A 57671-nucleotide genomic window follows, 5' to 3' on the forward strand; every position below is an offset into this window, starting at 1 on the left:
GTAACTCCCGTTATTTGGATTTCTACAAGCGACAGGGCTATGAGGAAATCGGCGAAGTCGCCGTAGGGCCGGTGCGCGAGCATGTGTTTTTCCATCCCAATCCCCAGGCGTTACATCCTGCAACGGCTTGAGACAGAATTATTCAGAAGAATCCGGGTTCATAGTTCCTCTCTCGCTCGTGTAGCATCCGCGCCTATGAAGTTTCCAGGAAGATTTACCAGCGGCTTGATTCTGCTGTTCACGAGCTGCGGCGCATTGGCGCAAAGCGAACTGGACGTGCGGATCAAACCCTCGAACGACGCGCTGAAAGCCAACATCGAAGGCTACATCGGCGGTGTGGGCGATCGTGATGAAGAAGCCTTGCTGCGGTTCAGCCGTGGCGCCGAGGAGCAGGCGCGCAAAGCCGCGCAGGCCCTGGGCTACTATCAGCCGCAGATCAACAGCGATGTGAAGGGCGGCAAGAACCCGCGCCTGACCCTCACCATCGACCCCGGCGAACCGGTGCACTTGCGCGACGTCACCATAAGGGTCGACGGCCAGGCCGCGAGTCTCAAGACCTTTCGCGTGCCCGCCAGCGACGACCTCAAGCCCGGCGCCGTGCTCAATCACGGCCATTACGAAGACGCCAAGCGCCTGATCCAGAACCAGGCCTCGCGCTACGGGTTTTTCAGCGGGCGTTTCACCAGCCAGAAACTTGCCGTAGACCCTCAAGCGGGCGTGGCCGACATCGAACTCATTTACGACAGCGGCCCACGCTACAGCATGGGCAAGGTCAGCTTCACCGGCGACACGCCCTTTGATGAAGAGCTGTTGCAGCGCATGGTGCCGTTCAAGCCCGGCACACCCTATGACTCCGAACTGGTCGCCGAACTCAACCAGAACCTGCAAGCCAGTGGCTTCTTCGAAGGCGTGCGCGTCGACGCCAGCCCCACCGCCGCCACCGATGACGTGATCCCGGTGGCGGTGCAACTGGACACCCGCAAGCCGCGCACCATGGGCCTGGGCCTGGGGTATTCCACTGACGTCGGCCCACGGGGCAAAGCCAACTGGACGCGCCATTGGGTCAACCCACAGGGCCACAGTTATGGCTGGGAAGCTGAACTGTCGGCGCCACGGCAGAATGTCGGGTTGTGGTACGACATCCCGCTCGACCCGCCGCTCACTGACAAATTGCGCTTTGCTGGCGGCTACCAGAATGAAGAGATCGCTAACACTGACACCCTGAGCAAGCTGCTCACCATCGGCCCCGAATGGCACAGCAAGTTGCCCAGTGGCTGGACGCGGGTGATCTCCCTCAAGTACCAGCGCGAAGAATATCGCCTGGGCAATGACTCGGGCCTGAGTAACCTGCTGATGCCTGGCGTGAGTTATTCCTACTTGCGCAGTGACAACCGCATCGACCCGCACCATGGCTACCGTCTGATGTTCGACACCAAGGTCGCCAAAGAGGGCCTGGGGTCCGACACCAACCTGCTTTACGGCACAGCGACGGTCAAGGGCCTGACCACCTTGTGGGACAACCACCGCTTCCTCGGCCGTGCGCAATTTGGCGGCAGTGCCACCAATGGCTACAAATCCGTGCCTCCTTCCTTGCGCTTCTTCGCCGGTGGTGACCAGAGCGTGCGCGGCTACGAGTACCAGACGCTATCGCCCGAGAACGATCGCGGCGACCGCATCGGTGGCCGCTACATGGTGGCCTTGAGCGCTGAGTATCAATATTCCATCACCGATAAATGGCGTATCGCGACCTTTGTCGACCAGGGTAACTCGTTCAACAACCTGGACTTGCCCAGCCTGAAAACCGGCGTGGGCGTCGGCGTGCGCTGGGTGTCGCCGGTGGGGCCGATTCGCCTCGACCTGGCCCATGCCCTCGAAGATCCGGGCGGCATTCGCTTGCACTTTTCCATGGGGCCTGAGCTGTGATGCGTGGTTTGAAAATAGCGGGGCTGGCGTTGGTTGCCATCCTCGTCTTGCTGTTGTTGGCGCTGTGGTCAGTGCTTGGCACCCAGGCGGGCAGTCGTTGGGCCTTGGCCCAGGTGCCAGGTTTGAGCGTGGAAAATTTCCAGGGGCGCCTGGGCGGGCAGTGGAGTGCCGATCATTTGCTGTGGCAGCAGGATGGCAGCCGCGTCGAGCTGAATGCACCGACGTTTGACTGGACGCCCGGCTGCCTGCTGCGCATGACCCTGTGCATCAACCGACTGGATGTGGAACAGGTCAGCCTGGAATTCGCCCCCAGTGCCGAAGAGAGCGACAGCGGGCCGATTCAACTGCCCGACCTGAAGCTGCCGGTTTCGCTCCAGTTGGGCGATGTTCGCATTGGCAGCCTGCTGTTCAACGGCAATGAAGAACTCAAGGGCCTGCAACTGGTGGCGCACTGGACTACCGCCGGCCTGCAGATCGACTCGGTGCATCTGCAGCGCGACGATCTGGTACTGGACCTCGCCGGTCTGCTGCAACCCAGCGGCGATTGGCCGTTGAATGCCACCGGTAACCTGAGCTTGCCCTATGCGCCGGGCGGCGCGCCCTGGAGCGTTGCTCTCAAGCTCGACGGCGACTTGCTCAAGACCCTCAAGCTCGACGCCGACAGCAGCGGCTATCTGCCGGCCAAGCTCACTGGCGAGCTGCAACCCCTGGTGGAAAACCTGCCGGCGCAGGTGCACATCACCTCCGAGTCGTTCAAACCCAGCGCAGACCTGCCCGATACCCTGCAACTCAATCAACTGGACTTGAACGCTAAAGGCGACCTGAGCAATGGCTACCAGTTGCTGGGCAAGGCCGTGCTACCGGCCGAAAACGGCCCGGTGGATTTACTGCTCAAGGGCAAGGTTGACGCCAAGGGCGCACAGATTGCTGGCCTGGACCTGACGGCCGGCGACAAGCAAAGCCTCAAGCTCAGTGCCAACCTGGACTGGCAACAAGGCTTCAGCGCGGACGCCAAGATCGACTGGCTGGACTTCCCCTGGCATCGCCTCTATCCGGTCATTGACGAACCGCAAGTGGCCTTGCGCACCTTCAACGGTGAAATCTCCTATAAAGACGGCAACTACCTGGGCAATCTCAAGGCCGACCTCGACGGCCCGGCGGGCAAGTTCAATGTGGTCACCCCCTTCAGTGGCGACCTCAAGCAGGTCTTCCTGCCTGAGCTGAAACTGAGTGCCGGCCAGGGCAAGGCCGAAGGCCACCTGAACCTGCAATTTGCCGACGGCATTGCCTGGGACACTGCGCTGGATCTGTCGGCGCTGAACCCTGCCTACTGGGTCGCAGAGTTGCCCGGCACCCTGGCCGGGCCGCTGCGCAGCAAAGGTGAGTTCAAGAACGAACAACTCAAGTTCAACGCTGACCTCGACCTCAAGGGCCGCCTGCGCGGGCAAACCGCTGTGCTGGCGGCCAAGGCCGAAGGCGCCGGCGAACAATGGACCCTCGCCAACCTGGACATCCGCCTGGGCGACAACCGCATCAACGGCAGCGGCAGCCTGCAACAGCGTCTGGCCGGGCAGATCGACATCAAGCTGGCGCGCCTGGCCCAGCTCTGGCCGCAACTGCGTGGGCAAGTCAACGGGCGTGTCGAAGTGGCCGGCACCTTGAAAGCCCCGCAAGGCAAACTCGACCTCAAGGGGCAGCAACTGGCCTTTGCCGACAATCGTCTGCAAAGCCTCAACTTGGACGCCAACCTCGATAGTGCCCAGCGCGCCAAGCTGGACCTCAAGGCCAACGGCATTCAAAGCGGCGAGACGCAAGTCGGCAACCTCACCGCCAGCGCCCAGGGCGATATCAAGAACCAGAAAGTCCAGCTGGCGCTGACTGGCCCGCTGGTCAAACTGGCCCTGGCCCTGGACGGCAACCTCGACAAAGACAACTGGCGCGGGCGCCTGGCCAGTGGCGACGTGCAAGCCGGTGGCCAAGACTGGCGGCTGCAAGCCCCGGCGAAGATCGAACGCCTGGCCGATGGCAAGCTGACCTTCGGTGCGCACTGCTGGGTCTCCGGTGGCGCCAGCCTGTGTGGGGAAGACCAGCGCCTGATGCCCGAGCCGAAGTTGCGTTACCACCTCAAGCAATTCCCTCTCGACAGCCTCGCGGGGTTCTTGCCCAAAGACTTCGCCTGGCAGGGCAGGCTCAACGCCGATGTGCAACTCGACTTGCCCCAGAGCGGCCCAAAAGGTGTGGTCGCGGTGGACGCCAGTGGCGGCACCTTGCGCGTGCGCGACAAGGGCCAGTGGCTGGATTTCCCCTACGACACCCTGAAGCTGGAAACCACCCTCAATCCCAAGCGCATCGACACCCAGCTGAATTTCCGTGGCGGCAAGCTTGGCCAATTGTTGTTGCAGGCGCAGATCAATCCGCTGCCGAGCAACAAGCCGATCACCGGCAATTTCAGCCTTACGGGTCTGGACCTCGCCGTAGCGCGGCCCTTTGTACCCATGGTGGAAAAACTCAGCGGCAAACTCAACGGCAATGGCCGCATCTCCGGCGGTTTGCTCGCGCCCCTGGTCAACGGCAACCTGAACCTGGTGGACGGTGAAGTCTCCGGGCCGGAGTTGCCCATCAGCCTCGAAGGCCTGAACCTGCAGGCGCAGATCGCCGGTGAAAGCGTGCAGCTCAACGGCGGCTGGCGCAGCGGCAAGGCCGGCCAGGGTAGCCTTACGGGCCAGATCGACTGGGGCCGCGCCCTGGTGGTCGACCTCAGCCTCAAAGGCTCGCAACTGCCGGTCACCGTGGAGCCCTACGCCAAGCTGGAAGTGGCGCCCGACCTGAAGATCAGCCTCAAGGACGACAAACTGGCGATTGCCGGCAAAGTCCACATCCCCCGTGGCGATATCAGCGTGCGCGAACTGCCGCCTTCGACGGTCAAGGTGTCCGACGACACCGTGATCATCGGCAGCCAGACCGAAGAGGGTAAACCGCCGATGGCCATGGCCATGGATATCGACGTGGAGGTAGGCGAGGACCAGCTCAACTTCGCCGGCTTCGGCCTCACCGCCAAGGTCCAGGGCCACGTGCACATCGGCGACAACATGGACACCCGTGGTGAGCTGTGGCTCAACGACGGCCGCTACCGTGCCTACGGCCAGCGCCTCAATGTGCGCCGCGCACGCCTGTTGTTCGCGGGGCCCTTGGACCAGCCGTTCCTGGATATCGAAGCGGTGCGCATCGTTACCGAATCCAGCCGCACGGTCACCGCGGGTATCCGCCTGAGCGGCAGCGCCGAACAACCCACCACGCAGATCTTTTCCGAGCCGGCCATGGCCCAGGAAGATGCGTTGTCATACCTGGTGCTGGGCCGTTCGCGCACCAACACTGGCGAAGACAACAACATGCTCGCCGAAGCCGCCCTGGGCCTGGGCTTGATGGGCAGCGCTGGCGTGACTTCGGATATTGCCAATAAGCTGGGGATTCAGGATTTTGATCTGGACACCCAGGGTACGGGTAACAGCACCGCCGTGGTGGCCAGCGGCAAGATCAACGAGAAGCTCAGCTTGCGTTATGGGGTAGGGGTGTTCGAACCGGCTAACACCATTGCCTTGCGCTACCTGCTGAGCAAGAAGGTGTACTTGGAAGTGGCCACGGGCGTAGCGAGTTCCCTGGATATCTTCTACAAGCGCGATTTCTAAACCTTGCCCGATCAAAAAATGTAGGAGCGAGCTTGCTCGCGAAAAACGTCAACGATAACGCGTGCATCCTGAATGCACGCGGTGCCCGTGAGTTTTTTCGCGAGCAAGCTCGCTCCTACAAAAAGCCTTAACTGGACTCTCGCTGATTTGATTGCTGTCCAAGGCTCTAAGTTACTCAACTACCAAGCAACCTAATTATTCCATTTGACATTCGCTGCCTAAGCAGTAACATCTCGTCACACATTCACTGCCTAGGCAGTAATAAGGTGACTTTCGATGCCTCACTTCACCCCTGACAACTTCCACAACTGCCACCTCGGGCTGTTGCTGGGCCGCGCCGCGATCCTCAAGGACCGTATCATCGACACCCATATGGAACCCCACGGCATCACCGCCGCGCAGTTCAAGGTGTTGATCATCATGGCCCAGTTCGGCGTCGATACCCCGGCGGAACTGTGCCGCAACCTATCGCTGGATAGCGGTTCTATGACGCGCATGCTCGACCGTCTGGAGCAAAAAGACTTGCTCAGCCGCAAGCGCTCCGAGCTGGATCGCCGCCAGGTGCAGTTGGTGCTGACCGCCGAGGGCCAGCGCCTGGCGGACATGCTGCCGCACATTGGCGCCAAGGCCCTTAACCAGTTGGCCGGCGTGCTTGAGCCGGGCGAGCTGGAAACCCTGGAGCGGATCCTGAAGAAAATGCTGATCGCTGCGGGTGACCCCATCACGATCCAGCGGGTAGGTAGATCATGAACACACGCGCATTCAGCCTGGTGCTGGCGGCGATGACGTTGGCCGGTTGCGCCAATTACAGCGGCCTCGACACCCAGGGCCAGCGCCTCGACGCCAATACCTTGCACACCGGTAAATCCCTCAGCGGCGTGACGCTGTCGAGCGCCGCCTGGCCGGCCGCCGACTGGTGGAAAAGCCTGGGCGACCCACAGCTTGACGGCCTGATCCAGGAAGCCCTGCAGAACAGCCCCGACATGCAAGTCGCCGACGCCCGCGCCCACCAGGCCGAAGCGGCGGCCTATGCCGCCAACGCCGCCCGTATGCCGACCCTGGATGCCAGCGCCGGCGTGAGCCGTTCACGCCTGGCCAAGGACCAGGACCCACGCGGGCAGGGCGATGCCTATTCGACGGTGCGCAACATCGGCGCCAGCTTCAATTACAACTTCGACCTGTGGGGCGGCCAGCGCGCCGCCTGGGAAGCGGCGTTGGGCGAGGCCCGTGCTGCCGAAGTCGACCAGCAGGCCGCGCGCCTGACACTGGCCGCGAACGTGGCCAAGGCCTACAGCGACCTGGGCCAGGCCCATATCGTGCGTGACCTGGCCGTGGATGACCTCAAGCGTACCCGCCAGATGCTCGACCTGAGCAAGCGCCGCCTGAGTTCCGGTATCGACAGCGAGTACCAGTTCCAGCAGACCGAGAGCCTGGAAGCCAGTTCTCAGTCGCAACTGATTGACGCGGAAAAACAACTACAAAGCGCCAAGATCGCGTTGGCTGTGTTGCTCGGCAAAGGCCCGGAACGCGGTGACGAGTTGGCGCGCCCAGCGGTGCTCAAACCCAGCGCCGTGGCCGTGCCGGCGGTGTTGCCTGCCGAGTTGCTTGGCCGTCGCCCGGACCTGGTCGCCGCACGTTGGCGCGTAGAGGCCGCGAGCAAGAACATCGATGCCAGCAAGACCCGCTTCTACCCCAACCTCAACCTGAGCGCGAGCGCAGGTGCCGAGTCGTTGCTGGGCGATGCGATGTTCGGTTCGGCCAGCCGCTTCTTCAACATTGCGCCGACGATTTCGCTGCCGATCTTTGACGGCGGCCGTCTGCGTGCTGATCTCGATGCCCGCGACGCCGACTACGACCTGGCCGTGGCCCAGTACAACAAAACCCTGGTGCAAGCCTTGGGCGATATCGGCAACAGCCTGTCCCAACTGCGCGACACCGGGCGGCAGATCCAGGCCCAGCAACATGCCGCCGACATCGCGCAGCAGTCCTACGACACCGGGGTGCAACGCTACAGCTCAGGCATCGGTAACTACCTGGATGTGCTCAGCATCGAGCAGCAATTGCTGCAGGCCCAGCGTCAGCTGGCCACCCTGAATGCGGCGCAGATTGACCTGTCGATTCAATTGATGCAGGCCCTGGGTGGCGGGTACCACGCCAACAGCGTGGCCGCGACCACCCCAGCTACACGCACGGAATAATTTGAGGTATTTGTCATGGCCACTGCCGACAGCAACAACGCAACCGAACAACCCAAAGACACCAACCCCCGCAAACGCAAAGTGATGCTGATCGGCCTGGCGCTCATCGTCATCCTGAGTGTGGTGGGCGTGTGGGCCTGGTATGAGTTCTACGGGCGCTTCAATGAAAGCACCGACGACGCCTATGTGAACGGCAACGTGGTGGAAATCACCCCGCTGGTCACCGGCACCGTGGTCAGCATTGGCGCCGACGATGGCGACCTGGTCCATGAAGGCCAGGTGCTGATCAACTTCGACCCCAACGACGCCGCCGTCGGCCTGCAGAGTGCCCAGGCCAACCTGGCCCGCACCGTGCGCCAAGTACGCGGCCTGTACAGCAACGTCGATGGCATGAAAGCCCAGGTCAATGCGCAGAAAGCCGATGTGCAAACCGCCCAGGACAACTACAACCGCCGCAAGACCCTGGCCCAGGGCGGCGCGATTTCCCAGGAAGAACTGTCTCACGCTCGCGACAGCCTGACCGCCGCCAAGAACGCCTTGACCAACCTTGAGCAACAACTGAAAACCACCAATGCCCTGGTGGATGACACGGTGATTTCGTCCCACCCCGATGTGCAAGCGGCCGCCGCGCAACTGCGCCAGGCGTACCTGACCAATGCGCGCAGCACCTTGATCGCGCCGGTCACCGGCTATGTGGCCAAGCGCACCGTGCAACTGGGCCAGCGCGTCCAACCGGGCACCGCGCTGATGGCGGTGATCCCGCTGGACCAGCTGTGGATCGACGCCAACTTCAAGGAAACCCAACTGCGGGATATGCGCATCGGCCAGCCGGTGGATATCGAGTCGGACATCTACGGCAGCGACGTCAAGTACAGCGGCACCGTCGACAGCCTTGGCGCCGGCACGGGCAGCGCGTTCGCCTTGCTGCCCGCGCAGAACGCCACCGGCAACTGGATCAAGATCGTGCAGCGGGTACCGGTGCGCATCCATATCAACGCCGAAGAGCTGGCCAAACACCCGCTGCGAGTGGGCTTGAGCACCGTGGTCAACGTAGACCTGCACGACCAGAGCGGCCCGGTGCTGGCGCAACAGGCGCCGCAAAAAGCCTCGTTCACCACCAACGTGTATGACCGCCAATTGGCCGAGGCCGATGCCATGATCAACCAGTTGATCCATGACAACAGCGTCGCCGCTCCCAAGGCTGCGCAACGCTGATGAGCAATAACGCCTCGTTCACGCCACCCAGCCTGTTGATGGCCACTATTGGCCTGTCGCTGGCGACCTTTATGCAGGTGCTCGACACCACCATCGCCAACGTGGCGTTGCCGACTATCTCCGGCAACCTGGGGGTGAGTTCGGAGCAGGGCACCTGGGTGATCACTTCGTTTGCGGTGAGCAACGCCATCGCCTTGCCGCTCACCGGTTGGTTGAGCCGGCGCTTTGGCGAGGTGAAGCTGTTCTTGTGGGCGACCCTGCTGTTCGTGCTGGCGTCGTTCCTGTGCGGTATCTCTACCTCGATGCCTGAGCTGATCGGCTTTCGGGTGCTGCAAGGCTTGGTGGCAGGGCCGCTGTACCCGATGACCCAGACCTTGCTGATTGCGGTCTACCCACCGGCCAAGCGCGGCATGGCCCTGGCGTTATTGGCGATGGTCACGGTGGTCGCGCCGATTGCCGGGCCCATCCTCGGCGGCTGGATCACCGACAGCTACAGTTGGCCGTGGATCTTTTTCATCAACGTGCCCATCGGTATCTTTGCGGTGATGGTGGTGCGTTCGCAGTTGAAGAAGCGTCCGGTGGTCACCAGTTATCAGCCGATGGATTACGTTGGGCTGCTGAGCCTGATCGTCGGCGTGGGCGCCTTGCAGATCATCCTCGACAAGGGCAATGACCTGGACTGGTTCGAGTCCAACTTCATCATCATTGGTGCGGCCATTTCGGTGATTGCCCTGGCGGTGTTCGTGATCTGGGAGATGACCGACAAGCACCCGGTGGTCAACCTGCGGCTGTTCGCGCACCGTAACTTCCGGATCGGCACCATCGTGTTGATCCTGGGTTATGCGGGCTTTTTCGGCATCAACCTGATCCTGCCGCAGTGGCTGCAAACCCAGATGGGCTACACCGCCACCTGGGCCGGGCTGGCAGTGGCGCCCATCGGCATTTTGCCGGTGCTGATGTCGCCGTTCGTGGGCAAGTATGCGCACAAGTTCGACCTGCGCCTGCTGGCGGGCCTGGCGTTCCTGGCGATTGGCTTGAGCTGCTTCATGCGCGCCGGCTTCACCAACGAAGTGGACTTCACCCACATCGCCATGGTGCAGCTGTTCATGGGCATCGGCGTGGCGCTGTTCTTCATGCCGACCTTGAGCATCCTGATGTCCGACCTGCCGCCGCACCAGATTGCCGACGGCGCGGGGCTTGCGACCTTCCTGCGCACCTTGGGCGGCAGCTTCGCGGCCTCGCTGACAACCTGGATCTGGATTCGCCGGGCCGACCAGCACCATGCCTACATGAGCGAGAACATGACCGTCTACGACTCGACCACCCGCGATGCGTTGCAGGCGCTGGGCGGGGCAGGGCAGAAGGCCTATACCCAACTGGACCAGATTCTCACCAGCCAGGCGTACATGATGTCCACCGTGGATTACTTCACGTTGCTGGGGTGGATGTTCATGGGCTTGATGTTGCTGGTGTGGCTGGCCAAGCCACCGTTCACGGCGAAGGCCGGGCCTGCGGCTTCGGGGCACTGATTGTAAGGTCAGCGCGGTCCCTGTGGGAGCTGGCTTGCCTGCGATGCAGACACCTCGGTGTATCAGATGCACCGAGGTGATGCTATCGCAGCATAGGTATCTACATAACGCTGTAACGGTGGACGGTAACCACGTTGCGAAGCGAGTCGCTCTTGATCTTGATCTGCTTTTGATCTTGATCTCAGGCGCCCCGTTAAACCACGCTGGCCGAACGCAGGCTTGAATTCGTGGGTAACCCGGCAGGACGCCGGGTTAGCCGCCCCGCGCCATGGATGGCGCGTGGCGGCGGCCCACGGATTCAAGCCTGTGTTCGGGCACACCGAGCCTAAGCGAGGTGCCGAGTGGTGGGGCAAGAGCGCTTTGGTTACTTTCGCGCTTTTTCGAAAGTGACCCGCCGTCAGGGCGGAACCCTAAGTAGCCGTTACCGCAGGAATGGATATGTACACAATCCAGCTGTGTTGGCTGTCAGGCCGCTATCGCAGGCAAGCCAGCTCCCACATTTGGATCGCGTGCGTCAGCTAGATCAGCGTCGGTTGTCAGTCCGTCACGGGAGCAAGCTCCCTCGCCACAGGGTCAGCGCCGTACCGAAGTTGTGTAGACACCTATGGCTATCGCAGGCAAGCCAGCTCCCACAGGTTGAACGGTGTTGTGTCAGAGGTTCAGGCGCCAGGCAACGCCAACTGCGGGTTGACGAAGTCAAACGCCGCCAGCTGAAATCCTTGCTCATCCACCTGCAGCGCCCACCCTTGCTTGTCCCAGTCCCCCAGCACAATGCGCTTGGCCGCCTGGTCGCCGATCTGCAACTTATGGATGGCGGGGCGGTGGGTATGGCCGTGGACCAGGGTGCGCACGCCGAACTGCTGCATCACCCGTGGCACTTCTTCAGGGGTGACATCGACAATGTCGTTGGCCTTCATGCGCACTTGAGCGCTGCTCTCACTGCGCAACTTGCGCGCCAGTTTGTGGCGGGTGCCCAAGGGCAGGTGGCGCAGGATAAACAGTACAACCGGGTTACGCAGGATGCGCCGCAGCTTCATATAGCCGAGGTCGCGGGTGCAGAGGCTGTCGCCGTGCATCAACAGCACTGGCTCGCCATACAACTGCACGACCGTCGGGTCCTTGAGCAAGGTAGCGCCTGCCGCTTTGCAGAACGCCTTGCCGATCAGGAAGTCACGGTTGCCGTGCATGATGAAAATCGGGGTGCCGCTGTCGCTCAGCTCACGCAGAGCCGCGCAGATGGAACGCTGGAAGGGGGTCATGCCATCGTCGCCAATCCAGGCTTCGAAGAAGTCCCCCAGAATGTACAACGCCTGGGCGCCACGGGCGCGGCCGTGGAGCAGATCCAGAAACGCCCGGGTGATGTCCGGGCGCTCCTCTTCCAGATGCAAATCTGAAATCAGCAATATCACCCAACGATCTCGGCTTTCTCGACGATCACGTCTTCGGCTGGAACGTCCTGGTGACCGGCCTTGGAGGTGGTCGATACGCCTTTGATCTTGTCGACAACGTCAGTGCCTTCGGTGACTTTACCGAACACCGCGTAGCCCCAACCCTGCACGTTCTTGCCGCTGTGGTTCAGGAAGGCGTTGTCGGCGACGTTGATGAAGAACTGCGCGGAGGCCGAATGCGGCTCCATGGTACGGGCCATGGCGACGGTGTACTTGTCGTTGGAAAGGCCGTTGTCCGCTTCGTTCTGGATGCTTGGACGCTTGTCTTTCTTCTCTTTCATGCCCGGCTCGAAACCGCCGCCCTGGATCATGAAGTTACCGATGACACGGTGGAAAACAGTGTTTTCGTAGTGGCCGGCTTTGACGTATTCGATGAAGTTGGCGACGGTGATCGGCGCTTTCTCGGCGTTCAGCTCGATAACGATGTCACCGTGGTTGGTGGTCAGTTTGACTTGAGTCATGTTCGCTACTCTTTTCAGGGAATTCGTGGGTGTGGGCGCCTGGGCACCTTACCTGTCTGGCTAAACGACGGCCAAGGCGCGCAGTTTAGCGTGCCCTGCGGGAATTTCGAGGTGGTTTTTTACCGCCCGGGCAATTAATTGGCCGCGCTCTGTATGTGTCTTGACTGCTTCGGCTATTATGAGCCCTTTGTTTTATCTGGCCCCACCTGGCCACGCACCTGTCTGTTCAAGGATCCTATGAGCAAGCCCACTGTCGACCCTACCTCGAATACCAAGGCCGGACCTGCCGTCCCGGTCAATTTCCTTCGCCCGATCATCCAGGCGGACCTGGATTCGGGCAAGCACACGCAGATCGTCACCCGTTTCCCACCTGAGCCCAACGGCTACCTGCACATCGGCCACGCCAAGTCGATCTGTGTGAACTTCGGCCTGGCCCAGGAGTTCGGTGGCGTCACGCACCTGCGTTTCGACGACACCAACCCGGCCAAGGAAGACCAGGAATACATCGACGCCATCGAAAGCGACATCAAGTGGCTGGGCTTCGAATGGTCCGGTGAAGTGCGCTATGCCTCCAAGTATTTCGACCAGTTGTTCGACTGGGCCGTCGAGCTGATCAAGGCCGGCAAGGCCTATGTGGACGACCTGACCCCGGAGCAGGCCAAGGAGTACCGTGGCACGCTGACCGAGCCGGGCAAGAACAGCCCGTTCCGCGACCGTTCGGTGGAAGAGAACCTGGACTGGTTCAACCGTATGCGCGCCGGCGAATTCCCGGACGGCGCCCGCGTGCTGCGCGCCAAGATCGACATGGCCTCGCCGAACATGAACCTGCGCGACCCGATCATGTACCGCATCCGCCATGCCCATCACCACCAGACCGGTGACAAATGGTGCATCTACCCGAACTACGACTTCACCCACGGTCAGTCGGACGCCATCGAAGGCATCACCCACTCCATCTGCACCCTGGAATTCGAAAGCCATCGCCCACTGTATGAATGGTTCCTGGACAGCCTGCCGGTCCCGGCGCACCCGCGTCAGTACGAGTTCAGCCGCCTGAACCTGAACTACACCATCACCAGCAAGCGCAAGCTCAAGCAACTGGTCGATGAAAAGCACGTGCATGGCTGGGATGACCCGCGCATGTCGACTCTGTCGGGCTTCCGCCGTCGCGGCTACACCCCGGCGTCGATCCGCAACTTCTGCGACATGGTCGGCACCAACCGCTCCGACGGCGTGGTCGATTTCGGCATGCTGGAATTCAGCATCCGTCAGGACCTCGACGCCAACGCCCCGCGCGCCATGTGCGTGCTGCGCCCGTTGAAAGTCGTGATTACCAACTACCCGGAAGGCCAGGTCGAGAACCTCGAACTGCCGCGTCATCCGCAGAAAGAAGAGCTGGGCGTGCGCAAGTTGCCATTCGCCCGCGAGATCTACATCGACCGTGACGACTTCATGGAAGAGCCGCCAAAAGGCTACAAGCGCCTGGAGCCGAACGGCGAAGTGCGCCTGCGCGGCAGCTACGTGATCCGTGCGGACGAAGCGATCAAGGACGCCGACGGCAACATCGTCGAACTGCGCTGCTCGTACGATCCGGACACCCTGGGCAAGAACCCTGAAGGCCGCAAGGTCAAGGGTGTGGTCCACTGGGTGCCGGCCGCTGCCAGCATCGAATGCGAAGTGCGCCTGTACGATCGTCTGTTCCGCTCGCCAAACCCTGAGAAGGCTGAAGACAGCGCGAGTTTCCTCGACAACATCAACCCTGATTCCCTGCAAGTACTCACTGGTTGTCGTGCCGAGCCATCGCTTGGCGACGCACAGCCGGAAGACCGTTTCCAGTTCGAGCGCGAAGGCTACTTCTGCGCGGATATCAAGGACTCGAAACCTGGTGCTCCGGTATTCAACCGTACCGTGACCTTGCGAGATTCGTGGGGCCAGTGATTTAAGGGAAACATCGTGCTAACGATCTACAACACGCTCAGCAAGACCAAAGAAGTCTTCAAGCCGCTGGACGGCAACAAGGTGCGCATGTACGTGTGCGGCATGACCGTGTACGACTACTGCCACATCGGCCACGGCCGCAGCATGGTTGCCTTCGACCTGGTGACCCGCTGGTTGCGTTTCAGCGGCTATGACTTGACGTACGTGCGCAACATCACCGACATCGACGACAAGATCATCAACCGTGCCAACGAAAACGGCGAGTCGTTCGACGCGCTGACCGAGCGCATGATCGCCGCCATGCACGAGGACGAGGCACGCCTCAACATTCTCAAGCCGGACATGGAGCCGCGTGCCACGGACCACATCCCGGGCATGCACGCGATGATCCAGACCTTGATCGACAAGGGCTACGCCTACGCCCCAGGCAACGGCGACGTGTACTACCGCGTCGCCAAGTTCATGGGCTACGGCAAGCTGTCGCGTAAAAAGATCGAAGACCTGCGCATCGGCGCGCGTATCGAAGTCGACGAAGCCAAGCAGGACCCGCTCGACTTCGTACTGTGGAAAGCCACCAAGCCGGGCGAGCCGAGCTGGGAGTCGCCCTGGGGCGCCGGGCGTCCGGGCTGGCACATCGAATGCTCGGTGATGTCCACCTGCTGCCTGGGCGAGACCTTCGACATTCATGGCGGCGGCAGCGACCTTGAGTTCCCGCACCACGAAAACGAAATCGCCCAGAGCGAAGCCGCCACCGGCAAGACTTACGCCAACGCCTGGATGCACTGCGGCATGATCCGCATCAATGGCGAGAAGATGTCCAAGTCCTTGAACAACTTCTTCACCATCCGCGACGTGCTGGAAAAGTACCACCCGGAAGTGGTGCGTTACCTGTTGGTGTCGAGCCACTACCGCAGCGCCATCAACTACTCGGAAGACAACCTCAAGGACGCCAAGGGCGCCCTGGAGCGTTTCTACCACGCGTTGAAAGGTTTGCCTGCGGTGGCGCCGGCAGGCGGCGAGGCCTTCGTGGCACGCTTCACCGAAGTGATGAACGACGACTTCGGTACCCCGGAAGCCTGCGCCGTGCTGTTCGAGATGGTGCGCGAGATCAACCGCTTGCGCGAGACCGATATCGACGCAGCGGCGGGCCTGGCGGCGCGTCTGAAAGAACTGGCCAGCGTGCTGGGCGTGTTGCAGATGGAGGCCGATGACTTCCTGCAAGCCGGCGCTGAAGGGCGTGTGGATGCCGCTGAGGTAGATGCACTGATCCAGGCGCGTCTGGCGGCTCGCACCAATAAAGACTGGGCGGAATCCGACCGTATCCGCGACCAACTGACCGCGATGGGTGTGGTGTTGGAAGACGGCAAGGGTGGGACGACGTGGCGGTTGGCTGACTGACCGTTGATAGCTGCACGCTGAATAAAAAAACGCCCCGACTGGTTCGGGGCATTTTTTTGCACTCTCGTTCCCACGCTCTGCGTGGGAATGCATACCGAGACGCTCCGCCTCGCCCGCTCGCCCGAGTGGGGCGGACGCGGAGCGTCCTGGGCGGCGTTACCACGCAGAGCGTGGGAACGATCTGCGCTCCTGCAAAAACATCAGCGGCGGCTGCTGACTTCGGCGGGGACGTCATCGCCGGCCATGCGTTTGCGGAACAGGGCGGTTCGCGCCAGTAGCAGTGTGGTGACCGGCACGGTGATCGCGAGCAAAATCGGAATCAACCAGCCGTGCAACACCGGCCCGGATTTGAGCGTTGAAAAGTAGATGATCGACGCCAGCGCCACGCTCCACGCCCCCAACGTCGAGGCCAGTGCCGGTGGGTGCATGCGTTGGAAAAACGCCTTCATCCGCAGCAAGCCAATCGCGCCAATCAAGGCAAACAGGCTGCTGAGCAACAGCAACGCCGCCACGATAATTTCAACCCATAACGGCATCATTCAATCACCTCGCCACGCAGCAGGAATTTGGCCAGGGCGAACGAGCCGACGAAGCCGAACAGCGCGATCAATAGCGCCGCTTCAAAGTAAGTGTCGCTGGCATAGCGAATACCCAGGGTCAGCATCATCAGCATCGCCAGGATGTACAGGTAGTCCAGCGCCAGTACCCGGTCCTGGGCCGAGGGGCCTTTGAACAGGCGCACCAGGGTCAGCACCATGGCCAGGGAGAACAGGAACAGGCTGAACAGGATCGCATTGGCGAGCAGGGCGCTCATTCGAAGATCTCCATCAGGGGCCGTTCGTAGGCGTGCTTGAATTGCTGGATAAACGAGGCCTCGTCATCCAGGTCGAAAACGTGCAGCAGCAGGATGCTGCGGTCCAGGGCCAGTTCCGACCAGACGGTGCCGGGGGTCACGCTGGTGATCATCGCCAGCACAGCCAGGCCGTTGGCGTCGCGCAGGTCCAGGGGGATCTTGATAAAGCGCGAGCGCGGTGGGCGGGAGCCGCAGGTGAGTACGCCCCATGCCACGTGCAGGTTGGAGATGATCACATCGAGGCCGACCCGGAAAAACAGGCGGATGATCACCCCAGGGCGGCGGATGCGGATCGGCAGCGGGCGCAGCGGCGCCATCATCAGCGGCGCAAGAAAGCCCAACAGTGCGCCCAGCAGCAGGTTGCCGGGGCTGATCGACAAGTTCAGCACCAGCCACAATACCCACAACGCCAACGACAGCCAGGGAGCCGGGAACAGACGCTTCATGGCTGCACCTCCAGGGCGGCGGCCTTGGCTTCAGGGCTCGGCACTGGCCGGGTCGCGAGCACTGCCATCACGTAGTGTTCCGGGTTGTTCAGGCTTTCGGCAGTGGCCTGGGTGTAGCGCATCAGCGCCTCGGCCTTGAAGGTCAGCGCGATGCTCAACCCCAGCAGCAGGAAGATCGGCACACACTCGTAGCGGCGCAGCAGCGGTGATGGGCGTTCTTCCGGGGTCCAGAAGCGCTGGATGCCGAGGCGGGCGAAAGCGATGAGCGAGGCCAGGCCAGAGAGAATCAGCAGCGCCACCAGGCCCCAGGCCGCCGGGCGGATGGACTCGTCCACGGCGTTGCCCAAGCCCAGTGGGTTGATCAGCGCGCTCAACAGGCTGAGCTTGCCGATAAACCCGGACAGCGGCGGCATGCCGATAATCAGCAGCGCGCAGGCGATAAAGCTCAGGCCCAGGAAGGCCATGGTCCAAGGGATGACCTGGCCGATCACTGCTTTTTGCTCATCGTCCAGGTTCACGCCCGGGCGCGGATGCAGCGATTCCATGGCTTTGGGCAGCGCATCAATCTCCTCATCCAGCGGCAGGTCGTTGGCCGAACGCGAACGCTCGATCAACTCCGCCAGCAAAAACAGCGCACTCAGTGCCAGGGTAGAACTGACCAGATAGAACAGCGCCCCCGCGGTCAGGCTCGGCTGGGCAAACCCTACCGCTGACAGCAGGATACCCGCCGACACCAGGATACTCAGGCTGGCCATGCGCTCCAGGCGCTGCGCCGCCACCATCGCCAGTGCCGCGCAAATGATGGTCGCCATGCCGCCATACACCAGCCAATCGCCGCCAAACAGTGCCGAAGCCCCGGCCTGGCCGGAGAACAGCAGGGTCCACAGGCGCAGCACGGTGTACACGCCGACCTTGGTCATGATCGCGAACATTGCCGCCACCGGCGCGCTGGCGGAGGAATAGGCGGGTGCCAGCCAGAAGTTCAGCGGCCACATGCCGGCCTTGGCCAGGAACGCCGTAGCCAGGATCGCTGCACCAGCATGCAACAGGCCGCGATCAGCCTCCGGCACCAGCGGGATCTTCAACGCCAGGTCGGCAAAGTTCAGCGTGCCGGTGACGCCGTAGATCATCGCCGCGCCAATCAGGAACAGCGACGACGCCAGCAGGTTGATCGCAATGTAATGCAGCCCCGACGACACCCGCGCACGGCCGGAACCGTGCAGCATCAGGCCGTAGGAGGCGGCCAGCAGCACTTCGAAGAACACGAACAGGTTGAACAGGTCGGCGGTGAGGAAGGCGCCATACAGCCCCATCAGTTGGATCTGGAACAGGGCATGGAAGCTGGTGCCCGCACGGTCCCAGCGGGCCATGGCGAACAGCAGCGCGCTGACGCCGATAACCCCGGTCAGCACCAGCATCATCGCCGACAGTTGGTCCACCACCAGGACGATGCCGAACGGCACCTGCCAGTTGCCCGGCAGATACACACCAATCGAGCCGGGGCCGCCTTGTTGCGTCCAGTACAACAGCAGCACGGCAACGCCCAGTCCGGCGATGCTGGAGCACAGATTGATCTGGGCTTTGAGTGGGCGGCGTTTCTCGCCCAGCATCAGCATCAGCCCGGCGGTGAGCAGCGGCAGCAGGATCGGCGCGACGATCAGTTGATTCATCCACGTCATTCCTTGGGCTCCCGGCCGTCTACATGGTCAGTGCCGGTGAGGCCCCGGGATGCCAGCAGCACCACCAGGAACAACGCGGTCATGGCGAAGCTGATCACAATGGCCGTGAGCACCAGGGCCTGGGGCAGTGGGTCGGTGTAGTTGAGCAGGTCTTGGGGCACGCCGTCCTTGATGATCGGCTCCTTGCCGATAAACAGGCTGCCCATGCTGAAGATGAACAGGTTGACGCCGTAGGACAGCAGGCATAAACCCATGACCACCTGGAACGTCCGTGGCCGCAGGATCAACCAGACGCCCGAGGCCGCCAGGACCCCAATGGCTATTGCGATGACTTCTTCCATCAGGCGGCTCCTTCGGTTGCAGCAACCACTTTGGGCTGGTTGCTCGGTTTATGCGCGCGCACCGACTGGTGGCCGAGGGCGGTGAGCATCAACAGGGTCGAGCCCACGACCATGGCGTACACGCCGACGTCAAAGAACAGCGCACTGGCGATATGAATATCGCCCAGTAACGGCAGGCTGAAATGCCAGGTATGCGTAGTGAGGAACGGGTACCCGGCGAACAGCGCACCCAGCCCGGTCAAGGTGGCTGACAGCAGGCCGAAGCCCATCCAGCGCATGGGCCGCAGGCTCATCTGCGCCTCGACCCACTGGGTACCGGCGACCATGTATTGCAGGATAAACGCCACCGACATCACCAGCCCGGCGACGAAACCACCCCCAGGTTGGTTGTGGCCACGCATGAACAGATAAAACGACACCACCAGCGCAATCGGCAGCAGCAGGCGCACCAGCACCGCCGGCACCATCATAAAGCCCAGGGCGGTGTCGCTGGCCTGGCGCGGGTTGACCAGGTCGGTGGCCACGTCCGGTGCCAGTTGGCGCTGTTGGGGTGGCAACTCCATGCTTTCCTTGGACGGGCGGAAGCGGCGCAGCAAGGCGTACACGGTCAAGGCCACGGCGCCGAGTACGGTGATTTCGCCCAGGGTGTCGAAGCCACGGAAGTCCACCAGCATCACGTTCACCACATTGCTGCCACCGCCTTCGGGCAAGGCACGGCTTAAGTAGAACGAGGAGATATCGTTGGGCGTCTGGCGGGTCAGCATCGCGTAGGACAACAGCGCCATGCCGCCGCCTACCACAGTGGAGAGCAGCAAGTCACGCAGGCGGCGGATACGCGCCTTGCGCAGCGAGCTGGGCAGGGGTGAGACCTCTTCGATCCGCCTTGGCAGCCAGCGCAGGCCGAGCAGGATCAGCACGGTGGTGACCACTTCCACCACCAATTGGGTGAGGGCCAGGTCCGGCGCCGAGAACCACACGAAGGTGACGCAGGTCATCAGGCCGCACACGCTGACCATGGTCAGGGCCGCCAGCCGGTGGTACTTGGCTTGCCAGGCGGCGCCGAGGGCGCAGGCAATCGCCAGCAACCACAGGGTGACGAAGACGATGGAACCCGGGATTTTCGGGCGGTCGCCCCAGCTGAGGCCACTGTTGATCATCGGGATCATCGCGCCGATCACTGCCAGCAGCACCAACAGGAACAACTGGGTTTGCAGGCGCTTGGTGCTGATGCGTTTCTCGATGCGGCGCACGCCGCGCATCATCACCACCAGGCAGCGCTCGAAACCGCGCTTGCCGTTGAAGTAGCCGATCAGCGGTGGGTATTCGAAGCGGCCACGCTTGAGTTGCTTGCGCAGCATCAGGTACAGCACCACGCCGCCGGTCATTGCCACCAAGCTCATGATCATCGGCGCGTTCCAGCCGTGCCAGATCGCCAGGCTATATTCCGGTAGCGTACCGCCCACCACTGGCAGGGCGGCAGCGGCGAGGATCGAGCCGACCACCTGGGCCGGGAAAATCCCCACCAGCAGACAGGTGAACACCAACAGCTCGACGGGTGCGCGCATCCAGCGCGGCGGCTCGTGGGGCGTGTGCGGCAAGTCGGTGGCGGGCGGGCCGAAGAACACGTCCACGGTAAAACGCAGGGCATAGGCCACGCTGAATGTACCGGCAATGGTCGCGATCACCGGCAGGGCGATTTCCACCCATTGGGTCGACGAGATAAACACGGTTTCGGCAAAGAACATCTCTTTGGACAGGAAGCCATTGAGCAACGGCACCCCGGCCATGGACGCGCTGGCGACCATCGCCAGGGTCGCGGTAAACGGGATCAGGCGCACCAGCCCACTGAGCTTGCGGATATCCCGCGTGCCGCTTTCGTGGTCGATGATGCCCGCCGCCATGAACAGCGAAGCCTTGAAGGTGGCGTGGTTGAGAATGTGGAATACCGCGGCAACTGCGGCCAGTGGGCTGTTGAGGCCCAGCAGCAGGGTGATCAGCCCGAGGTGGCTGATGGTGGAATAGGCCAGCAGGCCCTTGAGATCGTTTTGAAACATGGCGCAGTAAGCGCCGAGGAGGAGAGTGAGGGCGCCGGCACCGCCGACGATCCAGAACCATTCTTCGCTGCCGGACAGCGACGGCCACAGGCGGGCCAGCAGGAACACGCCGGCCTTCACCATCGTCGCCGAGTGCAGGTAAGCCGAAACCGGGGTGGGCGCCGCCATGGCATGGGGCAGCCAGAAATGGAAGGGGAACTGCGCGCTTTTGCTCAAGGCGCCGATCAGCACCAGGGCGAGCATGACCGGGTACAGCGAATGCGCGCGAATCTGATCGCCCGCCGCCAGCACCTGGTCCAGGTCATAGCTGCCGACGATATGCCCCAGCAGCATCACCCCCGCCAACAGGCACAGCCCGCCGGCGCCGGTGACCATCAGCGCCATATACGCCCCGCGTCGCGCATCGGCACGGTGGTGCCAATAGCCGATCAGCAGGAACGAGAACAGGCTGGTCAGTTCCCAGAAGAATACGATCTGGATCAGGTTGCCGGAGATCACCAAACCCAGCATGGCGCCCATGAACGCCAGGAAAAATGCAAAGAAACGCGGCACCGGGTCGTCCGGCGACATGTAGTAGCGCGCATACAGCGACACCAGCGTGCCGATGCCCAGCACCAGCATCGAGAACAGCCAGGCAAACCCATCCATGCGCAACACGAAGTTGAGCCCCAGGCTGGGCAACCACATGAATTCTTCGCGGATCACGCCACCGTGGGCGATCTGAGGGTAGAGCAGGGCGACTTGAATAGTACCGACCAGTGCCACAAGGCCGGCCAACAGCGATTCGGTGTTACGTGCGTTATGCGGCAGCAAGGCCGCCAGACAGCTGCCGATAAAAGGCAGAAGCAGTAGAACTATCAGGGACATAGGCTTCTAATCTGCGGGAGTTTGGGATGCATCATACGTGCCGCTTTCACGATCACCAAACGGCAAGATGTGGCAGGATCCTACAAGGTAGGCTGAAACCTCCCATTTGGCACTGTTTCAACCTGCCCTTGAATTAAAATGCAGACCTCTGTGGGAGCCGTTATCTGCAGCGACGCCGTACCTGTGGCGAGGGAGCTTGCTCCCGTGACGGGCTGACAGTCGACGCTTATCTCCCTGACACCCCACGATCCAATTGTGGGAGCTGGCTTGCCTGCGAAGACGGCCTGACAGCCGACACCTATCTCCCTGACACCCCGCGATCAAACTGTGGGAGAGGGCTTGCTCCCGAAGGCGGTCTGGCAGTCTAGACGGTTGGATTGTGTACATATCCATTGCTGCGGTAACGGCTACTTAGGGTTCCGCCTGACGGCGGCCCACGGATTCAAGCCTGCGTTCGGCCAGCGTGGTTTAACGGGGCGCCTGAGATCAAGATCACAAGCAGATCAAGATCAAGAGCGGCTCGCTTCGCATCGTGGTTACCGTTGATCGCAAACTACCCCTGCCGCTCCTCCTCCAACGCCTCTGCCAACTCAACGGCCTTCTGCCCCTTGGTCTTCAATTCACTCACAATCACCGCCACCACAATCAGCACCGCGCCCAGCATCGCGATCGGTGGGAACCGCTCCCCGGCGATTCGCCCCACAACGCCTGCCCACACCGGCTCACCGGCATAAATCAACGTCGCCCGCGTTGGCGAGACACTCTGCTGTGCCCAGTTCATCGCCACTTGGATCACCGCACTGGTCAAGCCCAGGCCCACGGCACTGAACAGCAACAGCCAGGAAAAGCCCGGCAACGCCTCGCCCATGGGCACCACCATCATGAAGGACAGCACCGAAGCGGTGGCCAGTTGCACCACGGTCACCCGACGAATATCCACCTGGCCGGCAAATGCGCTGATCAAGATGATCTCGGCCGCTATGGCCACTGCACCGATCAAGGTGGCGATTTCACCCGCGCTGAAATTCAGCGAGGCCCCCGCCGGGCCGGTCAACAGCATCAACCCCGCAAACGCCAACATGATGCCGATGCTGGGCATCAAGCCGGGGCGACGGCCAAGCACCAGCCACTGCAACAGCGGTACGAACGGCACATACAAGGCGGTGATAAACGCCGATTGGCTGCTCAAGATGGTTTGCAGGCCAATGGTCTGCAAACCGTAGCCGAACATGATCGCCACCCCGATAAACACCCCGGCCTTCAATTCGAACAGGGTCAGGTCGCGCAGGGTGCGCAAGGAAAAGAACCCCACCACAATCGTCGCCGCCGCGAAGCGCAGCCCCACAAAAAACATCGGCCCGCTGACCGCCATGGCGTGCTGCACCAGCAAAAAGGTGCCGCCCCAGATCATGGTGATCACCACCAGGATGCATTCGGCTTTACTGAAACGGTTGAAACGCGAAGGGGAGTTCGGGGCGGTCATGGCGGCTCGGTCTTGCAAGGGGAAAGCACGGACCGCACAATGCGCCGCACGCTGGGCAGTATACTGCGCACACCCACCTATTGAGCAATATAGTGCACAAAGAAAATCCGCAACGGGCTTCGGTCCTGCAGCACGTCAGCCAGAACGTTCGTCGCCTGCGCCATGCCGCCGACTTGAGCCAGACCGCGCTCTCGGAAAAGTCCGGGGTCAGCCGGCGCATGCTGGTGGCGATAGAAGCGGGAGAGAAGAACGTCAGCCTGTCGACCCTGGACCGTGTCGCCGAAGCGTTGGGCGTGGCGTTCAGTGATCTGATCCAGGCGCCGGATGTGCGCGACCACAGCCGTATCAATGAGCTGGCCTGGGCGGGCGAGATTGTCGGCAGTAAGGCGGTGTTGCTGGCCAAGGCTACGGCACGGCGTGAGGTCGAACTATGGGAGTGGCGGCTTGAGCCCGGTGACCGTTATTGCCCGGACCCTGACTTGGAAGGGTGGAGCGAACAACTGTTTGTGTTCGAGGGCAGCCTGACGCTGGTGATAGGTGATCAGGAAACTGTCATCGAGGCTGGAGAGTTCTTTATGTTCGCCAGCCACCAGCCCCATGCTTATCGCAATGATGGAAATGCGGCGGTACGGTTTGTTCGAAATGTGGTGATTTGAGCAACAATAAGGGCGAACTGGCATGAGTGAATCCACCCGCGTTGCAGATGTACTGATCATCGGTGGTGGCCTGAGCGGCACGATGCTGGCCGTGCAACTGCTTCGCCTGCCGGGCACGCGGCGTATCCTGATAGTCGAACCCCGTGCTGAGTTGGGGCGCGGCGAAGCCTACAGCGCGGTCGAACTGGGCCATACGCTGAACGGCAATGCGGCGCGTATGAGCGTTGACCCGGACAATGCCGACGACCTGACCCAATGGCTCACCGACTACATCAGCGCCGGCGGATGGCCCGAGTCGAACCAACAGCATGTGCCTATCAGCGAACTGTTCCCGCCACGGGGGCTTTTCGGCTTGTACGCGCAGCAGCGTCTGGCACAAGCCAAGGCGCTTTCTACATCGAGCGTCGAGCACATCCGCGCCGAAGGGGTAGACCTGCAAGTCGATGCCACCTCGGTGTTGTTGACCCTCGATACTGGCGAGCAACTGCGCGGCGCCTGTGCGGTATTGGCCACCGGCATGTTCCCTGCTGCGCGCACTCCGCAGACCGAGTCCACAGGATTGAATGCCGCCGCGTTGGACCCTTGGGATGTACCCGCGATGACCCGGCTCGACCCACAATCGACCGTGCTGATCATCGGCTCGGGCCTGACCATGGTCGATGCCGTGGTCTCCCTGGAGCAGGCCGGCCATCGCGGGCCTATCGAGGTTTTTTCGCGCCACGGCTTGTTGCCCCATGTACGTCGGCAACCGCCGAGCTGGGACGACTTCCTCGCCGCTGACCACAGCCTGAGCAGCCCCCGACAATTGCTGCGTGAGGTGCGACGCCAATGCCAGCTCGCGTTGGGGCAAGGCACAGACTGGCAGGCGCCGCTGGACACGGTGCGCGGGCATATCGCGCGGCTGTGGAGCCAGGCCAGTGAGGCCCAGAAGCGCCAGTTCGTTCGGCATGTACGGCCTTGGTGGGAAAGCCATCACCACCGTTCGCCGCCCTTGAGTGCGCAGTTGGTAGCGCGGTTGCAGGGGCAAGGGCGGTTGCGGATTCAGGCGGCGTCGTTCAAGGGCTTGGTGCCGTCGCAGAAGGGGGTTGCCATTGCGGTGCGCTACCGTGGCGAGGATGTGATCACCAAGATGTTGGGCGCTGCGCTGATCAATTCCAGCGGCATCGAATACGACTGGCGCCGGGTGGCCCGTCCTTTACCGCGGCAACTGCTCAAGCGCGGGTTGATCCAACCTGGGCCGCTGGCGCTGGGGATTGCGGCGGATGCGACGGGGGCGGTGCGGGATGCCCGCGGCGAGGTCAGCCAGCGACTGTTCGCCATGGGGCCGCCGTTGCGGGGGATGTGGTGGGAGAGTACGGCGGTGACCGATGTGGCGCTGCAGGCCAAGGCGCTGGCCGCCAGGCTGGCACAGCGCTGAATGTTGGAGCTGGTATTGATTGCCCCAATGCAAGTAACCGGTAATCTTGTGGCGAGGGAGCTTGCCCCCGCTGGAGTGCGAAGCGCTCCCAGGATCTTGGGGCCGCTGCGCAGCCCAGCGGGAGCAAGCTCCCTCGCCACAGTGCAACGTTCCCACATCTGGATCGAGGGTCAGTGATTGATTCCCCCGATCCTCACCAACCCCGCTTCAAGCCCAAACACCTCAACCCCCTGCGGCGTCGATTGCCCGGTGGTGACTTTTACCCGCTGCACTGGTTTATCCATCGCCTTCCGATACTCCACCGTCATGTCCGCGTGGATCGCCTGGCTGGGAATCACGATCGCCTGGTCATTGTTATAAGTGACAATCGTCAACCTCGCACTCATGCCCAGGCGCACCCGTTGTAACTGCTGGGGCGTCAGGGTGGGGATCGACAAGGTCACCGGAAACTGCGCACTGCCCTGACTGTCGCTGGCGATGGCCAGGCCGCTGACCACGCTGACTGAACCTGTCAGCCGCTCGCCATCAAAGCCATCGCCCATCACTTCAACGGTCTGGCCCTGACGCAACTGGTTGATATCCAGCTCTGAGACCTTGGCCACGATTTTCAAGCGTTCGATATTGGCCAGCCCGAACAGCACCTGGCCCTGGCTGACCTTGCTGCCGGCCTGCACCGGCGCGTTGTTAGTCCCGCCACCTTGAGCGGTACTGGTGCCACCGGGCGCCGGTACCACAATGCCGGAGAAGGGCGCCTTGACCTCCTTGCCTTCGAGCAGTGTTTGCAAGGCTTCGTACTTCACCGTGGCATTGGTCAGCTCCATTTCGGCGATCTGCCGATATTCGCCCTGGCCTTGGTCCAGGGCTTGTTGCAGCTCACTGCGCGCCGCCGCCAAGTCCAATTGCTGTTGCTGGGTTTGCTGCTTGAGGTCGTCAAGTTCGTTACGAGGGATGATGCCGCGCTTGAACAGGTTTTCGCTCTCGGTAAGTTTGCGTTGGGTGTTGCCCGCGGTCATTTCAGCGGTGCGTAAACTGCGACGGGCGCGGCTGACGGTGGGGCTGCTGCCCCAGTCCTGCATTTCCTGCACGGTACGCCGGGCCTTGAGTTGCGCGGAGAGGGCGTCGCGCAGCTGTACTTCAAGCGTCGCCGGGTCCATGCGCAACAGGACTTGGCCGGCTTCAACGCGCTGGCCTTGTTCGACCAGGTTGGCCAGCACATTGCCGTCGAACGGCGCCGTCAGGACGACGGTGGTGTCAGGCTCGATCTTGCCCACCAGCCCGATCTGGTGCACCAACGGGTCGGGCTTTACGGCCAGCCACTGTTCGCCTGTACCCGCCTGCTCAGCCCCGCTGCGTTGACTGAGCAGGGCGGCGACCGCGACGGCCAACAGCAGGAACAAGGCAACGGCCAGCAGGGATTTTTTATTAGTAGTCATTAAGGGCAATTTCCCAACTTTCCAGCGTCATGCCCAGGGTCAGATCAAGCTGAGTCTGGGCGTTCAAATAAGCGATCAACGCATTGAGCTGGGCGTTTTCGGCGTTGCGCAGGTCGGTCTCGAAGCTCAGCACCTGAAAGTTGGTGGAGCGCCCGGCGCTGAGCTTTTCCCGCTCGATCTCGATCTTGCGCCGCGACAACTCCACGGCGCGCTTGGATATTTCATATTGGCGCCAGCGGGTGCCAAGGTCACGCACCACATTGTTGACGTTGCGCTCCAGCTCCTGGCGGGCGTCGGTAATGCGGATTTCCTGGTCTTCTACATTTACCCGTGCACGCACTTCGGCCTGGCGCGTGCTGATATCGCCAATAGGGATTTGCACTTGCACCCCGGCGTAACTGTCCCAGGTGCGGTTATTGTTATGGCCGTTGTCGTTATCGGTGGCGGCGCGGATCTGGTTGGCGCCGGCGACCAGGTCCACCTGCCAGCGCCCGGAATCTTTGGCGATCACCAGGTCGAGGTCGGCCTGTTGGCTGCCGAGCAGGGCAGCGAGGTATTCCGGTTGCTGGTTTTGCGCGAGGTTGAAGGCCTGGCGTTTGTCGATCTCCATGGGGGTGGCTTCCAGGGCCTCGGTGGCACGCACCGGTGTCGACAGGTCCAGGGCCAGCAGGCGCAGCAACGCCAGGCGGCTGGTGTCGAGTTGGTTGCGCGCTTCTTCCACGCCTAATTGCTGGGTGGCGATATCGGCTTCGGTCTGCACGATCTCGAATTCGGCCATGCGCCCGGCGCTGATCAGCGCTTTGTTCACCTCCAGTAAAGTAGTGGAGCGTTTGAGCGCTTCCTGGACGATCACCAACTGTTCCTGGGCGCGCAACAATTCGCGGTAGGTGGCGATGATCTGGCTGATGGTCTGCGCCACGGTGGCCTTGAGGTTCAGGCGGTTGGCCTGCTCGGCCAGGCGCGACAGGCGCAGCGGTGCGGTGGTGGCATCCCAGCCGGCCCCGCGCATAAGCGGTTGGATGATCGCAAGGTCCAGGCCGTCGCTGCGGTAGCGGCCGGCGCGGTTGGCGTTGTTCAACTGCTGGGTCCAGGCCATGCTCAAGCGCGTGCCGTATTCGCCGAGCAGGCTGCTGGTGGGCGCGACGTTGGCGTTGCGCGCATTGTCTTGGGAGCCGCGGGTGCTGCGGTAATAGCTGTTGAGGGTGAGTTTGGGGTTGAACACGTCTTCGGCCACGCGCAGGTCGAACTTCTGCGCCACCCGTTGCAGGTAGGCGCTGCGGATCGCCGGGTTATTACGCAGGCCCAGGTACACCGCGTCCCCCAGGGTCATGGTGGTGGCCTGGGCATTCAGCGAGACGCTACGCTCGTAGCCGCTGCGGGTGGTGCTGGGTGCCTGAGGGTTGATCACCACGTCGGCGGCCATGCCTGGCAGGCTGATCAGCATGAGCAGCGGTAGGTACTTATTCATCGCGCAGGGCCTCGACCGGCTGCAAGCGTGAGGCCGACACCGCCGGGTAGATGCCAAAGAACAAACCCACCAGCAACGTACTGCCCACGCCCAGGGGCAGGGCAGCCACTGCCAACGCAAAGGCCCAGCCCGACAGCCACGCATACAGCCAGGCAGCGGTCATGCCCAGGACTGCGCCGCACAGCGCACCCACGGCGGTGAGGGTGACCGCTTCGAGCAAAAACAGGTTGCGGATATCCCGCTGGCGCGCGCCCAGGGCCATGCGGATGCCGATCTCACGGCGGCGTTCCGAGACGTTCATCAGCATCACGTTCATCACCCCGACACCGCCGCCCACCAGGGAGATCGCGCCGAGGGCCAGGAGTAGATAGGCGAAGGTGCGGCTTTGGCGGGTCATGCCATCGATCATTTGCTGGGGCACCGTGATGTCGACGCTATGGTCGGTGAGCTGGGGTTGCAGCGCGGCGGCGGCGTCCCTGGCTATGCGTTCCATGTCCTGCCCCGGCGCCGCGCGGATGAGCACGTTATTGATCTGCGGGTTGGCATAGATGCGGCGCATGCCCTCGGCGGGAATAAACAGCGATTCGTTGGCCTGCACCGGCATCAGCATGGCCCGGGGTTGGTTGTGCAGGATGCCCACCACCAGAAACAGGTAATCGTTGATACGCACACGGTCACCCAGCTGCAGCGGGTCACCTGGCGCGCCGAGGGCCTGGGCGAGCTGGTCGCCGATCACCCCGTAGGTTTCGTTGGCATCGAAGGGTGACAGGAAGCGCCCCTCACGCAGCGCCAGGCGCATGGCGTCCTGGATACCGGCAGTACTGCCGACAAAGTTGGCATTGGCGGTCCGCCCATGAAACACAATGGGCCCGCTGAACAGGCTGAGTGCGCCGATATGAGCGATGCCCGGCACTGCCCGGCGTACCGCATCCAGGTCGAGCTGGGTGCGCATCGGCACATTGCTGCTGCCCTTGGACGGGAACTGGGCGATGAGGGTGTCGGTACCCATGTCCTTGAAAATCATCGCCGCATCCACCGCCGCGTTGTGGCCGATATTGATCAGCGCCACCACCGAGGAACTGCCGATGACGATCCCCAAGAGCGCCAGGATCGAACGCTTGCCCAGGGTACGCAGGCTGATAAAGGCTTCGTGCAGCAACTGGCTGAGGCTCTGCTCGACCCGCAGGCTCATGGGCGCCCGGCCTCATGCACCACGCCGTTGCACACCAGGATCTTGCGCTCCAGACGCTCGGCAATGTTGGGGTCGTGGGTGACGATGATCAGCGTCACCTGTTGGTCACGGTTGAGGTTCAACAGCAGGTCCATGATCTCTTGGGCGGTAGTGCTGTCGAGGTTGCCGGTGGGTTCGTCGGCCAGGATCACCGAGGGTTTGCCGACCAAGGCGCGGGCAATGGCCACACGTTGGCGCTGCCCACCGGAGAGGTCGGCGGGGCGATGGTGGGCGCGTTCGGCGAGGCCGACTTGTGCGAGCATGCGCTGGGCGTGTTCCACCGATTCATGCCGCGACACGCCGCGATAACTCAAGGGCAGTGCGACGTTGTCCAGGGCACTTAGGCGTGGCAGCAGGTTGAAGCTCTGGAACACGAAACCGATCTGCTGGTTGCGGATCGCCGCCAGCTCATCGGGGGTGGCGTTGAAAATATCGTGGCCGGCAAAGTGGTACTGGCCGCAGTTGGGCAGGTCCAGCAGGCCGAGGATATTGAGCAGGGTGCTTTTGCCGGAGCCAGAGGCACCGAGAATGCCGCAGCTGTCACCGCTGGCGATAGACAGGCACACGTCATTGAGAATGCTCAATTCTTGCCCGGCGAGCTGATAGCGCTTACCGATGCCTTGCAGGGAAATCAAGCCGGGTTGCGCGGGGGTCTGTGTCATCATGACTACGCCTGCAGTCTCGACGGTACCGCCTTGCTCCCCGAAACTCCTTGTAACAAGTTCAGAAGCTGCCTGTAGCCGTCACGGACTGGTTTTATTTCTTGTTTTTAAAATATTGTTTGAATAGTAACTGCCTTCCTGACGCTTCGCCAGCCGTCGAGGTAGAGCGGTTTTACCGGTTGAAACGATTTTATCAGCGGGTATCAGAGGTGGGTAAAACCCCTACGATTTGCCTCAAAAGCCCGGATATAAGGGCTTTGCATGATATGGCGGAGTGTCACTACTTGCTTTCGACGGGCCGCCCCGGTATAAAAAATCAAATTATTTTTTAAAACAATATTTCCGCCGTGGAACCCATATGGTCGCGAAGAAACTCAGCGCTCCAAACGTTACCAAGACTCGATTGCTGGATGCGACAGAGGCTCTTTTCATCAAGTACGGCTATGACGCCGTGTTGCTACGGCAGATAACCGAGCGTGCCCAGGTCAACCTGGCCGCGGTGAACTACCACTTCGGGGACAAGGACTCCCTGATGAAAACCTTGCTGATGCAGCGCCTGGAGCCCCTCAACGAGCAACGCCTGGAACTGCTGGCGCGCTGTGAAGCCGAATCCGATGGCCCGCTCGATTGCGACACACTCCTGGGCGTGCTGTTTGCCCCGGCCATGGGCCTGGAGCGCAGCGACCCGGCCAGCGGGGAAGGGCGTTCGTTCATTCGCTTCCTGGGCCGGGTCTACAGCGACACCTCGCCGTTTATCCAGGAATACCTCAAGGTCCATTACCAGCCGGTGTTCCAGCGCTTCTTCGAAGCCTTCGCCCTGGCCCTGCCGGATTTGCCACGTAATGAACTGGGGGTGCGCCTGCAATTTGCCCTCAAGGCCATTTCCGGCGTCATGGCAGGCACCGAACTGCGCCTGCTGATGAACTCCATGAGCCTGGGCCGCCCGGCCACGGATGCCGAGGTGATGGCCAAGCTGATCACGCTGGTGTCGGCGGCGATTCGGGTGCCGCAGCAAAGCCAGGAAGCCGAAACGGCACTGGCCAAGGTGCTGGAAACCCAGCGCGCCCTACGCGAACACCACGCCCTGTAGGAGCGAGCTTGCTCGCGTAAAACGTCAACGATAACGCGAGCATTCTGGCTAACCGCGGCGTCATCGCGTTCTTCGCGAGCAAGCTCGCTCCTACAGAGGTTGGCCCTTTTTCGGAGCCAAAAAACAGGCAAAAAAAAGCCCGCTGGGGCGGCGGGCTTGATATGCAACGTTTGTAACGGATGAGGCTTCACACTACGTCTCTGGATGTGAATAAATCGTGAAAAAAATGTAAGAAAGATTAGAGTTTGAACCTATTAAATTTACGGCTGGCTTAATACCTTTCGTCGCACCCTGTTAACTCTGACAGTAGGCAAGTTTTTTGTTTGGGCGTTTGATTCGTCAAAGACGCGGTACATCGAAAACGGTGCACCGCGAGGCGTCGAACAAGGAGCGAAGAATGGTGCGTAACCTTGATAAGCACGTACTGGAACCCGTCGATATTCCATTGATGTATCCGCCGATTGCCGATGATGCGGAAGGCGCAGATGGCGGCATCGGCAGGCTGCATGTGACACGTGATCTTGTCGTTTACGTGGACTATCCCTTTTCTGCGCCGGTGGGCACCACATTCCAGCTGATATGGCATGGACCAACGCCGGTAGGTTTCTACCTGGTGCGTGATGGCGACCCTCCACGCACCCGCTTCCCACTCACTGTGCCCGCTCACTCGATCCTCGAGGGCTGGGCTGACGCGATGTATTGCAGAATCATCCCCGACAATGAGCCCCCTCAGCAGACCCCTCCCTTGCGCCTCAGGATCAACTTGCAGAGACCTGGTGGCAAGGCGCCCGAACCCACGGATAAAGGCCATGGCGGGCTGGTATTCAAACTTGAGCCACAGGTGGAGTTGGAAGGCGTCGATGAACAAAAAGCCCGGGATGGGGTGACGGTCACCTGTCACAAGTGGGAGAACATGGGCCCTTATGACCTGCTCACGTTGGTCTGGGGATCAGAAAAAGTTGAGCATCGGGTACAGCCGAATGAGGTGGGGCGTGACATTGAAATCACTGTGACCCCCGAGATGATCCTCGCTGCGGGTAACAGCGACATTCTCCCCGTGGCAATGACCGTCACGGGGAACACCGGCAATTTGCCGGATGAGGATGCAGTGTGGTCGGTGGTCTCATACGTAGAGGTCTACACCGACAGTCAGCGTATGGAGCCGCCTTGGGTTGACTACCCCTTGACCGAATCCGAAATCAACTTGGCGAATATCGGTAACGACGCTGTACGGGTCGGTTTCTACCTGACATCGGAAGATGCCCATCGCTACACCCATGTCCACTTTTATTGGATTGGCACTCTAGAGGATGGCGGGACGGTTCCTCATTCCGAGATGCGAGAGCTGGCCGGTACCAAGGCTTATTATTTCGAGATACCCAATGCTGTGGTCGCCGCCATTGCCCGGGGGCGTGCAATTGTCTATTACGTACTCGATAGCCAGCACGGCAGTGCCCCCCGTTCGAACTATCGTCATGTGACTGTCATCGGAGAGATCAGGCAATGGTTGGCCCCCAGCGTGGAGGGCGAGTCCGATGGGCAGATTGATCCCGACCTTGCGCAAGTCAAGGTCCACATACCGGTCCAACCGGGCTGGCAATCATTCCAGGCACTGGAATTGATCCTTTTGGCCAGTGATGCCGGGGGCACTATCGAGCACCGTGTCGGCATTGATCTAGGTGAGTTGTCTGCCGCAGAGGATCAATTGACGGTGGTACTTGAAGGCGATGACCTTAGACGATTCAAAGGCCGTTTGGCCGACCTGTTCTATCGCGCAACCAAGGACGGCGAAAAGCCACGTGAGTCCTGGCGTCGATCATTGAGGATCGGTGAGCTGCAGCCGGACATGCCCGCGCCGATCGTTCGAGATGAGCTTGAGGGTGAACTCCACCTGGATAACGTGTCACCGTTCGGTACGCCTATCGACGCACCGTTCAGCGATGTGGAGTTCGGCGATTGGATAACGCTCTGCATCAAGGGCGTACACAGCATCGACCTGCCCAAGCAGGCGAACATTCCCGGCGTTGCTGTATCGTTTGACGTATTGCCTCAGGATCTGGAGCCCAATCGAGGTGAAGATACTTCGCTCTACTACACCCTAAAACGCGGGAACTTGCCCGAGCGCTATTCCCTGACTACACCATTGCGTATGGTTTGAGCGCTATTGGTCAGATCTTCCAGTGCCGGGCGGTCTTTGCCAGGCGCTGGCGCATCCCATCCACATTCGCCGCCAGCTGCACCGTCAGCAATCGATACCCATCCAGCGCGCTGTAAACCGGTGCATCAAGCGCAGGCTCGCTGGCATGGGCGTGACCGGTACGCTCCAATCGCTCCGTCACCCCCGATTTCAACGCGCGTGCCATCCCCACCAACTGCACCCGAATTTGCCGATGCTCGGCTTTCAACATGACTTGCATCCGAGCCGTGGCCTGCTCATCACGCGGGTCTGGCCGGGTATTGCCCAGAATCTCCAGGGTGCTGATGCACAGGCGCAGGTGACGCTGGATCGCGTCCAGTTCAGTCATGGAAATCCGCACTTCCTTGGACACCGACGGCATCAACGAACGCAGTTGCACCATCGCCCCGTTCAAACGGTTGAGCAGCTTGAGGTGTTCATCGTCAGTCACGGACTGGCCATTGATGATCCGGCTATAAATCTGCGCGCAGTCACGCAGGGCGCTGGCCAGGTTGTAGCGCCACGAATACACGGCGTACAACGGCAAGGCAAAGGAAAACGCCAGGGCCAGCACAATGCCGATGAGGATATCGACGGTGCGCCACAGGCCATCGGAGATCGGGTTGTCGCCATGGCCGGCGACGATAAACACCGTGATCGCCGACAGCAGCGCGATATAACCGCCCTTGCCGATGGCGTGATAGGAAAAGAATCCGCACACCACGGACATCAACAGATAGGTGAGCAACGGCAGGCCGAAGTAAGCCTGTTGTACCACCAGCAGCAAGCCGACGCTGGCGCCGATCAAGGTGCCGTAGGCGCGTTCGACGGCTTTCTTGCCGATATTGCCGTGGTGCTGCAACCCGCCGATGACGATCAGCATGGTCACCGACGCCCATTCACCGTGGGGCAGGTTGAGGCCGGTGGTCAGCAGGATGGTTGCCAGCAAACCCACCGATACGCGCGCGGCGTGGATCAGCTTGGCATGGCGAAAGCGGCGGTAGGGGTCGAGCAAGGGGCGCAGCAGGCGCCGGGCAAAGAAGGGCAGGTTCATCAGTCTTAAAATGGCCTCAAATGTATGAATGTGCTTGATCAAATGTGGGAGCTGGCTTGCCTGCGATAGCATCACCGCGAGCTGACTGAAAGACCGAGGAGCTGGCATCGCAGGCAAGCCAGCTCCCACACTGACCTGTCTGCACATTGGAACGGGGTTGGCTTCAGAAGATGTAGTCGGTGGTCAGGAAGCTCGAATCGCGGTTGCGCAAAATATCGCTGACCAACGCCTTGTTACTCTCCTGGAACTTGGTCGCCACCAAAGTTCGGATCGAGAACACGCGCAAGGCGTCATGCACCGACAACGTGCCCTCGGCCGAATTTTTGCGCCCGTTGAAGGGGAATGTGTCCGGACCGCGCTGGCATTGGGCGTTGATATTGATACGGCCCACCTGGTTGGCGAAGGTGTCCACCAGGCGTCCCACTGCCACGGGGTCGGTGCCGAAGAGGCTCAACTGCTGGCCGAAGTCCGAGTCCAGCACGTAGTCGATCACGGTCTCCAGGTCGCGATAGGGCACGATCGGCACCACGGGGCCGAATTGCTCTTCGTGGTAGACGCGCATCTGCGGGTTCACCGGGTACAGCACTGCCGGGTAGAAGAACGAACCACGGCTGCTGCCGCCCTCGGGGTTCATGACCTTGGCGCCATGGCGCGCCGCATCGGCCACCAGTTCGCTGAGGTAATCGACCTTGCCCACTTCTGGCAGTGGCGTCAGCGCCACGCCATCCTCCCACGGCATGCCGGGCTTGAGCGTCGCCAGCTTGGCGTTGAATTTCTCGATAAAGCGCTCGACCACGTCTTCATGCACGAACAGGATCTTCAACGCGGTGCAACGCTGGCCGTTGAACGACAGCGAACCGGTGACGGCTTCGTTCACCGCGTTGTCCAAGTCCACTTCGGGCAGCACGATCCCCGGGTTTTTGGCATCCAGGCCCAGCGCAGCACGCAAACGGTGCGGCTTGGGGTGCAGCTTTTTCAAATCACTGGCGGCCTTGTTGGTGCCGATAAACGCAAAGATGTCGATCTTGCCGCTGGCCATCAGCGCGCTCACGGTCTCGCGGCCGCTGCCGTAGATCACGTTGATCACCCCGGCCGGGAAGCTGTCGCGGAAGGCTTCCAGCAAAGGGCGGATCAACAGCACACCCAGCTTGGCCGGCTTGAACACCACGGTATTGCCCATGATCAAGGCCGGGATCAGCGTGGTGAAGGTCTCGTTCAACGGGTAGTTGTAAGGCCCCATGCACAACGCCACGCCCAGGGGGACGCGGCGGATCTGGCCGAGGGTGTCCTGCTCCAGTTCAAAACGACTGCTGCGTCGGTCGAGTTCCTTGAGGGCATTGATGGTGTCGGTGATGTAGTCGCAGGTACGGTCGAATTCTTTCTGCGAGTCCTTGAGGTTCTTGCCGATCTCCCACATCAGCAGCTTGACCACCGCATCGCGCTGTTCGCGCATGCGCCTCAAAAACGCTTCGACGTGCTGGATACGCTCGACCACGCGCATCGTCGGCCATGCACCCTGGCCACGGTCGTAGGCGCGCACGGCAGCATCCAGGGCGGTGAGGGCGGTGTCGGCATCCAGCAACGGCGTGCTGCCGATGTGTACACGCTCATCACCCAGTTGCACGGGGCTTTGCACGCGGGCGAGCGGGCCGTTCCACACCTGCAACTGGCCATCGACCAGGTATTCACGTTGTTCAATGGGCGCCGCCAGGCGAAATTGCTCGGGAATCTGCGCGGTGGAGGTGGGAAACAGCTGGGCGAGCAGGTTGCTGGTGGTCATGTCGCTACCCCTGGAATAGTTGCAAAACATGACTAGAGAGTCACCCAACAAGCGGCTCTAACGCAAGGCTTGCGCGCATTCTTGTTCGCAGGGTCGTGTACGCCGGGTAAACTGCGCGGCTTTTCAGAAGGAGTTCACATGAGTCAGTACCAGCCGGGCATTCTTGCCGCACCGGTGCCTTTGCAGGCCCGCCATCTGTTTTTTGCCCTGGATTCGTTGCAAGCCGTGCCCGCTGCGCTGGACGCGCTGGTGCAGTTGACGGATGCGGCGGCCGTGGTGGGGTTCGGTGAGCCGCTGGTAAAAGCGCTGGGTGCCCAGATCCCAGGGCTGCGCTCATTCCCGGCCGTTAGCGGCCCTGGCGCGCACAACCCGTCGACTCAGCAGGCGCTGTGGGTATGGTTGCATGGGGTGGATCGCGGTGAGTTGTTGCTGCGCAGCCGTGCCGTGGAAAAAGCGCTGGCTCCGGCGTTTCGCCTGGTGCAATCGACTGAAGGTTTCCGCTACAAGACCGGCTTTGACCTGACCGACTACGAAGACGGCACCGAAAACCCCCACGACGATGCCGCCGTGCAAGCCGCGCTGACCGACAGCGGCGCCAGCTTTGCCGCGATCCAGCAATGGCAGCACGACCTTGACGGTTTCGCCGCATTGCCTGCCCAGGAGCGTGACCACATCATTGGCCGCCGCCATGGCGACAACGAAGAACTCGACGACGCCCCGGAATCGGCCCATACCAAGCGCACTGCCCAGGAAAGCTTTACCCCGGAAGCCTTCGTGGTACGTCGTTCGATGCCCTGGGCCGAGAATGGTCAGGCGGGGTTGATGTTCCTCGCGTTTGGTCATTCATTCGATGCGTTTGAAGCGCAGTTACGACGCATGAGTGGGTTGGAAGATGGGATTGTCGATGGCCTGTATCGCATCAGCAAGCCGCTGACCGGTGGCTATTACTGGTGTCCGCCGGTCAGGGAAGGGCGCCTGGACCTGAGTCTGGTTTTTTAACCGCCTTTTTGCCTGCTCCCTCAAGCGCTTTTGAGCGCTTCCAGCCACGCGGGATCGAGCCGGGTTTGTTCGGTGTCGATCCCCAGTGCGTGCATCTTCGCCTTGTGTGCTTCGATTTCGCCGACCAGTTGCGCCTGGGCGCTGGAGTTGGCGTCCAGCTCGTGCATCTGCGTCAGCCCCAAGTGATAGAAACGCAACAGCTTGATGGCAGTGGGGTCGTTGGCTTGCACCCGCTCGGTGACCTTGTGCATCACATTGGTCACGCTCATCAGGCTGCGCTTGAGTTGCCAGCCATACACCGCCGGCGCCAACCAGGCCTGGCTCCAGAACGGGCCACGCACCAGCGCGACCGTGATCAACACCCCGGCGAAGACGCCACCGACATTGAAGCGAAAATTGTCACCGCCAGGCTCACCGAACAGCATCACCGCCAGGCTCGACAGCAGCATGGCCAAGGCCAGGAACAGCGCCGCGACGATCAACGTGCTACGGCGGGTCTGTTGGCGATAGGCAGTGGGGTCGCAGGGTTTGAGTTCGAACATCCGGGGCAGGTCTCCAAAAAGGGCGGTCATCTTCTCACGCCTGGCGTAATGAAGTTGAACGATGGCGCGGGGCGGTTTCTCTAAAATGGTGAACCCCTCATGAGGTCAGTCATCATGTCTGAACACAAGCAGCCACCCCCAGGTACACCGGATCCGAACCGTACGCCGGGTGAGGAGGAGCGTGATAACGATGCGTTGCGCCCCAACGATCCCAAAGAGCGCAGTCCGGACAACGATGTCGAGCGCGTCGAAGAAGACCTGGAAAACCTCCACGACAGAGCCCGCCCGCTTTAGCAGGAGAATATGATGAACAAACCTACCGATGGTCCCTCTTCCAACGAACACGCCAGTGGCAAGGATGAACTGGGCTTCGACCCGGATTCGCCGGATGTAGCCGACCCACAGGTCGATCCCATCGGCCCGGCTATTGCGCCGTTGGACAAAAAGGACGACGAGACAGCGAAAAAAAAGCCGCCCTACGATCCGTTGGGCGACTTGAAGCAATGAACCGAGCCCCGCCGTTATGCGGGGCTTTGTTTACCTGGGTGGCGACCAGCTGACGTCGCTGATACCGTATTTTTCCGCCCAGGGCCGGGTGGTCTTTTTCACCTGTTCGTGACCTACGCGGCCGATGCGGCTGACATGGGCAATGTCGGCATCGACGGCCGCCCAATGCCAGGCCTCGGCGTTGTTCATCACTTCGGCGCGCACCACGAAAGACTTGGGTTTACCGTGTAGCTGATAGTGGACGGTGTAGATTTTTGCGGTACTCATGCTGCCTCCCAATCTTGTTATAGATGGATAGGCCGGCGCTCCAAAAGGTTCATTCAAAATGACAACGCACGCAGAGGCGCGGCATAGTGACGCTCTTGCCCCGCGCCCAAGGACCGTGCCATGCACACACTCACCGATAGCCGCCTGTACCTGCAACGCCTGGGCTATGCCTCGCCACCGCCGCCCACCCTGCAAACCCTGCGGGACTTGCAACTGCGCCATGTGTGCAGCTTTGCCTTTGAAAGCCTGTCGACGTTGATGCATGCACCGGTACCGATCGACCTGCCCAGCGTTGAGCGCAAGGTGCTGCACGAGGGGCGCGGCGGCTATTGCTACGAGTTGAACCAGCTGTTCCTGGCACTCTTGCAGGAACTGGGCTTCGAGGCCCGTGGCATCACCGGGCGTGTGGTGATCGGCGGCCCACCAGACGCCCACACTGGGCGAACCCATCGCTTGAGCTTGGTGACCCTCGACGGCGTGCGCTATATCACCGATGTCGGTTTTGGCGGCATGGTGCCCAGCAGCCCGTTGCAACTGGACCACGACGCACCCCAGGCCACCGCTCATGAGCCTTATCGCCTGACGCTCAAACACGGCAGCTACACGCTGTGGGCGCAGGTGGGCGAGGAGTGGCGTGGCCTGTACGTGTTCGATCTGCAAACCCAGGCCGACATCGACTATGAAATCGGCAACTGGTATGTCTCCACGCACCCAGGCTCCCCGTTTGTAGGGCAGTTGAAAGCCGCGTTGCTTGCGCCTGGCAGGCGCCATACGTTGGCAAACGCCCGCTATGCGGTTCATTACCTGGATCGGCCCAGCGAGAAGCGCAAGCTGGAGAGTGCTGATGAGTTGCTGACGTTATTGCGCGACACCTTCGGCATTTGTTTGCCGGCTCAGCCGCAACTTCGCGAAGCGGTTGAGCACCTGATCAGGGCCGATCTCGAAGAGTATTGAGATAGAGCCTTCGCTGAACCGTTTTTTCTCCGTTTTGGTGCAAATCAGTTCGAACTTTTTGCAAACGCCAAGGTTCGAACCGATTCCTGAATACTTTGCCCACCTTAAAATGGAGATGTAAAACGATGTCCAAACTATTCGGAAAACTCATCAAGAACACCTCGTTGCTGGCCCTGGTGGCTGCGCCTGGCGTGGTGTTCGCAGCACCTTCCACCGACCCGATTTCCACGTTCGGGATCATGGGCAGCTACAACGACTTCAAACTTGAAGGCGGTAGCGAAAGCGACAAGGACCACATGCCCGAAGCCGGCCTGTTCTACAACTTCGGCAACAAGCTCACCGCCGAATCCGGCTTCATTTACCAGGCCGGTATCGAAGCCAAGTACGGCGAAAAAAGCGATAACAAACTCAAGGAAGGCCAGGCCGACCTCGACCTCGGCTGGCGCGCCGCGCTGGACGCGCGCAACTTCGTCGATGTGATCGTGGGCGGTGGCTACACCTGGACCCGCTACGAGCCGGACACCAATGGCTACGACATGAAGCTCACCAATAAGTCGCCGTTTGCCAAGGCAGCCCTGGGCTACAACCACCAGTTCGATGACATGACCCTGCGCGTTGAAGCCGGCGCCCGTCACACCATCGACGGCCGCGCCAAACTCAAGGTTGACGGCGTTGGCAGCGACAGCGTGGACCTCAAGGACCGCACCAACCCTTACGCCGAAGTCAGCCTGCTGATGAACCAGAAGGGTGACCTGCCAGTGATGGCGGGCCTGTACTACACCCGCACCGAGTACAAGCTCGATAACGACTCCTATGTGGCCGACAACACCAAGCTCAAGCGTGATGAGTATGGTTTCAAGGTGGGTATCGCGTTCTAAGGTTATCGCCCGGGCAAACCGCAAGTTTGAACACAAACGCCTCGATGTGAATCGAGGCGTTTTTATATCTGTAGCCACAATATGGGCAAAGAGGGCCAGTATATTGAGGGCATGTAGGAGCGAGCTTGCTCGCGAAAAACTCACAGGCGCCGCGTTTATTCAGGAAGCACGCATTATCGTCGACGTTTTTCGCGAGCAAGCTCGCTCCTACAGGGGAACGCATTCCAAATGTGGGAGCGGGCTTGCCCGCGAAGGCGATGATGAATGCACCGCCTCTCTAATACCTCGCCCCTGAAACGCAAAACGGCGCCCAAAGGCGCCGTTCTGTTTACTGCATCAACCTAAGCGATCAAACGCCCAGCACCGCGTGCTGTACCAGGGTGAGCAACGGTTGTGGGTACACGCCCAGGAAGAACGCGAGCAGGGCGATAGCCAGCAGCATGACGCCGCCTGCCTTCTGTTCCCAATGCAGCTCGGCATCCACACGGCGCAGGTTTGGCTCGATCAGGTACAGGGTGACCATCACGCGCAGGTAGTAGAACACGCCGATGGCGCTGCCCAGTACCAGCGAGGCAACCAGCCACCATTCGTGGGCTTCGACACCGGTCGCGACGATGTAGAACTTGCCGATAAAGCCCGCCGTCAGCGGAATACCGGCCAACGACAGCATCATCACGGTGAGCACGGCGGTCAGGTACGGACGGCGCCAGAACAGGCCGCGGTATTCGTACAGGGCGTCGGCGTCACGGCCTTTGTACGGCGACGACATCAAGGTGATGACGCCGAACGCACCAAGGCTGGTGATCACGTAGGTGACCAGGTACACGCCGATGGCTTCCACGGCCAGGCCTTTGCTCGCCACCAGGGCGATCAGCAGGTAGCCGAAGTGGGCGATAGACGAGTAACCCAGCAGACGCTTGAGGTTGTTCTGGGTCAGGGCCAGCAGGTTACCGAACAGGATCGACGCAATGGCGATCACCGTCAGCACGTTGCTCAGCACGCCGGTGTTGGCGGCAGGGGAGATCTGGAACAGACGCACCATCACTGCAAACACGGCCACTTTCGACGCGGTCGCCAGGAACGCGGCCACCGGCGCCGGGGCGCCTTCGTACACGTCCGGGGTCCACAGGTGGAACGGCACCAACGACAGCTTGAACGCCAGGCCGATCAGCATCATCGCCAGGCCCAGTTGGGCAATCGGCGCCGGGCTGTTGGTGGCGGCCAGCGCGTGGCCGATACCGGTGAAGCTCAGGCTGCCGGCTTCGGCGTAGAGCAGGGCCATACCGAACAACAGGAACGCGGAACCGGCGGCCGACAGCACCATGTACTTGATGCCGGCTTCCAAGGAGCGCTTGTTGAAGAAGGCGTAGGCCACCAGGCCGTAGGTCGGGATCGACAGCAGTTCCAGGCCGATGAACAGGCCCGCCAGGTGCTGCGCGCTGACCAGCACGATACCGCCGGCCGCAGCCAGCAGGATCAGCAGGTACAGCTCTTCGCGGTTGCCCGGGTAGCCGGTGCCGCCTTCGCCGAGGTAGGCGTGGGCGAGGGTGACGCAGGCCAGGGTCGCCACCAGGATCAGGGCGATGTACAGCAGCGCGAAGTCATCGACCATCATCAATGGCGTGACTGCCAGTGGCGCGACCTTGAGGGCCGGGATGATCGACAGCAGGGCCAGGTTCAACCCGGCGCAGGACAGCAGGAACGTTTGCGAGTGATTGCGGCGCCAGGCGATTGCCAGCATCACCACTACGATGGTGAGGCTGGTAATCAGCAGCGGCGCAAGCGCGATAAAGTGTTGGATCGTGAATTCCATAGCGCTCTTACCGGGCCGAAGCGAGTTGAGAGAAGGCGGTGCCGAACCACTGCTGCACGCCATGCATCGTTGCGGCAGAAGTGTCCAGGAACGGTTGCGGGTACACGCCGATGAAGATCAGCAACACCGCAAGGCCGAGCACCATGATCAGTTCGCGCGCATCCATCCCTTGCAGGACGGTGTCGGACTTGGCCGGGCCGAAATAGGCGCGGTGGATCATGATCAGCGAGTAGACCGAACCGAACACCAGGCCGGAGGTGGCGATGGCGCTGATCCACGGCGTTTGCACAAAGGCACCCATCAGGATCAGGAACTCGCCGATGAAGTTACCGGTACCCGGCAAGCCCAGTGATGCGGCGGCGAAGAACAGGCTGATCGCCGGCAGGTACGCGATGCGCGACCACACACCACCCATTTCACGCATGTCACGGGTGTGCAGGCGCTCGTACAACTGACCACTGAGGATAAAGAGGGCAGCGGCAGAAACACCGTGGGCCAACATCTGGATCACTGCGCCTTGCAACGCCAGCTGGCTGCCGGAGTAGATACCGATCAGTACGAAACCCATGTGGGAAACGGACGAGAAGGCAATCAGACGCTTGATGTCGGTTTGCGCGAAAGCCAGGAACGCACCGTAGAAGATCCCGATCAGACCCAGGGTCATGGCAATCGGCGCGAATTCGGCCGAAGCATTCGGGAACAGCGGCAGGGCGAAACGCAGCAGGCCGTAGGCAGCGGTCTTCAACAGGATACCGGCCAGGTCCACGGAACCGGCAGTCGGCGCCTGGGCGTGAGCGTCAGGCAACCAGGAGTGGAACGGCACCACCGGCAGCTTCACCGCGAAGGCGATGAAGAAGCCCAGCATCAGCACGTACTCGGTGGTCAGCGACATCTTGGTTTTCAACAGGTCGGCGTAGTTGAAGGTAATCACGCCGGTGTTGTTGAAGTTGACCAGGACCAGACCCAGGATCGCCACCAACATGATCAGGCCGGAAGCCTGGGTGAAGATGAAGAACTTGGTCGCTGCGTAGATCCGGGTTTTCTTGCCGTCCGAAGAGCTGTGACCCCAGAGCGCGATGAGGAAGTACATCGGCACCAGCATCATTTCCCAGAAGAAGAAGAACATGAACAGGTCGAGGGCGAGGAACACGCCGACAACGCCGCCCAGGATCCACATCAGGTTCAGGTGGAAGAAGCCCACGTGACGCTGGATCTCTTTCCAGGAGCAGAGTACCGAGAGGATACCCAGCAGGCCGGTCAGCAGGATCATCAACAGCGACAGGCCGTCGAGGGCCAGGTGCACGTTGATGCCGAAGCGCTGGATCCACACGTGCTTGAATTCAAGCGCAAAGGTGGGATCGACGCCCGGTGCCGGAGCGAATGAATAGTCACCATGGGCCCACAGCCAGAGGCCGAGCGCGAGTTCCAGGGACATGGTCAGCAACGCAATCCAGCGGGGGAGGGTGGCGCCGAAGCGTTCACCCATCCAGCAGAGCAGGCCGCCGATAAAGGGGATCAGGATTAGCCAGGGCAGAATCATGACGGGCTCGTTTCCTTTCGCAAGTTCGCAAAGTACGCAGTGCACTTAAACATAGTCAGACCGCTACCACGACGATGGCGCCGATCACCAGAACGGCACCCGCCGCCATGGACGCTGCATACCAACGCAATTGGCCGGTCTCGCTGCGGCTCAGGGCGGTGTGACCGGCCTTGGCGGCACGCGGGATCAAACCGATGGTCTGGTCGAGCGGGTCTTTGCGCAGCACGTGGCTGATCGCAAGGTAAGGTTTGACGAACAGTTTGTCGTAGATCCAATCGAAGCCCCAGGCAGCGAACCACCAGGCCGACAGGAAGCGACCAATGCCACTGTTGGCCACGGCAGTCACGAAGCGACGCTTGCCGAGGAACAGCAGAGCCGCCAGCAGGATACCGGCGATGGCGATGGCGCCCGAGGCGATTTCCAGGCTGTGCTGGGCTTCGCCGCCGGCATGGCCGACGCTTTGTGGCAATACACCGTGCAGTGGCGGGGTGATCATCGCACCGACGAAGGTCGACAGGATGATCAGCACCGACAGTGGCAACCAATGGGAGATGCCGTGGCCTGCGTGCGCTTCGGTCTTGGCTTCACCGTGGAAGGTGATGAAGATCAGGCGGAAGGTGTACAGCGAGGTCATGAACGCACCTACCAGGCCTGCGTACAGCAGGTTCTGGTTACCGCTGGCGAAAGCTTCCCAGAGGATTTCGTCCTTGGAGTAGAAGCCTGCGGTTACCAGCGGCAGGGCGGCCAGGGCGGCACCACCGACGATGAAGCTGGCGTACGCCAGTGGCAGTTTCTTCCACAGGCCGCCCATCTTGAAGATGTTCTGCTCGTGGTGGCAGGCCACGATCACGGCGCCGGAGGCGAGGAACAGCAGGGCCTTGAAGAACGCGTGGGTCATCAGGTGGAAGATCGCCGCGTCCCAGGCGCCGACGCCCAGGGCCAGGAACATGTAGCCGATCTGGCTCATGGTCGAGTAGGCGAGGATACGCTTGATGTCGGTCTGCACCAGCGCGGCGAAGCCGGCCAGTACCAGGGTCACGCCGCCGACGATACCCACCAGGTGCAGGATGTCCGGCGCCAGGGTGAACAGGCCGTGGGTACGGGCGATCAGGTAGACACCGGCGGTTACCATGGTGGCGGCGTGGATCAGTGCCGATACCGGGGTAGGACCGGCCATTGCATCCGCCAGCCAGGTTTGCAGCGGCAGTTGCGCAGATTTACCCACGGCGCCACCCAGCAGCATCAGGGTAGCCAGGGTGATCCAGAAGTCGCCGACCTGGAATTTCTGCGGTGCCAGCACCAGCAGTTCCTGGATGTTCAGCGTGCCCACCTGTTGGAACAGGATGAACAGGCCGATGGCCATGAACACGTCGCCGATGCGGGTGACGATAAACGCCTTGAGTGCTGCGTTACCGTTGTTGCGGTTGCTGTAGTAGAAACCGATCAACAGGTACGAGCACAGGCCCACGCCTTCCCAGCCGAAGTACAGGAACAACAGGTTATCGCCCAGCACCAGGAACAGCATGCTGGCGATAAACAGGTTGGTGTACGAGAAGAAGCGCGAGTAGCCCGCTTCACCGCGCATGTACCAGGACGCGAACAGGTGGATCAGGAAGCCCACACCCACCACCACGCCGAGCATGGTGATCGACAGGCCGTCGATGTAGAGGGCGAAGTTGGGCTTGAAGCCCTCGACCGCCATCCACTGCCACAGCACCAGGGTGTAGTGACCACCTTCGGGCGGCGCCACGTTGAATTGCCAGATGACGTAGGCGGCCACGATGGCCGACAGGCCGATGGAGCCCACGCCGATCAGGGCCGAGAGGTTCTCCGACCAGCGCCCGCGAGAGAACGACAGCAGCAGGAAACCGATCAGGGGGAATACGAAAGTCAGAAAGATCATGTTCATCCGCGCATCTCACTGGCAGCGTCGATATCAAGCGTGTGGAAGCGACGATACAGCTGCAGCAGGATCGCCAGGCCAATACTGGCTTCGGCGGCTGCCAGGCTGATCACCAGGATGAACATCACTTGCCCATCCGGCTGGCCCCAACGTGCGCCTGCCACGATGAACGCCAGTGCCGCAGCGTTCATCATGATTTCCAGGCTCATCAACACGAACAGAATGTTACGGCGAACCATCAGGCCGACCAGGCCAAGGCAGAACAGGATGCCGGCGACCGCCAGACCATGCTCCAAAGGGATAGCAGGCATCGTCATTGCTCCTTGGCTTCGTTGCGGCCCAAGTGGAAGGCAGTGATGGCTGCGGCGAGCAGCAGCATCGAAGCCAGTTCGACCACCAGCAGGTACGGGCCGAACAGGCTGATGCCCACGGCTTTCGCGTCTACGGTGGTGTGGCCGATGGCCTGGCCGCTCTGGTGAGCGAACAGCACATACAGCAGTTCACCCAGCAGCAGGGCTGCAAGGACAACCGGGCCGAGCCAGATGCCGGGCTTGAGCCAGACGCGCTCCTGGGCGACCGAAGCCGGCCCCAGGTTGAGCATCATCACCACAAACACGAACAGCACCATGATGGCGCCGGCGTAGGCGATCACTTCCAGCACACCGGCGAACGGTGCGCCGAGGCTGAAAAAGGTCATGGCCACGGCGATCAGCGAAATGATCAGGTAGAGCAGGGCGTGCACGGGGTTAGTGTTGGTGATCACGCGAAGCGTGGACACCACTGCAATACCCGATGCGAAATAGAAAGCGAATTCCATCTTTCTTCCTTAAGGCAGCAAGCTCTTCACGTTGATCGGCTCGGCTTCGTTTTGTGCGGCGCCTTTTGGCTTACCGGCAACGGCCATACCTGCAACACGATAGAAGTTGTAATCAGGGTTTTTACCGGGACCAGAGATCAAAAGATCTTCTTTCTCGTACACCAGGTCCTGACGTTTGAACTCGGCCATCTCGAAATCCGGCGTCAGCTGGATCGCGGTGGTCGGGCAAGCTTCCTCGCAGAGGCCGCAGAAAATGCAGCGCGAGAAGTTGATGCGGAAGAAGTCCGGGTACCAGCGACCATCTTCGGTTTCAGCTTTCTGCAGGGAAATGCAACCCACCGGGCACGCCACGGCGCACAGGTTGCAGGCTACGCAACGCTCTTCGCCGTCGGGGTCGCGGGTCAGTACGATGCGGCCGCGATAGCGCGGCGGCAGGTACACCGCTTCTTCGGGGTATTGCAGGGTGTCGCGTTTGCGAAAGCCGTGACCGAACACCATCACCAGGCTTCGCAACTGGGTACCGGTACCCTTAACGATGTCGCCAATATATTTGAACATGGGTCAAATCCTCACTGAACCGCGGCAGCGGGCGTGTTCAACAACACGACGGCAGCCGTCACCAGCAAATTGATCAGGGTCAGCGGCAGGCAGAATCTCCAGCTGAAATCCATCACCTGGTCATAGCGCGGGCGCGGAATCGAGGCGCGCAGCAGGATGAACAGCATGATGAAGAACGCGGTCTTCAGGAAGAACCAGAAGAAGGCCAACTGCGGCAGGATGCCGAACGGACCGTGCCAGCCGCCGAAGAACAGCGTGACTAGCAGGGCCGAGATCAAGATGATGCCGATGTACTCACCGACGAAGAACATGCCCCACTTCATACCGGCATATTCAATGTGGTAACCGTCGGCCAGTTCCTGTTCCGCTTCCGGCTGGTCGAAGGGGTGACGGTGAGTCACGGCCACGCCAGCGATGAAGAAGGTGCAGAAGCCGAAGAACTGCGGAATGATGAACCACAGGTTCTGCGCCTGGTACTCGACGATGTCGCGCATGTTGAACGAGCCAACCTGCACCACGATGCCCATCAGTGCCAACCCCATGAACACTTCATAGGATACGGTTTGGGCCGAGGCACGCAAGCTGCCCAGCAGGGCGAACTTGTTGTTGCTCGACCAACCGGCGAACAGCACCGCGTATACCGACAAACCGGCCATGGCGAAGAAGAACAGCAAACCGATGTTCAGGTCCGCCACGCCCCAGGTCGGGGTGATCGGGATGATTGCAAACGCAATCAGCAAGGCGCTCATGGCTACCACCGGTGCCAGGGTGAAGATCACCTTGTCGGCAAACGGCGGGGTCCAGTCTTCCTTGAAGAACATTTTCAGCATGTCGGCAGCGATCTGGAACATGCCGAACGGGCCAACGCGGTTCGGACCGTAACGGTCCTGCCACCAGCCCAGCAGGCGACGTTCGACGAAGCTGAGCAGGGCGCCCGCGACGACCACGGCCAACAGGATCACGATGGCCTTGACCACCGAGATGATCACGTCAATTACTTCCGGCGTGAACCAAGTCATTGCGCTGCCTCCTGCAGACCGTCAACGGTTTTGCCGAAAATGGCAGGCGGAATACCGGCGATGCCTTTAGGCAGTGCAACCAGGCCGGCACCCAACTCATCGTTGATACGCAGCGGCAGACGCAAGGTCTGGCCGGCCACGTTGAGGCTGAGCAGGGCACCGTCGTTGACGCCCAGGCGGTCGGCTTCGGACTTGGCCACGGACACATAGGCGGCAGGAATGCGCTCTTGAACCGGCGCGGCCTTGGAAGAAGTTTCTTCGCTGCCGAACAGGTGGAAGAACGGCACGACTTGCCAGGTGCCCGGCGCCGGGTTGAACGGACGCGGTACCGCAGCGAACCAGTTCAGCGAGTCACCGCTGGTTTCGATCAGGCGAGTGCCCGGGTCGCCAGCGCGGATGTGACCACCGACTTCGTCCTGGAACTTGTTCCAGGCTTGCGGCGAGTTCCAGCCCGGCGACCAGGCAAACGGCACCTGCTGACGGGGTTCGGCCGAACCCGAATAACCTTCCATGGAGAAGGCAAACGCGGTGTCGTTGTCTTGCGGGGTACGTGGCTCGTGCACGCTGATGTCAGCACGCATGGCGGTACGACCGGAGTAACGCAGCGGCTCACGTGCCAGTTTCAGGCCCTTGATGCGGAACGCGGCAGACGGCGCGGCATCCACGATACGAGCAAGCTGCGGCGCGCTGGCGGCGGCGGCAGCGGTCACGTGGTCGAGTTGGGTCCAGTCGATCGGCTGGTTCAGCAGGGTGGCGCGCAGGGCATGCAGCCAGCGCCAGCCTTCGTGCACCAGGATGCTGGCGTCCATGTACTTCGGATCGAACACCTGGAAGAAGCGCTGGGCGCGGCCTTCCTGGCTGACCAGTGTGCCGTCGCCTTCGGCGAAGGTGGCGGCTGGCAGCACCAGGTCGGCGCGGTCGCTGGTGGCAGTCTTCTGGTGGTCGGCGACGATCAGCACCTTGGCAGCATCCAGTGCCGCGTCAACCTTGGCGGCAGCGGTGCGGGTGTACAGGTCGTTTTCCAGCACCACGATGGCGTCGGCGTTGCCGTCGATCACCGCTTGCAGCGCCGCGTCCACGGACTCGCCACCGAGCATTGCCAGGCCCAGGCTGTTGGCTTCCGGCACCACCAGGCTGATGGAGCCATTTTTGTCGCGCAGCTTAAGGGCCTTGGCGATGTTGGCGGCGGCTTCGATCAGCGCCTTGGAACCCAACGAGGTACCGGCAATGATCAGCGGGCGCTTGGCCGCCAGCAGGGCGTCGGCAATGCGCTGAGCCAACTCGGTAGCTTCAGCGTCCAGGCCTTCAACGGCGGGTGCGCTGGCGTCGAGGGCGTGGGCCACGGCGAAACCGAGGCGGGCCAGGTCGTCCGGCGCGGCGTGTACGCATTCTTCAGCGATGTCGTCGAGCTTGGTTTCAGCCAGGGAAGCGATAAACAGCGGGTTCAGCGCGTGCTGGCCGATGTTCTTCACGGCGGCGTCAAGCCAAGGCTGTACGCGCATGGCGTCGGCCATTTCTTCGGCCTTGCCTTTGACCGACTGACGCAGTGACAGCGCGATGCGTGCAGCGGTCTGGGTCAGGTCTTCACCGAGTACGAAGATCGCATCGTGGTCTTCGATGTCGCGCATGTTCGGCACTGGCAGCGGGCTGTCGTTCAGCACTTGCAGGACCAGGCGGATGCGCTCCAGTTCACCGGCTTCGATGCCGCTGTAGAAATGCTCTGCACCCACCAGTTCACGCAAGGCGAAGTTGCTTTCGAGGCTGGCGCGTGGCGAACCGATACCGACGATAGTGCGCCCGCGCAACAGGTCGGCGGCTTTATCCAGCGCGGCGTCCAGGCTCAGCTTGGCGCCATCGGCCAGCAGCGGCTGGCGCGGACGGTCTTCGCGGTTTACGTAGCCATAGCCGAAGCGGCCACGGTCGCACAGGAAGTACTGGTTGACCGAACCGTTGAAGCGGTTTTCGATACGGCGCAATTCACCGTAGCGCTCGCCCGGCGAGATGTTGCAACCGCTGGAGCAGCCATGGCAGATGCTCGGCGCAAATTGCATGTCCCACTTACGGTTGTAGCGCTCGGAGTGGGTCTTGTCGGTGAACACACCGGTCGGGCAGACCTCGGTGAGGTTGCCGGAGAATTCGCTTTCGAGCACGCCGTCTTCAACGCGACCGAAGTACACGTTGTCGTGGGCGCCGAATACGCCCAGGTCGGTGCCGCCGGCGTAGTCCTTGTAGAAGCGCACGCAGCGGTAGCAGGCGATGCAGCGGTTCATTTCGTGGGAAATGAACGGGCCGAGGTCCTGGTTCTGGTGGGTACGCTTGGTGAAGCGATAACGGCGCTCGTTGTGGCCAGTCATCACCGTCATGTCTTGCAGGTGGCAGTGACCGCCTTCCTCACAGACCGGGCAGTCGTGGGGGTGGTTGGTCATCAGCCATTCGACAACGCTGGCGCGGAACGCCTTGGATTCTTCATCGTCGATGGAGATCCAGGTGTTGTCGGTGGCTGGGGTCATGCAGGACATGACGATACGACCACGGGTGTCGTTTTCGTCTGTGTATTGCTTGACCGCACACTGGCGACAGGCACCGACGCTACCGAGAGCGGGGTGCCAGCAGAAATACGGGATGTCGAGGCCGAGTGACAGACATGCCTGTAACAGGTTGTCCGCCCCATCGACTTCGAGCGCTTTGCCGTCTACGTGGATAGTGGCCATGGTTCAAAGTTCTTCGTTGGCCCGTTGTCAGCGGGCGTGGCTAATGGAATCTTGTTATTCATGTGCATCTACACAGCCTTGAAGGCGTCAGCACATGAGCAGGCGAAGGGCACGGACCCTTCGCCTGTTTAAGCGTTACGCGCCGACTACGATCGGCTTTGCCAGAGGCGGGACGGCGGCGCTGGTGGGCGCGATGCCGGCTTCGAACTCCGAGCGGAAGTATTTGATTGCGCTGCCCAATGGCTCCACGGCGCCCGGTGCGTGAGCACAGAAAGTCTTGCCTGGGCCGAGGAAACCGACCAGGCCCAGCAGGGTTTCGATATCACCCTCGCGGCCTTCGCCATTTTCCAGGGCCATCAGCAGCTTGACGCTCCACGGCAAACCGTCGCGGCAGGGGGTGCAGAAACCGCAGGACTCGCGGGCGAAGAACTGCTCCATGTTGCGCAGCAACGAGACCATGTTCACCGTGTTGTCCACCGCCATCGCCAGGCCGGTACCCATGCGGGTGCCCACCTTGCCGATGCCGCCGGCATACATTTGTGCATCCAGATGCTCAGGGAGCAGGAAACCGGTGCCGGCGCCACCTGGCTGCCAGGCTTTCAAGGTGTAGCCGTCGCGCATGCCGCCGGCGTAGTCCTCGAACAGCTCGCGCGCGGTCACGCCAAACGGCAGTTCCCACAGGCCAGGGTTCTTGACCTTGCCGGAGAAACCCATGAGCTTGGTGCCCATGTCTTCGCTGCCTTCGCGGGCCAGGGATTTGTACCAGTCCACGCCGTCGGCGATGATCGCCGGCACGTTGCACAGGGTCTCGACGTTGTTCACGCAGGTCGGCTTGCCCCACACGCCCACGGCGGCGGGGAAGGGCGGCTTGGAGCGTGGGTTGGCGCGGCGGCCTTCGAGGGAGTTGATCAGTGCGGTTTCTTCGCCGCAGATATAACGCCCGGCCCCGGTGTGCACGAACAGTTCGAAGTCGAAACCGGAACCGAGGATGTTCTTGCCCAGCAGGCCTGCGGCCTTGGCTTCTTCCACGGCACGGTTGAGGTGCTTGGCGGCGGTGGTGTACTCGCCACGCAGGAAGATGTAGCCACGGTAGGTTTTCAACGCACGGGCGCTGATCAGCATGCCTTCGATCAGCAGATGGGGCAGTTGCTCCATCAGCATGCGGTCTTTCCAGGTGTTCGGCTCCATTTCATCCGCGTTGCACAGCAGGTAGCGGATATTGATGGATTCGTCTTTGGGCATCAGGCCCCACTTCACGCCGGTGGGGAAGCCTGCACCGCCGCGACCCTTGAGGCCGGCGTCTTTCACGGTCTGGACGATATCGTCCTGGGCCATGTCGGCGAAGGCTTTGCGCGCTGCGGCGTAACCGTTCTTGGCCTGGTATTCGTCAAGCCATACCGGCTCGCCGTCGTCACGCAGGCGCCAAGTCAGCGGGTGAGTCTCGGCCGAACGCTTGATCAGGTTGGCCGGGCCGAAGGAAGTCAGGGTCATGGGTAGCCCTCGAGCAATTGGGTGACGCCAGCGGGCTGCACGTCACCGAATGTGTCGTCGTCGATCATCAACGCCGGCGCCTTGTCGCAGTTGCCCAGGCAGCACACCGGCAGCAGCGTGAAGCGGCCGTCCGGGGTGGTCTGGCCGAGGCCGATGCCCAGCTTGTTCTGGATCTCGCTGACCACCGACTCATGGCCACCGATGTAGCAGACCATGCTGTCGCACACGCGAATGATGTGGCGGCCAACCGGCTGGCGGAAGATCTGGCTGTAGAACGTCGCCACGCCTTCAACGTCACTGGCGGGGATGCCGAGGATCTCGCCGATGGCGTAGAGGGCGCCGTCTGGCACCCAGCCACGTTCCTTCTGGACGATCTTCAGGGCTTCGATAGACGCCGCGCGCGGGTCTTCGTAGTGATGCAGCTCGTGCTCGATGGCCGAGCGCTCGGTTTCACTCAAGGTGAAACGGTCTGTCTGGATAAGCGTGCTGTTCATGCTTAGCGGTCCACGTCGGCCATAACGAAATCGATACTACCCAGGTACGCAATCAAGTCCGCGACCATCTCGCCTTTGATCACCGAAGGGATCTGCTGCAAGTGGGCAAAACTTGGGGTACGAATCCGGGTGCGGTAGCTCATGGTGCCGCCATCGCTCGTCAGGTAATAACTGTTGATACCCTTGGTCGCTTCGATCATCTGGAAGGATTCGTTGGCCGGCATCACCGGGCCCCACGAAACCTGCAGGAAGTGCGTGATGAGGGTTTCGATGTGTTGCAGCGTGCGCTCTTTGGGCGGCGGCGTGGTCAGCGGGTGATCCGCCTTGTACGGGCCGGCCGGCATGTTGCGCATGCACTGCTCGATGATCTTCAGGCTCTGGCGCATTTCTTCGACGCGCACGATGCAACGGTCGTAGGCATCGCCATTGGCCGCCAGCGGTACTTCGAACTCGAAGTTCTCGTAGCCGGAGTACGGGCGCGCTTTACGCAGGTCGAAGTCGCAACCGGTGGAACGCAGGCCAGCACCGGTGACGCCCCATTCCAGGGCCTCTTTGGTGTTGTACTGCGCGACGCCGATGGTGCGGCCTTTGAGGATGCTGTTGTCCAGGGCGGCTTTCTGGTACTCGTCCAGGCGCTTGGGCATCCAGTCGATGAATTCCTTGACCAGGCGTTCCCAGCCGTTCGGCAGGTCGTGGGCCACGCCGCCGATGCGGTACCAGGCCGGGTGCAGGCGGAAACCGGTGATGGCTTCGATGACCTTGTAGGCGCGCTGACGGTCGGTGAAGGTGAAGAACACCGGGGTCATGGCGCCGACGTCCTGGATATAGGTACCCAGGAACAGCAGGTGGCTGGTGATGCGGAAGAACTCGGCCATCATGATGCGGATGGTGTCGACGCGGTCCGGCACCTTGATGCCGGCCAGCTTCTCGACCGAGAGCACGTACGGCAGGTTGTTCATCACGCCGCCGAGGTAGTCGATACGGTCGGTGTACGGGATGAAGCTGTGCCAGGACTGGCGCTCGGCCATCTTCTCGGCGCCACGGTGGTGGTAACCGATGTCCGGGACGCAGTCGACGATCTCTTCGCCGTCCAGTTGCAGGATGATACGGAAGGCACCGTGAGCCGAAGGGTGGTTCGGGCCCAGGTTGAGGAACATGTAGTCCTCGTTGGTGCCGGAACGCTTCATGCCCCAGTCTTCGGGGCGGAAGCGCGCCGCCTCTTCTTCTAGCTGCTGCTTGGCCAGGTTGAGGCTGAACGGGTCGAATTCGGTGGCGCGGGCAGGGAAGTCCTTGCGCAGCGGGTGACCTTCCCAGGTCGGCGGCATCATGATGCGCGTCAGGTGCGGGTGGCCCGGGAAGTCGATACCGAACATGTCCCAGACTTCACGCTCGTACCAGCTGGCGTTCGGCCAGATACCGGTGACGGTCGGGATGCTCAGGTCGCTCTCGCTCAGCGCGACCTTGATCATCACATCGCTGTTACGTTCCAGCGACATCAGGTGGTAGAACACGGTGAAATCGGCACCGCTCGGCAGGCCCTGGCGCTTGGTGCGCAGACGCTCGTCCACGCCATGCAGGTCATAGAGCATGACGTACGGCTTGGGCAGGTTGCGCAGGAAGGTCAGGACTTCGACGAGCCTGGCACGCGCCACCCACAGCACCGGCATACCGGTGCGTGTGGCCTGGGCGGTGAAGGCGTCAGGGCCAAAACGGTTATTGAGTTCGACAACCACATCCTGGTCGTCTGCCTTGTAAGGCGGGATGTACAGAGCACTGCCTGTAGTCATGGTTTTTTATCGCTTTCGGTCAACGTAAAGAATGAAGCCAGGTTTTCGTTCTATAAAAGAAGCGGTGCTGGATCAGACTTCGTCGGGGCTGCGCAGGTTGGTGACTGCGATTCGCTGTTCGCGGCGCTGTTCCTTTTGAGACGGCATCTCGGCGCGATAAACGCCTTGATCACCGACCACCCAGGACAGTGGGCGACGCTCCTTGCCAATCGATTCCTGCAACAACATCAAGCCTTGCAGGAACGCTTCGGGACGGGGCGGGCAGCCAGGCACGTAGACGTCCACGGGCAGGAACTTGTCCACCCCTTGAACGACCGAGTAGATGTCGTACATGCCACCGGAGTTGGCGCACGAACCCATGGAGATAACCCATTTCGGCTCGAGCATTTGCTCATAGAGACGCTGGATGATCGGCGCCATCTTGATAAAGCAGGTACCGGCGATAACCATGAAATCCGCCTGGCGCGGCGAGGCCCGGATAACTTCGGCGCCAAAGCGCGCGATGTCGTGGGGCGCCGTGAAGGCGGTGGTCATTTCCACGTAGCAGCACGAAAGGCCGAAGTTGTACGGCCACAGGGAGTTTTTACGCCCCCAGTTGACCGCGCCACTCAGCACGTCTTCCAGCTTGCCCATGTAGATGTTTTTGTGGACTTGGTCTTCTAACGGGTCGGAAACGGTTTCTCGTTCGCCGATGGGGTACTGCTCGTTAGGAGCATCCGGGTCGATCCTGGTGAGATTGTATTGCATTGCCAAAGCCTCATTGTTTCAGCTTCGCTTGCCGCTTGCGACGAGCTTCCGGAGCCCAGTCAAGGGCGCCCACTCGGAACAGGTAGACAAGACCTGCCAACAGAATTGCTATGAAAACGAGAGCTTCGACGAATCCGGTCCAGCCGCTTTCGCGGACGGACACAGACCATGCAAAGAGAAAGAGGGCTTCGATATCGAAGATCACGAACAACATCGCGACCAGATAGAATTTGGCTGAGAGCCGCAAGCGGGCGCCACCTGTAGGCAGCATGCCGGATTCGAACGGTTCGTTTTTGCTGCGGCCCCAGGCTTTTGACCCGAGGAGGCTGGACACGCCGAGCATGAAGGCGCAGAGGCCTACAACACCGAGAAGGAAAATGGCAAAGCCCCAGTTGTGGGCCATGAGTCCTGTCGCGTCGGTCATGCTGGAAATCCTTAACAGAGAGCAAAGGTCTCTGAGCTCGAAAAAGTAACGATGCAGTGACGATATGTCGCACTGCAATCAATCGCGGTGATTTTATGGCTAAACACCGGGCAAGTAAAATTCCCAGGGCGAAATTATTCGGTGGAATAAGCACATAGTGCACCTTCTTGGGGCTGTAGCCCTTGTGGTGTGGGCATTAGCGGGCTTTTCATCAATTATGTTTTGTTTAAGCTGTAACGAAGTTTTCGGGTGCCAAATGATAATGAATATTGTTTGCGAGGGGTGTAAGCGAGTGTTTCTCATGTGGCGCGGGAAGTTACCGTTACTTGCTTGAGTGTGGCTTAGTTGTCGCCACGGTTCTTTTAACCGATCGGGTGTGCGCGGATACCGCTCTGGATCAATGTTTTTAGCAAAAAACTATGGATAGGGCGCGGTCAATGTGGGAGCTGGCTTGCCTGCGATGGCCGCGGATCAGCTGAAACACCTGCCTCTGACCCACCGCCATCGCAGGCAAGCCAGCTCCCACCCTTGATTTTCGGTGATTCCTAGGCAAAAAAACGCCCCGAACCAGTCGGGGCGTGATTGTTGCGCGGCACTGCGGTTAGGTCTTCCTTGGGGCCGCAGTGGCCGTGTACGCGGTACTTAGTGGAACTGCTCTTCTTCGGTCGAACCGGTCAGCGCGGTCACGGACGAGGTGCCGCCCTGGATCACGGTGGTCATGTCGTCGAAGTAACCGGTGCCTACTTCCTGCTGGTGCGCCACGAAGGTGTAGCCTTTGGCGGCGTCAGCGAATTCCTGCTCCTGCAGCTTCACGTAGGCCGTCATGTCGTTGCGGGCGTAGTCGTGCGCCAGGTTGAACATGCTGTGCCACATGTTGTGAATGCCGGCCAGGGTGATGAACTGGTGCTTGTAGCCCATTGCCGACAGTTCGCGCTGGAACTTGGCGATGGTCGCGTCGTCCAGGTTCTTCTTCCAGTTGAAAGAAGGCGAGCAGTTGTAGGACAGCAGTTGGTCCGGGTATTCCTTCTTGATCGCTTCGGCGAAACGACGGGCTTCGTCCAGGTCTGGCTTGGCGGTTTCGCACCAGATCAGGTCGGCGTACGGCGCGTAGGCCAGGCCACGGGCGATCGCCTGGTCCAGACCGGCGCGCACTTTATAGAAGCCTTCCTGGGTGCGTTCGCCAGTCACGAACGGCTGGTCGTACGGGTCGCAGTCCGAGGTCAGCAAGTCTGCCGCGTTGGCGTCGGTACGGGCCAGGATGATGGTCGGTGTACCGGCAACGTCAGCGGCCAGGCGAGCGGCGGTCAGCTTCTGTACAGCTTCCTGGGTCGGTACCAGTACCTTGCCACCCATGTGGCCGCATTTTTTCACCGAAGCCAGCTGGTCTTCGAAGTGCACGCCGGCAGCGCCTGCCTCGATCATGCTCTTCATCAGCTCGTAGGCGTTGAGTACGCCACCGAAACCGGCTTCGGCGTCTGCCACGATTGGCGCGAAGTAGTCGATGTAGCCTTCATCGCCTGGGTTCTTGCCGGCTTTCCACTGGATCTGGTCGGCACGACGGAACGAGTTGTTGATGCGCTTGACCACGGTTGGTACCGAGTCCACCGGATACAGCGATTGGTCGGGGTACATGGATTCAGCGGAGTTGTTGTCCGCTGCCACTTGCCAACCGGACAGGTAGATCGCCTGGATACCGGCTTTTACCTGCTGGACTGCCTGGCCGCCAGTGAGGGC

The 57671-nt window shown here is 61.3% G+C and carries 49 protein-coding genes (2 of these 49 only partly in view); 18 read left to right on the forward strand and 31 right to left on the reverse strand.

From position 1 onward, the window contains the following. The 7 genes from AC1RAC_RS10690 to AC1RAC_RS10720 all read left to right on the forward strand — a co-directional run. Positions 1–131, forward strand: partial view of a GNAT family N-acetyltransferase gene (locus AC1RAC_RS10690; RefSeq protein WP_034127911.1) — the 3' portion only. The gene continues 520 nt to the left of window position 1, outside the view; only the last 131 of its 651 coding nucleotides appear in the window; its start codon lies beyond the left edge, outside the window; its stop codon occupies positions 129–131. 64 nt (positions 132–195) lie between these two features. After that, positions 196–1923 (forward strand): autotransporter assembly complex protein TamA, encoded by a 1728-nt coding sequence (locus tag AC1RAC_RS10695; RefSeq protein WP_198861991.1) that lies wholly within the window; start codon positions 196–198, stop codon positions 1921–1923. Further along, positions 1923–5609 carry a translocation/assembly module TamB domain-containing protein gene (locus tag AC1RAC_RS10700; protein WP_492616563.1) on the forward strand — a complete coding sequence of 1229 codons (3687 nt, stop codon included), beginning with the start codon at positions 1923–1925 and terminating at the stop codon, positions 5607–5609. Before AC1RAC_RS10695 ends, AC1RAC_RS10700 begins: the two co-directional genes overlap by 1 nt. 276 nt (positions 5610–5885) lie before the next feature. After that, positions 5886–6359 (forward strand): MarR family winged helix-turn-helix transcriptional regulator, encoded by a 474-nt coding sequence (locus AC1RAC_RS10705; protein ID WP_014718945.1) that lies wholly within the window; start codon positions 5886–5888, stop codon positions 6357–6359. Continuing rightward, positions 6356–7807: an efflux transporter outer membrane subunit gene (locus AC1RAC_RS10710; RefSeq protein WP_054917321.1), complete on the forward strand. Its 1452-nt coding sequence runs from the start codon at positions 6356–6358 to the stop codon at positions 7805–7807. Before AC1RAC_RS10705 ends, AC1RAC_RS10710 begins: the two co-directional genes overlap by 4 nt. 15 nt (positions 7808–7822) lie before the next feature. Further along, positions 7823–9022, forward strand: coding sequence for an HlyD family secretion protein (locus AC1RAC_RS10715; RefSeq protein ID WP_034127907.1), 1200 nt, complete (start codon positions 7823–7825; stop codon positions 9020–9022). Continuing rightward, the gene (locus tag AC1RAC_RS10720) at positions 9022–10551 is read left to right on the forward strand and encodes a DHA2 family efflux MFS transporter permease subunit (RefSeq protein WP_020302329.1); all 1530 of its coding nucleotides are present in this window, start codon (positions 9022–9024) and stop codon (positions 10549–10551) included. Before AC1RAC_RS10715 ends, AC1RAC_RS10720 begins: the two co-directional genes overlap by 1 nt. Positions 10552–11210: 659 nt before the next feature. Here the strand turns inward: AC1RAC_RS10720 and lpxH are convergent. Together lpxH and AC1RAC_RS10730 are read right to left on the reverse strand one after the other, a co-directional pair. Continuing rightward, positions 11211–11960: a UDP-2,3-diacylglucosamine diphosphatase gene (gene lpxH / locus AC1RAC_RS10725; protein ID WP_014718941.1), complete on the reverse strand. Its 750-nt coding sequence runs from the start codon at positions 11958–11960 to the stop codon at positions 11211–11213. Continuing rightward, positions 11957–12460: a peptidylprolyl isomerase gene (locus AC1RAC_RS10730; protein WP_003174772.1), complete on the reverse strand. Its 504-nt coding sequence runs from the start codon at positions 12458–12460 to the stop codon at positions 11957–11959. Before AC1RAC_RS10730 ends, lpxH begins: the two co-directional genes overlap by 4 nt. A 237-nt stretch (positions 12461–12697) precedes the next feature. Between AC1RAC_RS10730 and AC1RAC_RS10735 the strand changes: the two genes are divergently transcribed. Next, the gene (locus AC1RAC_RS10735; protein ID WP_003192174.1) at positions 12698–14398 is read left to right on the forward strand and encodes a glutamine--tRNA ligase/YqeY domain fusion protein; all 1701 of its coding nucleotides are present in this window, start codon (positions 12698–12700) and stop codon (positions 14396–14398) included. Between the two features lie 15 nt (positions 14399–14413). Further along, positions 14414–15796, forward strand: a complete 1383-nt coding sequence (gene cysS, locus AC1RAC_RS10740) for a cysteine--tRNA ligase (protein WP_034127906.1) — start codon at positions 14414–14416, stop codon at positions 15794–15796. A gap of 200 nt (positions 15797–15996) precedes the next feature. On the opposite strand, the gene AC1RAC_RS10745 is transcribed toward cysS, so the two are convergent. The 7 genes from AC1RAC_RS10745 to AC1RAC_RS10775 all read right to left on the reverse strand — a co-directional run bounded on the left by AC1RAC_RS10745 (position 15997) and on the right by AC1RAC_RS10775 (position 23519). Continuing rightward, on the reverse strand, positions 15997–16335 hold the full coding sequence (locus AC1RAC_RS10745; protein ID WP_056787846.1) for a Na+/H+ antiporter subunit G: 339 nt from the start codon (positions 16333–16335) through the stop codon (positions 15997–15999). Further along, entirely contained in the window at positions 16332–16610 is a 279-nt protein-coding gene (locus AC1RAC_RS10750) for a K+/H+ antiporter subunit F (protein ID WP_003192168.1), read from the reverse strand. The genes AC1RAC_RS10745 and AC1RAC_RS10750 overlap by 4 nt, the downstream gene beginning before the upstream one ends. Continuing rightward, complete coding sequence (locus AC1RAC_RS10755; protein ID WP_014718934.1) at positions 16607–17095, reverse strand: Na+/H+ antiporter subunit E; 489 nt, start codon at positions 17093–17095, stop codon at positions 16607–16609. The genes AC1RAC_RS10750 and AC1RAC_RS10755 overlap by 4 nt, the downstream gene beginning before the upstream one ends. Beyond that, positions 17092–18774 carry a monovalent cation/H+ antiporter subunit D gene (locus AC1RAC_RS10760; protein WP_034127904.1) on the reverse strand — a complete coding sequence of 561 codons (1683 nt, stop codon included), beginning with the start codon at positions 18772–18774 and terminating at the stop codon, positions 17092–17094. Before AC1RAC_RS10760 ends, AC1RAC_RS10755 begins: the two co-directional genes overlap by 4 nt. After that, positions 18771–19115, reverse strand: a complete 345-nt coding sequence (locus tag AC1RAC_RS10765; RefSeq protein ID WP_003192163.1) for a Na+/H+ antiporter subunit C — start codon at positions 19113–19115, stop codon at positions 18771–18773. Before AC1RAC_RS10765 ends, AC1RAC_RS10760 begins: the two co-directional genes overlap by 4 nt. Beyond that, positions 19115–22036 (reverse strand): monovalent cation/H+ antiporter subunit A, encoded by a 2922-nt coding sequence (locus tag AC1RAC_RS10770; RefSeq protein ID WP_014718932.1) that lies wholly within the window; start codon positions 22034–22036, stop codon positions 19115–19117. The genes AC1RAC_RS10765 and AC1RAC_RS10770 overlap by 1 nt, the downstream gene beginning before the upstream one ends. 553 nt (positions 22037–22589) lie before the next feature. Next, complete coding sequence (locus tag AC1RAC_RS10775) at positions 22590–23519, reverse strand: DMT family transporter (RefSeq protein WP_054897286.1); 930 nt, start codon at positions 23517–23519, stop codon at positions 22590–22592. Between the two features lie 92 nt (positions 23520–23611). Here AC1RAC_RS10775 and AC1RAC_RS10780 point away from each other — a divergent pair, with 92 nt between their 5' ends. Together AC1RAC_RS10780 and AC1RAC_RS10785 are read left to right on the forward strand one after the other, a co-directional pair. Continuing rightward, positions 23612–24175 carry a helix-turn-helix domain-containing protein gene (locus AC1RAC_RS10780; protein WP_197883270.1) on the forward strand — a complete coding sequence of 188 codons (564 nt, stop codon included), beginning with the start codon at positions 23612–23614 and terminating at the stop codon, positions 24173–24175. Between the two features lie 22 nt (positions 24176–24197). Continuing rightward, positions 24198–25592 (forward strand): FAD/NAD(P)-binding protein, encoded by a 1395-nt coding sequence (locus AC1RAC_RS10785; protein ID WP_492616564.1) that lies wholly within the window; start codon positions 24198–24200, stop codon positions 25590–25592. Positions 25593–25762: 170 nt separating this feature from the next. Here the strand turns inward: AC1RAC_RS10785 and AC1RAC_RS10790 are convergent, their stop codons facing one another. The 4 genes from AC1RAC_RS10790 to AC1RAC_RS10805 are packed head-to-tail and all read right to left on the reverse strand — an operon-like array spanning position 25763 to position 30389. Further along, complete coding sequence (locus AC1RAC_RS10790) at positions 25763–27025, reverse strand: efflux RND transporter periplasmic adaptor subunit (RefSeq protein WP_492616565.1); 1263 nt, start codon at positions 27023–27025, stop codon at positions 25763–25765. Then, on the reverse strand, positions 27015–28493 hold the full coding sequence (locus AC1RAC_RS10795; protein ID WP_034127898.1) for a TolC family protein: 1479 nt from the start codon (positions 28491–28493) through the stop codon (positions 27015–27017). The genes AC1RAC_RS10790 and AC1RAC_RS10795 overlap by 11 nt, the downstream gene beginning before the upstream one ends. Beyond that, complete coding sequence (locus AC1RAC_RS10800; RefSeq protein ID WP_492616566.1) at positions 28486–29685, reverse strand: ABC transporter permease; 1200 nt, start codon at positions 29683–29685, stop codon at positions 28486–28488. The genes AC1RAC_RS10795 and AC1RAC_RS10800 overlap by 8 nt, the downstream gene beginning before the upstream one ends. Further along, complete coding sequence (locus AC1RAC_RS10805) at positions 29682–30389, reverse strand: ABC transporter ATP-binding protein (RefSeq protein WP_492616567.1); 708 nt, start codon at positions 30387–30389, stop codon at positions 29682–29684. Before AC1RAC_RS10805 ends, AC1RAC_RS10800 begins: the two co-directional genes overlap by 4 nt. Before the next feature lie 355 nt (positions 30390–30744). Between AC1RAC_RS10805 and AC1RAC_RS10810 the strand changes: the two genes are divergently transcribed. Both AC1RAC_RS10810 and AC1RAC_RS10815 read left to right on the forward strand, forming a co-directional pair. Next, positions 30745–31476 (forward strand): TetR/AcrR family transcriptional regulator, encoded by a 732-nt coding sequence (locus AC1RAC_RS10810; protein ID WP_034127895.1) that lies wholly within the window; start codon positions 30745–30747, stop codon positions 31474–31476. 397 nt (positions 31477–31873) lie between these two features. Beyond that, positions 31874–33634 (forward strand): hypothetical protein, encoded by a 1761-nt coding sequence (locus AC1RAC_RS10815; protein ID WP_259038783.1) that lies wholly within the window; start codon positions 31874–31876, stop codon positions 33632–33634. 10 nt (positions 33635–33644) lie between these two features. Here the strand turns inward: AC1RAC_RS10815 and AC1RAC_RS10820 are convergent, their stop codons facing one another. Together AC1RAC_RS10820 and AC1RAC_RS10825 are read right to left on the reverse strand one after the other, a co-directional pair. Next, positions 33645–34706, reverse strand: coding sequence for an FUSC family protein (locus tag AC1RAC_RS10820; protein ID WP_186527170.1), 1062 nt, complete (start codon positions 34704–34706; stop codon positions 33645–33647). Positions 34707–34869: 163 nt separating this feature from the next. Continuing rightward, positions 34870–36486 carry an NADP-dependent glyceraldehyde-3-phosphate dehydrogenase gene (locus tag AC1RAC_RS10825; RefSeq protein WP_034127893.1) on the reverse strand — a complete coding sequence of 539 codons (1617 nt, stop codon included), beginning with the start codon at positions 36484–36486 and terminating at the stop codon, positions 34870–34872. A gap of 138 nt (positions 36487–36624) precedes the next feature. Here AC1RAC_RS10825 and AC1RAC_RS10830 point away from each other — a divergent pair, with 138 nt between their 5' ends. Further along, complete coding sequence (locus AC1RAC_RS10830; protein WP_197901076.1) at positions 36625–37485, forward strand: Dyp-type peroxidase; 861 nt, start codon at positions 36625–36627, stop codon at positions 37483–37485. A gap of 20 nt (positions 37486–37505) precedes the next feature. On the opposite strand, the gene AC1RAC_RS10835 is transcribed toward AC1RAC_RS10830, so the two are convergent. After that, positions 37506–38027, reverse strand: a complete 522-nt coding sequence (locus AC1RAC_RS10835; RefSeq protein ID WP_054917278.1) for a DUF3087 family protein — start codon at positions 38025–38027, stop codon at positions 37506–37508. Positions 38028–38141: 114 nt separating this feature from the next. Here AC1RAC_RS10835 and AC1RAC_RS10840 point away from each other — a divergent pair, with 114 nt between their 5' ends. Beyond that, a complete protein-coding gene (locus tag AC1RAC_RS10840) occupies positions 38142–38321 on the forward strand; it encodes a hypothetical protein (RefSeq protein WP_057974912.1) in 180 nt (59 codons plus the stop codon). Positions 38322–38333: 12 nt separating this feature from the next. Continuing rightward, a complete protein-coding gene (locus AC1RAC_RS10845; protein ID WP_032902837.1) occupies positions 38334–38534 on the forward strand; it encodes a DUF6021 family protein in 201 nt (66 codons plus the stop codon). Positions 38535–38564: 30 nt separating this feature from the next. On the opposite strand, the gene AC1RAC_RS10850 is transcribed toward AC1RAC_RS10845, so the two are convergent. Continuing rightward, positions 38565–38801, reverse strand: a complete 237-nt coding sequence (locus AC1RAC_RS10850) for a DUF6555 family protein (protein ID WP_003192128.1) — start codon at positions 38799–38801, stop codon at positions 38565–38567. A 120-nt stretch (positions 38802–38921) separates the two neighbouring features. On the opposite strand from AC1RAC_RS10850, the gene AC1RAC_RS10855 reads away from it, so the two are divergent. Together AC1RAC_RS10855 and AC1RAC_RS10860 are read left to right on the forward strand one after the other, a co-directional pair. Further along, on the forward strand, positions 38922–39755 hold the full coding sequence (locus tag AC1RAC_RS10855; RefSeq protein ID WP_492616568.1) for an arylamine N-acetyltransferase family protein: 834 nt from the start codon (positions 38922–38924) through the stop codon (positions 39753–39755). Between the two features lie 125 nt (positions 39756–39880). Next, positions 39881–40633, forward strand: coding sequence for an outer membrane beta-barrel protein (locus AC1RAC_RS10860; RefSeq protein WP_492616569.1), 753 nt, complete (start codon positions 39881–39883; stop codon positions 40631–40633). Between the two features lie 349 nt (positions 40634–40982). On the opposite strand, the gene nuoN is transcribed toward AC1RAC_RS10860, so the two are convergent. The 14 genes from nuoN to aceA all read right to left on the reverse strand — a co-directional run. Then, entirely contained in the window at positions 40983–42446 is a 1464-nt protein-coding gene (gene nuoN, locus AC1RAC_RS10865) for an NADH-quinone oxidoreductase subunit NuoN (protein ID WP_003174731.1), read from the reverse strand. A gap of 7 nt (positions 42447–42453) precedes the next feature. Then, a complete protein-coding gene (nuoM, locus tag AC1RAC_RS10870; protein ID WP_014718913.1) occupies positions 42454–43986 on the reverse strand; it encodes an NADH-quinone oxidoreductase subunit M in 1533 nt (510 codons plus the stop codon). Between the two features lie 55 nt (positions 43987–44041). Beyond that, positions 44042–45895, reverse strand: coding sequence for an NADH-quinone oxidoreductase subunit L (gene nuoL / locus AC1RAC_RS10875; protein ID WP_014718912.1), 1854 nt, complete (start codon positions 45893–45895; stop codon positions 44042–44044). Next, entirely contained in the window at positions 45892–46200 is a 309-nt protein-coding gene (gene nuoK, locus AC1RAC_RS10880; RefSeq protein ID WP_003174727.1) for an NADH-quinone oxidoreductase subunit NuoK, read from the reverse strand. Before nuoK ends, nuoL begins: the two co-directional genes overlap by 4 nt. Positions 46201–46202: 2 nt before the next feature. Continuing rightward, on the reverse strand, positions 46203–46706 hold the full coding sequence (gene nuoJ / locus AC1RAC_RS10885; RefSeq protein ID WP_003174726.1) for an NADH-quinone oxidoreductase subunit J: 504 nt from the start codon (positions 46704–46706) through the stop codon (positions 46203–46205). A gap of 9 nt (positions 46707–46715) precedes the next feature. Further along, positions 46716–47264: an NADH-quinone oxidoreductase subunit NuoI gene (gene nuoI, locus AC1RAC_RS10890; protein ID WP_003174725.1), complete on the reverse strand. Its 549-nt coding sequence runs from the start codon at positions 47262–47264 to the stop codon at positions 46716–46718. Between the two features lie 11 nt (positions 47265–47275). Beyond that, positions 47276–48283, reverse strand: a complete 1008-nt coding sequence (nuoH, locus tag AC1RAC_RS10895) for an NADH-quinone oxidoreductase subunit NuoH (RefSeq protein ID WP_003174724.1) — start codon at positions 48281–48283, stop codon at positions 47276–47278. After that, a complete protein-coding gene (gene nuoG, locus AC1RAC_RS10900) occupies positions 48280–50994 on the reverse strand; it encodes an NADH-quinone oxidoreductase subunit NuoG (protein ID WP_492616570.1) in 2715 nt (904 codons plus the stop codon). The genes nuoH and nuoG overlap by 4 nt, the downstream gene beginning before the upstream one ends. Before the next feature lie 135 nt (positions 50995–51129). Then, complete coding sequence (gene nuoF / locus AC1RAC_RS10905; RefSeq protein WP_032896666.1) at positions 51130–52485, reverse strand: NADH-quinone oxidoreductase subunit NuoF; 1356 nt, start codon at positions 52483–52485, stop codon at positions 51130–51132. Further along, a complete protein-coding gene (gene nuoE / locus AC1RAC_RS10910; RefSeq protein ID WP_003174721.1) occupies positions 52482–52979 on the reverse strand; it encodes an NADH-quinone oxidoreductase subunit NuoE in 498 nt (165 codons plus the stop codon). Before nuoE ends, nuoF begins: the two co-directional genes overlap by 4 nt. Before the next feature lie 2 nt (positions 52980–52981). Then, entirely contained in the window at positions 52982–54766 is a 1785-nt protein-coding gene (gene nuoC / locus AC1RAC_RS10915) for an NADH-quinone oxidoreductase subunit C/D (RefSeq protein ID WP_003192111.1), read from the reverse strand. Positions 54767–54838: 72 nt separating this feature from the next. Beyond that, positions 54839–55513, reverse strand: coding sequence for a NuoB/complex I 20 kDa subunit family protein (locus tag AC1RAC_RS10920; protein ID WP_003174719.1), 675 nt, complete (start codon positions 55511–55513; stop codon positions 54839–54841). 10 nt (positions 55514–55523) lie between these two features. Further along, a complete protein-coding gene (locus tag AC1RAC_RS10925) occupies positions 55524–55937 on the reverse strand; it encodes an NADH-quinone oxidoreductase subunit A (RefSeq protein WP_003192109.1) in 414 nt (137 codons plus the stop codon). Between the two features lie 642 nt (positions 55938–56579). Continuing rightward, on the reverse strand, positions 56580–57671 hold the 3' portion of the coding sequence (gene aceA, locus AC1RAC_RS10930) for an isocitrate lyase (RefSeq protein ID WP_003174717.1). It continues 234 nt past the right edge of the window; the window shows 1092 of its 1326 coding nt (coding positions 235–1326); the start codon falls outside the window, past its right edge; the stop codon is at positions 56580–56582.

The organism is Pseudomonas sp. GW823-FHT02F05, assembly GCF_058797315.1.

What these genes read in the sequence shown, in the direction of transcription:
- AC1RAC_RS10695 (WP_198861991.1), top strand. Translation starts at nt 196, where the DNA reads ATGAAGTTTCCAGGAAGATTTACCAGCGGCTTGATTCTGCTGTTCACG.
- AC1RAC_RS10700 (WP_492616563.1), top strand. Translation starts at nt 1,923, where the DNA reads ATGCGTGGTTTGAAAATAGCGGGGCTGGCGTTGGTTGCCATCCTCGTC.
- AC1RAC_RS10705 (WP_014718945.1), top strand. Translation starts at nt 5,886, where the DNA reads ATGCCTCACTTCACCCCTGACAACTTCCACAACTGCCACCTCGGGCTG.
- AC1RAC_RS10710 (WP_054917321.1), top strand. Translation starts at nt 6,356, where the DNA reads ATGAACACACGCGCATTCAGCCTGGTGCTGGCGGCGATGACGTTGGCC.
- AC1RAC_RS10715 (WP_034127907.1), top strand. Translation starts at nt 7,823, where the DNA reads ATGGCCACTGCCGACAGCAACAACGCAACCGAACAACCCAAAGACACC.
- AC1RAC_RS10720 (WP_020302329.1), top strand. Translation starts at nt 9,022, where the DNA reads ATGAGCAATAACGCCTCGTTCACGCCACCCAGCCTGTTGATGGCCACT.
- AC1RAC_RS10730 (WP_003174772.1), bottom strand. Translation starts at nt 12,460, where the DNA reads ATGACTCAAGTCAAACTGACCACCAACCACGGTGACATCGTTATCGAG.
- AC1RAC_RS10735 (WP_003192174.1), top strand. Translation starts at nt 12,698, where the DNA reads ATGAGCAAGCCCACTGTCGACCCTACCTCGAATACCAAGGCCGGACCT.
- AC1RAC_RS10745 (WP_056787846.1), bottom strand. Translation starts at nt 16,335, where the DNA reads ATGATGCCGTTATGGGTTGAAATTATCGTGGCGGCGTTGCTGTTGCTC.
- AC1RAC_RS10750 (WP_003192168.1), bottom strand. Translation starts at nt 16,610, where the DNA reads ATGAGCGCCCTGCTCGCCAATGCGATCCTGTTCAGCCTGTTCCTGTTC.
- AC1RAC_RS10755 (WP_014718934.1), bottom strand. Translation starts at nt 17,095, where the DNA reads ATGAAGCGTCTGTTCCCGGCTCCCTGGCTGTCGTTGGCGTTGTGGGTA.
- AC1RAC_RS10760 (WP_034127904.1), bottom strand. Translation starts at nt 18,774, where the DNA reads ATGACGTGGATGAATCAACTGATCGTCGCGCCGATCCTGCTGCCGCTG.
- AC1RAC_RS10765 (WP_003192163.1), bottom strand. Translation starts at nt 19,115, where the DNA reads ATGGAAGAAGTCATCGCAATAGCCATTGGGGTCCTGGCGGCCTCGGGC.
- AC1RAC_RS10770 (WP_014718932.1), bottom strand. Translation starts at nt 22,036, where the DNA reads ATGTCCCTGATAGTTCTACTGCTTCTGCCTTTTATCGGCAGCTGTCTG.
- AC1RAC_RS10775 (WP_054897286.1), bottom strand. Translation starts at nt 23,519, where the DNA reads ATGACCGCCCCGAACTCCCCTTCGCGTTTCAACCGTTTCAGTAAAGCC.
- AC1RAC_RS10785 (WP_492616564.1), top strand. Translation starts at nt 24,198, where the DNA reads ATGAGTGAATCCACCCGCGTTGCAGATGTACTGATCATCGGTGGTGGC.
- AC1RAC_RS10790 (WP_492616565.1), bottom strand. Translation starts at nt 27,025, where the DNA reads ATGACTACTAATAAAAAATCCCTGCTGGCCGTTGCCTTGTTCCTGCTG.
- AC1RAC_RS10795 (WP_034127898.1), bottom strand. Translation starts at nt 28,493, where the DNA reads ATGAATAAGTACCTACCGCTGCTCATGCTGATCAGCCTGCCAGGCATG.
- AC1RAC_RS10800 (WP_492616566.1), bottom strand. Translation starts at nt 29,685, where the DNA reads ATGAGCCTGCGGGTCGAGCAGAGCCTCAGCCAGTTGCTGCACGAAGCC.
- AC1RAC_RS10805 (WP_492616567.1), bottom strand. Translation starts at nt 30,389, where the DNA reads ATGATGACACAGACCCCCGCGCAACCCGGCTTGATTTCCCTGCAAGGC.
- AC1RAC_RS10810 (WP_034127895.1), top strand. Translation starts at nt 30,745, where the DNA reads ATGGTCGCGAAGAAACTCAGCGCTCCAAACGTTACCAAGACTCGATTG.
- AC1RAC_RS10815 (WP_259038783.1), top strand. Translation starts at nt 31,874, where the DNA reads ATGGTGCGTAACCTTGATAAGCACGTACTGGAACCCGTCGATATTCCA.
- AC1RAC_RS10820 (WP_186527170.1), bottom strand. Translation starts at nt 34,706, where the DNA reads ATGAACCTGCCCTTCTTTGCCCGGCGCCTGCTGCGCCCCTTGCTCGAC.
- AC1RAC_RS10825 (WP_034127893.1), bottom strand. Translation starts at nt 36,486, where the DNA reads ATGACCACCAGCAACCTGCTCGCCCAGCTGTTTCCCACCTCCACCGCG.
- AC1RAC_RS10830 (WP_197901076.1), top strand. Translation starts at nt 36,625, where the DNA reads ATGAGTCAGTACCAGCCGGGCATTCTTGCCGCACCGGTGCCTTTGCAG.
- AC1RAC_RS10835 (WP_054917278.1), bottom strand. Translation starts at nt 38,027, where the DNA reads ATGTTCGAACTCAAACCCTGCGACCCCACTGCCTATCGCCAACAGACC.
- AC1RAC_RS10840 (WP_057974912.1), top strand. Translation starts at nt 38,142, where the DNA reads ATGTCTGAACACAAGCAGCCACCCCCAGGTACACCGGATCCGAACCGT.
- AC1RAC_RS10845 (WP_032902837.1), top strand. Translation starts at nt 38,334, where the DNA reads ATGAACAAACCTACCGATGGTCCCTCTTCCAACGAACACGCCAGTGGC.
- AC1RAC_RS10850 (WP_003192128.1), bottom strand. Translation starts at nt 38,801, where the DNA reads ATGAGTACCGCAAAAATCTACACCGTCCACTATCAGCTACACGGTAAA.
- AC1RAC_RS10855 (WP_492616568.1), top strand. Translation starts at nt 38,922, where the DNA reads ATGCACACACTCACCGATAGCCGCCTGTACCTGCAACGCCTGGGCTAT.
- AC1RAC_RS10860 (WP_492616569.1), top strand. Translation starts at nt 39,881, where the DNA reads ATGTCCAAACTATTCGGAAAACTCATCAAGAACACCTCGTTGCTGGCC.
- nuoN (WP_003174731.1), bottom strand. Translation starts at nt 42,446, where the DNA reads ATGGAATTCACGATCCAACACTTTATCGCGCTTGCGCCGCTGCTGATT.
- nuoM (WP_014718913.1), bottom strand. Translation starts at nt 43,986, where the DNA reads ATGATTCTGCCCTGGCTAATCCTGATCCCCTTTATCGGCGGCCTGCTC.
- nuoL (WP_014718912.1), bottom strand. Translation starts at nt 45,895, where the DNA reads ATGAACATGATCTTTCTGACTTTCGTATTCCCCCTGATCGGTTTCCTG.
- nuoK (WP_003174727.1), bottom strand. Translation starts at nt 46,200, where the DNA reads ATGCCTGCTATCCCTTTGGAGCATGGTCTGGCGGTCGCCGGCATCCTG.
- nuoJ (WP_003174726.1), bottom strand. Translation starts at nt 46,706, where the DNA reads ATGGAATTCGCTTTCTATTTCGCATCGGGTATTGCAGTGGTGTCCACG.
- nuoI (WP_003174725.1), bottom strand. Translation starts at nt 47,264, where the DNA reads ATGTTCAAATATATTGGCGACATCGTTAAGGGTACCGGTACCCAGTTG.
- nuoH (WP_003174724.1), bottom strand. Translation starts at nt 48,283, where the DNA reads ATGACTTGGTTCACGCCGGAAGTAATTGACGTGATCATCTCGGTGGTC.
- nuoG (WP_492616570.1), bottom strand. Translation starts at nt 50,994, where the DNA reads ATGGCCACTATCCACGTAGACGGCAAAGCGCTCGAAGTCGATGGGGCG.
- nuoF (WP_032896666.1), bottom strand. Translation starts at nt 52,485, where the DNA reads ATGACCCTGACTTCCTTCGGCCCGGCCAACCTGATCAAGCGTTCGGCC.
- nuoE (WP_003174721.1), bottom strand. Translation starts at nt 52,979, where the DNA reads ATGAACAGCACGCTTATCCAGACAGACCGTTTCACCTTGAGTGAAACC.
- nuoC (WP_003192111.1), bottom strand. Translation starts at nt 54,766, where the DNA reads ATGACTACAGGCAGTGCTCTGTACATCCCGCCTTACAAGGCAGACGAC.
- AC1RAC_RS10920 (WP_003174719.1), bottom strand. Translation starts at nt 55,513, where the DNA reads ATGCAATACAATCTCACCAGGATCGACCCGGATGCTCCTAACGAGCAG.
- AC1RAC_RS10925 (WP_003192109.1), bottom strand. Translation starts at nt 55,937, where the DNA reads ATGACCGACGCGACAGGACTCATGGCCCACAACTGGGGCTTTGCCATT.